Raw genomic sequence first — 56,782 nt, 5'->3', positions numbered from 1 at the left:
ACACGACGGCGATCGCGGCCGCTTCGGTTGCGGTGGCGATCCCCTTCGCGACGCACACGAGGATGATCGCGATCACCATCAGGCCCGGCACCGCGCCGACGAAGCTGCGCAGCACCGCATACCAGCCCGGAAACGCCGGCAGCGCGGACGAACCGTCTTCACGGCGCGGATAGCCGTGACGCACGGCTTGCCAGTACGCGGCGGCGAGCACGAAGCCCATCACCCACAGCACCGGCAGGAGGCCGGAAAACAGCAGGTCGCCGATCGACACGCCGCTCACCTGCTGGCCGTGCAGCATCCCCGTGATCCCCTGTGCGGCGAACGCGTAGATGATCATGTTGGTCGACGTCGGCATCAGCGCGCCGGCGAGCGACGCATGGGTCGTCACGTTGACCGCGTAGGCCGCGCTGTAGCCTTCGCGCTTCATCAGCGGAATCACCACGCCGCCCATCGCGGACGTATCGGCGGTCGGCGAGCCCGACACGCCGCCGAACAGCGTGCACGCGACGACGTTGGCCATCCCGAGGCCGCCGCGGAAGTGGCCGACGGTTGCCTGCGCGAAACGCAGGATCCGGTCCGCGATGCCGCCGTGCAACATCAGCTCGCCGGAGAAGATGAAGAACGGCACCGCGAGAAACGAGAACGCGTTCATTCCCGAGATCATCGACTGCATCGCGGTCGCGATCGGGAGCCCTTCGACCATATAGGTCAGCACGCAGGCAATCCCGAGCGCGAACGAAACGGGCACGCCGAGCACGAGGAAAATCAGAAAACTGACGGACAGGATCGCGAGTTCCATGGCGTTATTGGCCCGACGAAGAACGACGAAGCGCGAGCAGGTGCTCGAGCGAGAAGAGGATGATGGCGATCGCCGCGGGAATCGTGATCAGGTAGCGCACGCCCTCGGGCAGCCCGATGATCGGAATGCGGTCGCCCATCGTCTCGGCGGCCATGCTGCCGCAGCCGACCATGATCGCGATCGCGAACGCGATCAGGCTCAGGTGCTGGATCGCGATCACCACGGTGCGCGCGCCCGGCGACAGGCGCCGCACGAGCGAGTCGAGGCCGATGTGGCCGCCGTCGCGCACCTTCATGGCCGCACCGAACATCGCGATCACGATCACCAGCAGCAGCGCGATCGGCTCGACGAAATCGGGCGCGTTCTCGAACACGTAACGCATCACGACCGCGTAGAACACCAGCACCGTGAGCGCCGCGAGACACAGCGACGCGACCACGGCCAGCGCGCGGAACAGCAGGTCGTTCACGCAACGCAGGAGCGGCGCCCCCGCGCGCGGCCGGCACGGTGCCGCACCATCCGCGACGGCCGCATCCGGCGAGCCCACGGCCGCCGCGCCATTCAGGGAGGTGCGACGGGTCACTTGGTTGCCTCGATCTCGTCGACGATCTGCTTCATCTGCGGCGTCTTCTCGTACTTGGTCCACAGCGGCTGCATCGCCTTCACGAATGCCGCGCGATCGATCTGCGCGGCGGGCAGGATCTTCGCGCCGCCCTTCGTCACCGTCTGCTGCGCCGATGCCTCGCGCGCGGTCCACAGCTTCTGGTAGTACGGCACCGAATCGGCCGCGGCCTTCCTGATCGCGGCCTGTTCCTGCGGCGACAGCGTGTCCCAGATCTTCTTCGAGAACACCAGCACTTCCGGCGTCATCGCGTGCTGCGTCTCCGAGTAGTCGGGCGCCACCTCGAAGTGCTTGGTTTCCTCGTACGACGGCAGGTTGTTTTCCGCCGCGTCGACGAGGCCCGTCTTCAGGCCCGTGTAGACCTCGGCGAACGGCATCGGCGTCGGCGTGCCGCCCATCGCCCTGATCTCGTCGACCATCAGGTCGGACGGTTGCACGCGCACCTTCAGCCCCTTCATGTCGGCGGGCGTGCGCACCGGGCGCTTCGCGTAGATCGAGCGCGCGCCGCTCTCGTAGAACGTCAGCGCGATCATCCCCTTCGCCGCGAACGCATCGAGGATCTTCTGGCCGGCCGGGCCGTACATCGCCTTGCGGAAATGGTCGACGTCGCGGAACAGGAACGGGAATGACGGGATCAGCGACTCCGGCACGATCTCGTTGAACGACGCGCCGTTCACGCGCGCCATGTCGATCGCGCCGATCCGCACCTGGTCGACCGTGTCTTTCTCGGAGCCGAGCGCACTGTTGCCGAACACCTTGATCGAGTCCTTGCCGCCCGTCAGCTTCGACAGCTCGTCGCCCATGTACTTGACCGCCATGTTGGTCGGGAAGCTGTCGCCGTGCACGTCCGCCGAGCGGAACACGCGGGCCTGCGCGGACACCGCGAAGCCGGCCATCAGCGCGACGGCCAGTGCGGTACGGGAGCGGGTGAATCGGGGCTTCATCGTCAGTCTCCTTGCTGTTGCTCGTTGTTTGGCGGCGATCCGGTCGGCATCCGCATGGATCGATGCACGGTCTTCGCGAAATCACAGTCATACGTTGTATGACGTGTCGGAGCGAATGTACGTCGGTTAATCGTTTAACTCACTTGGTGCATACCCTATAACGGGCTCTGTAGCGGGCTTGCGGCGGAGTATGGGAAAAAATCGTCTCAAATCGGCGGACTATCTGCGAAACGTTTTCCGGAAACAGGTCTGCATTTGAATCGGTACGATGTTGAATCGCTTTCGCGAGACCGGGAGCCGGCTTTCGCTCCTATTTCATTAGTCATAGGATGACTGACTACGACGCATCCCTGACCGCACGACGCCAAGCCAGGACGATCAATCGGACGCGAACCTCACGCTGCACAACGTGAACCTGCCGGTTTTGGCGTCGACCACGAGCCGCGCCGTCGGGAACGGCCAGGCAACGCTCAATGTGCGTCCGGCCAATCTGGTCGACTGCAGCAAGGCATTCGTCGACTTCCCCGGAATCAACCAGTCAGACCCGTTCCGCTCGACGTGGGCGCCGCCGTTGTAACGATGATGCGATGACGACGAATCCCCGCCGTCATGCGGGGAATCGCGTCACCGGGGCCGGTGCGCCCGTCGTTGCGCGCTTCCGGCATGCGGGCCGGCGCCTGCGCGCGTGCACACGCCGCGGGCACGCGCGATGCGTGCTCGCGGCGACATCGGTAATGCGGATGGAGGTATGCGATGCAGACGACCAGAACGTCGGACGGGCCGGATCAGGACACGCCGCTGAATCCGGACGACGAAGGGCCGCCCGATGCGCCGGGCGTGGGCGAGGATCAGTGCGGCGTGTGCCGCGGCACGGGCATGGTCGAAGGACATCCATGCATGGTGTGCGGCGGAACGGGCAAGGTACTGCAGGGTATTGGCGGCGGATAGGCGAACGACACGCCTGCAGGCTGGTGCCGCGATGGCCGGCCGCGCCTCACATGCGACGCCTCGGCACTGGAATCTGCTGCAACGCGGTGTTCACGGCGTCCTGGCCGGACGCGCGCTCAACGACCGAGGCGTCGATCCCGCAGGAACGCGTTCAGCTCGCCGCCCGCATGCTCGATATGCCGCTTGAGCAGCGATGCCGCCGTGCGCGTATCGCCCTTGCGGCACAACGCGACCAGTTCGGCGTGTTCGGATTCGGCCACGTCACGTGCGGCCTGGGACAGCGACAACTGCACGCGCGTGTAGCGGTCGGTCTGCTGCAGCAGCGACGCGACGATCGCCGCCGTCTTCGGCTGGTCGGCACGCGACAGCAGCACATGATGCAGCTCAGTGTTCAGTTCGCCCCAGCGCCCAGACTGGCTCGCATGCAGCACTTCGCTGTACTCCTCGAGGATCGCATCGAGCCGCGCGAAATCCTCGGCGGTCAGCTTCGGAATCGACTTCTTCAGCAGCACGGGTTCCAGCAGCGCGCGCAGTTCGAACAGTTCGGTGATGTCTTCCGGGGACAGTTCCGAGACGATCGCCCCCTTGTGGGGCAGGATCTTGACGAGCCCCTCGCTCTCGAGCTGCACGAGCGCTTCCCGCAGCGGGATCCGGCTGATGCCGAGCTCGGTCGCCAGCGCATCCTGGCGCAGCTGATAGCCGTCGACATACTCCCCTGTCAGGATACGGCGGCGAATTTCGTTCGCCGCGGCTTCGGCGCGCGTGGCGTAGACAAGAGGAGGGCGTTTCTCGTTCATGTTCAGACTGGGGAAAGGCGGTCAGGCAGATGCCGGCGCGGCGGCGGATATTGCATATTTTCTACAATATTAGCAGAGCGCCCGTGTCGTCGAGCCGCCGCCGCATGGGGCTTCACGCTGTCGCGCCCTGCGTTCGGCTGCCTGCGTATGTCGGTTGCCACCCCATTGCTGGCAGTCGAGGCGTTGCACTTCCGAGGGCAGGTATCCGATGCACAACGGTCACTCGTTCCGAAGATCCGAAAGCTTGTCCTTCCACCGCGGATCGGGTGCAGCAACTGCAAGCCGGGCGCACCACCTGACCGAGCCCACTCTAGTCCCGTACCCAGCACGACTTGAAACCCCAATGGCTAGCAATGGTCAGAGATCTCCGCGCACTTCACCGGTTCCCAGCGCGCTCCGCTGCCGGTTGACTTCCGCCCAAAGCTCATCGCTGTCGTCATCGCGCAGCAGGACCATGTTGTCCAGCTGATCGTCGGTCACGCCGAAGTATTCCAGGATTTCCCGGCGAACCGCATCGATGAACTGCGCGTATTCCGGGGTCGCCTGAGCCTGCGCGTGCAGGGCGTCGTATTCTGCATCGTCCGCGCCGCCGCCGTGCTCGTCGATATAGCGCGAGATCCACTGGTCGCGTTCGCGGTCGTAATCGGCCTCGGCGCGCATCGCTTGCACAGCCGTGTAGAAATCCAATTGGGCAAACGCGGCGATCGCCGCCGTTGTCGCCTCGTCGAACGTAGTCGTCATTCCATCTCTCTTGTTGATCATGGCACATCATCGCACGGGTCGCATCCGGACAGGTGCCGCGAATTAGGACAGTGCAACGCGCCGCCCGACGCCGACGTTTGGCCCGTGCAGCCTCGCGCTTGTTCAGCGGCCGTATCGGCGTGTCATGCTTCTGTTCTGCACATGTGTCAACGCATCGTCATTGACGGGAATGACCGTTGAGTGGGCGAAGCCGACGTCTGGGCGTCCGAGCAAACATGGAATCGATCGGTCGCGCGTGGCCAGCTGCGGTCAAAAGCGACTGACCGCTGCCGACCCGAAGCGGACCTTCAGACCTACGACAGCGAGATGGCAGCTTTGTGGAGGCTACGGACATATACTCTTGTCGAGCGGTCCTGCCTCGTTTGTGATTTACCTATCCAATGTTGGCTCAAAAAGCGACATGTCACACGATCCTCCCCCCAAAATCAAGAAAGCTGCCTTGTTGACAAGCGCGGCAGTACAGGTAGTGGGGCAATTTGCCCAGCAAGCGAGAGCAGCATCGGTTGATGCATCACTCTTGTTGAAAGCGCAGAAAGAATTTGCTCGCTTGAAAGACAGGGAGAGCACGTTCATTGAACGTTACGGACACGCTCGCATGCCCGTGTGCTGCAGATTTGACGGCAAGTGGATCGTTGCAGTGGGCGGCAGCCTCTACAGACAGGTGCAAGACGATCCATACGACTTCACTAACGTCATACACGACCACGCGCTACTGTTCTTTGGCGAGCCGTTTCTGCAAGCTGAGGAAAAAAAGCCGCTGGCCCAACGCCATCCCGCGATGCAGTGGATGCATACCTATGTAAGCCATCGTCAAAGGGTTTTGCAAGAAAAGAGTCTTGATCCCAGAGCCTCCCAAATCGGAAGTGGAGCAGCGTGGTTTCGGCTCGCTTACGACTTGTTCACGATAGGTGATAACTCGACGCTTGAGCGCATGCTAAAAGCTCGACTGCTGGACTCTCGATTCTTTCAGGCCGCTCGACATGAATTAAAGGTCGCCGCGATGTGCGTCGTAGCAGGCTTCACACTCGAGTTCGAAGATGAACAAGATAACTCACGACGACACCCCGAGTTCATCGCAAATGATCGATTCTCCCCAATAAAAATCGCTGTAGAGGTAAAGAGCAGGCACCGCAGAGGAATTCAAGGCTTCAACGGCGGCCGCGACATTGGGCCGGGTGATCAAGTTGACATCAGAAAACCACTGCTGGAAGCTTATAAGAAAGACGTAGACCTACCTTTTTACGTCTTCATCGATACAAACCTGCCGCCTGCTGAGGACGAGTCGATATGGAATAGATGGATGGCTGAAATACGCGATACCATGCTTGATCTCGATGCAGAGGGCTACACTGATCCTTGCCCCGCCAATGCAATATTCTTCAGCAATGATCCGTCGCATTATCTAGCAGAGCAGCAGATCGGCAACGATGCCGACCGATTGTGGATTACGTACTACGCCGCAAAGACTCCACGCGTTCCCCACCCCGGGCAAGATATCGTTTCTCGCCTGATGAGAGCGCACGAACAGCGACTGTGCCCACCAGCGGACCTGAGCGAATTCGTGGTTCGATGATTGAACGGCGAACGGCCGTTCCGGGGGGCGGAGCCGACGTCCGAACGTCTCGGCGACACGACGTGTGAAAGACTCTTGATGGCCGACTACAGCCCGACGGCGAGCCGTTGTCGGATGCTGGCTTCGAACGGACTGCATCCGGCGGAAGCCGACCCTGAACGGTCGGCTAATCAGCGATCTGTCTAATGGCTGCTTCCGCGTGTGATCGGTCATACAGAACGCGGCGGCTAGAATGAACGGAATTGTTTGAGCCCGAGGTTAGGCGCCGTTGTGCGGGCGGCCGCTACGGAGCCTGATCTCGCCAAGCTTCTTCAGCGCTTGGTCTGATCAACGCCTGAACCAACCAAGGGACGCAGCATGTTCGAAAACGACACCAAAAATCAACATTTCGTCACCCAGGCCGAGCAAAGGCTCAACGCCGCCAATCCCGAGGCTGATGATAAAAATAAGCGCATTTATTCGTTCAAACTTGTCGACCGCGAAAATTACGAACTTGCTCTTGAAAAACCGGACGGAAACCGTATCAGTAAAAATTTGTCGGCCTCGGATATTTTTAGTTTTGATGTAACAGGCAACAGCGATAAACGGTTTAATTTTGAAGCATTATTTCAAAAGTACGAAGGCCATGTTGCAACACATACCAGAAATCTTCTAGATAAGCTCAAGGCAAACAACAAAGACATAAATACCGAAATCATCGATCTGTTTTCTGCCAAACTGCTGAACTTCGTGAGAAATCCGTTCTCGGTTGTAAAGATCATCAACACGTTTCCTGGCCTTGCCGCACACGACCCGACAAATCCAGAGCTGCTCATAATGTACCGACGCATTGTTGATGGAAGGAAACCGCATCAAGCACACCGATGTTCGGAACTCGGGATAAGCAATGTACAGTATCACGAATGGCTGAGAATTCTGTTCATGTTGCTCGTGCCGCTGGAAAACGGGCAGCCCAATTTTTTTGATCAAATCGTAAAAAAATTATTTGAAGACCGAGACAATTATCTAGCCGTCTGGGTCTGTGAATATGATCACGAAAGCTGCCTACTTCCTGACCGGGGATATAGTCAACCGATTGCCAATGGCCCGCATATGGCATTTTCTTTCAATCTGCGTCGGAATGCTTTCATAACCTACATTTTTGCCGATCCTCGTACGCTTCTGGACGGCAAGGCGCATCCCGAGTTCCTGGACCAGGTGCTTGGTGATCGAAAGTCGCTTCCCTTTAAGCCGATTGATGTTCAATTTTTGCGCAACAACCGTGAACTGCTTGCCATCTATAACGGGCACGTCGTCTACCAGTGTCACGAGCGGGTATTTTGCGCGGTCAAAGATGGACTGGTCCTGCCTCAACGTAGACGCGAATGACCCTTATGTAATTGGATGCACCACTCGAGTGTCCATCAGCGGCATTGGATGACTGACTGCTGATGACCGAATACTGCCCAATTAGCCGTCAATTCATGAAGCAGTCGATCAAAAAACCTCCCCCGAAGTTGGCACCGATCGCGTTCGAGTTCTGCGTTCGCAGAACTGGTCACACACCAAGGCTCACCGGCGCAGCCCGAACACGCCGTGCCAGAGAGCGCTGAAAAAGTCCGTATGCGTGTGTTCGCCACTCCTTCGCGCGTCGCTCTTTGACGCCTGCGCCGATGCCGCCTGTGTCGCCCTCTCGTCGCATTGCGGCATCTGCTCATCACGCTCCCCGTCCCGCGATGCGCCCGGCTGGCGCGACGCATGCAACTCGACCACGCTGCCGGCAATGCGCTCGGCGAGTTGAACATCGCAATCACGGCCGAGCAGAACACCGAACACGACGTCGCGGTTGTGCCCTTGCTCGGCGAAGCGCATCGCCCATGCCACGAACCGCGCATATTCCGCTTCGCGCTCCGCGTTCAAGCGCTCCTCTTCTTCGCGAAGCCGTGCGTGACGGAGCATTTCCTCTGCGTAAGCGGTGTCATAGACGCGGCGCAGCTCCGGGTCCGAGAGAATCGCGTATGCCTCCTTGATCTCCTGAAATCGCGCATGCGCGTCCGCTTCGCACCCGACGTTACGGTCGGGATGCGCTTTCATCGCCGCCTTTCGGTAGCCTCGCTTGATTTCCTCGTTGGTCGCGTTCTCGCACACACCGAGCAATTCATACATGGTCGTCATTGTGCGTCGGGATGAAAGTCGGATCGCGTTGATCGTAGCATGTCGCCGCAGCGCCAATCCGGCGGGTTGAGAATTCACCGGGTTCTGAACACCCTGAGTGCAGGTCAGGAGCGCTTTGGCAGATGACGGAATCTGAATCATTCTCATCGGAACGACCGTTTGCCGACTGGAGCGGTCGCTAGACTGTCCGAATGTGCATGCAGGTGAACGGCGCTTCATGGCCGGTAACCGTCACCGTCATATAGAATGCTTCGCTTTGCCCGCACGCCTATGTGGTTCAAGAACCTTCAGCTTCATCGTCTCCCGGCACCGTGGGCCGTTACCCCCGAACAGATGGAAGAATGGCTGGCGCCGCACGCGTTTCAGCCGGGCACCAGCGTCGAGATGCAGCGCTTCGGATGGGCGTCGCCGCGTGACGACGGCGCGCTTGTGTATTCGATCAACCGGCAGATGCTGCTGACATTTCGTGCCGAAAAGAAGCTGCTCCCGGCCTCGGTCGTCAATCAGGTGACCAAGGCCCGGGCGCTTGAAGTCGAGGAGCAGCAAGGCTTCAAGGTCGGGCGAAAACAGCTGCGCGAACTCAAGGAGCAGGTGACCGACGAACTGCTGCCGCGCGCGTTCACCATTCGCCGCGATACCCGCGTGTGGATCGATACTGTGAACGGCTGGCTCGTCATCGATGCGGCTGCACAGGCTCTTGCCGACGACGTCCGCGGCCTGCTCGTCAAATCGATCGATCAATTGCCGCTCGCCGGCGTTCAGGTGGCGCTTTCGCCGGTTGCCGCGATGACGGATTGGCTGCTGTCCGGCGACGCGCCGGGCGGGTTCACCGTGGACCAGGACGCCGAATTGCGCTCGAGCGGCGAAGGCGGTGCCACGGTGCGATACGTCGGCCACGCGCTGGAAGCGAACGACATGCGCCGGCACATCGAGGCCGGCAAACAATGCATGCGCCTCGCCATGACCTGGAATGACCGAATCTCCTTCGTGCTGACACCTTCGCTGACGATCAAGCGCGTCACACCGCTCGACGTGATCAAGGAAGCGACGGATCCCACCGCGCAGAACGACGACGAACGCTTCGACTCGGACGTCACGCTGATGACGGGTGAATTGGGGCGGATGTTGACCGATCTGGTCGATATCTTGGGTGGTGAGCGGCACGACGCGATTCATCAGGCGGCAGCAGCCTGAACCTCGCCGGCTGTCAAGGATCATCGCCCGGCGGCGGCGAGACTTCGCACTAACGCGACATGTCGATCAGGTCCGTCGCCGCTCTGGCGCGGGTCGCGGCTGCGCGCTCGGGATCCATAGGAGACCAGATCAACTCCTGAACGCGGCCGTGATCCGCCAGGTCGCCAGGCAATTCGTATAAGGCCACCGACCGTCTTCCCCGCTCTCCCCCGGAAATCCGCGCTGAACCGCAAAAAAGCCACCCTCGCGGGTGGCTTCGGTGCGTTCAACCGGGCTTCGGCTGCATACGTTACGCGTGGGTCCGCCGGCTCGCCTCGGCATCGACGTCGCGCAGCGACTTGCCGCGCGTTTCCTTCGCGAGACCCACGCAAACGATCGAGATCGCCGCCGCCGCGACCAGATACAGCGCGATCGGCGTCGACGAGTGATAGCGCTCGAGCAACGACAGCCCGATCAACGGCGCGAGCGAGCCGGCCATCAGCGGCGCGACCTGGTAGCACAGCGACAGCGCGGTATAGCGCACGTTGGTCGGGAACATCTCGGTCATCAGCGCCGAGTACGGCGAGTAGGTCATCGATTCGATGAACAGGCCGAGCACGATCGCGGCCATGATGATCCAGTCGTTGCCGGTGTCCATCATCGGGAACGCGACGAAGCCCCAGCCCGCGGTCAGCACCGCGCCGGTCAGGTATACGGGCTTGCGGCCGACGATGTCCGACATGAGCCCCATCAGCGGGATGAAGAAGAAGTGGATCGCGTTCGCAGCGAACATCAGCTTCAGGATCCGCGTGGTATCGAAGCCGACGACCAGCTTCAGATAGGTCAGCGAGAACGTGACGACCATGTAGTACAGGATGTTCTCGGCAAAACGCGCGCCGATGCCGATCAGCACCTGCCGCCAGTGGTACTTCAGCACGTGGCCCACGCCGAGCTGCCTTTCCTGCTTCTGCGCGCGGCGCGCCTGCGCTTCCTTGAAGATCGGCGCATCGTCGACCTTGCGGCGAATCCAGAAACCGATCAGCACGACCACCGCCGAGAACCAGAACGCCGCGCGCCAGCCCCATGCAAGGAAGTCGGCCTCGGACAGCGAGCTCGACAGCACCAGCAGGATAATGGTCGCGACCAGGTTGCCGGCCGGCACGCCGGCTTGCGGCCAGCTGGCCCAATAGCCGCGGCGGTTGTCCGGGCTATGCTCGCTGACCAGCAGGATCGCGCCGCCCCACTCGCCGCCGAACGCGAAGCCCTGGATCAGGCGCAGCGACACCAGCAGCACCGGCGCCCAGTAGCCGATCGCATCGAAGGTCGGCAGGCAGCCCATCAGGAACGTCGTGATGCCGACCACGATCAGGCTGACCTGCAGCAGATACTTGCGGCCGAACTTGTCGCCGTAGTAGCCGAACACCAGCCCGCCGATCGGGCGTGCGGCGAACCCCACCGCATACAGCGCGAACGCCGCGAGCAGGCCGTCGATCGGGTTGCCCGTCTTCTTGAAGAAGTGCGTGCCGAACACCAGCGCCGAGGCCGTTCCATACAGGAAGAACTCGTACCACTCCGCCACCGACCCGACCATCGACGCCGCGACGACCCGCTTCAATTCCCGTTTCGACGCCGTGTCCTGCACGGCCGCCGCACCACCAGGCGAGACTGCCTCGCCGACCTGACTTGTCATCTCCGTATCTCCTCTCGTTGTCTTCCATTTCCCTTGACGGGCCGGTTCGCGGGTAAGCGCGCCGAAAGATTTTATACAATATCCAATACACAATCCAAGCAATCTCAAAAATGCTTTCGGCGGAAATGCGACACGTCGGCGAGCCGCCGCCGGCCATTCCAAGAGCCTGCGGAGGAACGGATTTCGGTCAGATGAAAGCGCGACGGGAACGGGCTTGCGCAACGCTGGCCCGGCTTCGCGGGCATCAGGTGGAGTCGGGACGCGCGTCGCGCCGCCTTCGCCGGGATCGCCCGCCATCCTCGCCGGAGGCCGCCGTGGCGCGGTTCGCCGCCCTCGCCGATGCCCCGAAACCAAGGCCTGTGTCATGCCCTTTTTATTTTATATTGTATAAAATATGCGAACTGGCTAGAATGCACTCGTCGATGGCTGACTTTCGGGCGAAACCGGAGGCAACGTTTCGGCACCGAGGCACGCAAGAGGTGGCCAGCCGCCGTCCGGATCACGTGAAGCACCGACGAGACGGCGAGCGCGCGTACTGCCCAGGTTGTGCCAGCAATGGCAGTTGACCCTATCTGAATGTGAGGAAACGAGATGAGCGACAACATTTTTACCGGCACCATTCCGGCCCTGATGACGCCGTGCACCGCTGACCGTCAGCCGGATTTCGACGCGCTGGTAAAGAAGGGCAAGGAGCTGGTGGCACTCGGCATGCGCGCGGTGGTGTACTGCGGCTCGATGGGCGACTGGCCGCTGCTGACCGAAGCGCAGCGCCAGGAAGGCGTCGCGCGCCTGGTCGAAGCCGGCGTCCCGACGATCGTCGGCACCGGCGCGGTGAACTCGAAGGAAGCCGTGTCGCACGCCGCGCATGCCGCGAAGGTTGGCGCGCACGGCCTGATGGTGATCCCGCGCGTGCTGTCGCGCGGCGCATCGCCGGCCGCACAGAAGGCACACTTCGCCGCGATCCTGAACGCCGCGCCGAACCTGCCGGCCGTGATCTACAACAGCCCGTACTACGGCTTCGCAACCCGTGCCGACCTGTTCTTCGAACTGCGTCGCCAGCACCCGAACCTGATCGGCTTCAAGGAATTCGGCGGTGCGGCGGACATGCGTTACGCAGCCGAGAACATCACATCGCAGGACGACAGCGTGACGCTGATGGCCGGCGTCGACACGCAAGTCTTCCACGGCTTCGTGAACTGCGGTGCCGCGGGCGCGATCACCGGCATCGGCAACGCGCTGCCGCGCGAAGTGCTGCAACTCGTCGACCTGTGCAAGAAGGCTGCGCAAGGCGATGCGGTGGCACGCGTCCGTGCGAAGGAACTGGAATCGGCGCTGGCCGTGCTGTCCTCGTTCGACGAAGGCTGCGACCTGGTCCTGTTCTACAAGCACCTGATGGTGTTGAACGGCGACAAGGAATACACGCTGCACTTCAACGAAACCGACGCACTGAGCGACGCGCAACGCAACTACGCGGAAGCGCAGTACACGCTGTTCCGCAACTGGTACGCGAACTGGTCGAAGAGCATCGCGTAAGCGCGCTCGCACGATGCAGTGCAAGACGCGGCCATGACACGGCTGCGTGATGGAAAGGGAAAGCCACGGATCGCTCCGTGGCTTTTTCTTGTCTACGCCCCGCCCTGAAGCAGCCCGCCGGCACACGCTCGGCAGGCATCCGCCGCGTCAGTGTTGCTGCACGGCCGCGCCGCTCGCGCGCTCCTGTTCCGTGAGTTCCGTGCGGCAGCGGCCGATCGCGTGCAACGCACCGGCCGCGACGAGCGCCGGTACCGCAAGCAGGCTGAACACATCGCCGAAGCGCCAGCCGAGCCCCATCAGCATCGCGCCGGCGAACGCGCCGGCCACGCCGCCGATCCGTCCGATGCCGAGCATCCAGGCCACGCCCGTCGCGCGGCAATGCGTCGGATACAGGCTCGCCGCATAAGCCGACATCGACGTCACCGCGCTCGTCACCACGGTGCCGCACAGGAAGATCAGCGTGCCGAGCCACGCGGCATGCCCGATCGTGCGGCTCGCCACGAGCACCAGCAACGCTGCGACGACATACGCAAACACGATCGTCCGGTTCGGATTGAAGCGATCCATCAGCCAACCGACCCCGAGGTTGCCGAGCACGCCGCCCAGCGGGAACAGCGACGTCATCAGCGCGCCGCCTTCGGCGCTGAAGCCCGCATCGCGAAGCAGCGTCGGCATCCAGTTGGTCAGCAGGTAATAGATCAGCAGCCCCATGAAGTAGGCCGCCCACAGCATCAGCGTCCGCGAACGAAACTGCGCGGACAGCACCTGCGCGAGCGCGGACGCCCCGCCGGCCTGCGGGCGCGCGCCGGCGGCCACAAACGCACGGTCGTCGAAGCGCTCGTTCGGTGCGATCCGTGCGAGGATGCGCGCGATGCGCGCATGCGTGCCCGGTCGTGCCGCGAGATACTGCGCCGACTCGGGCAGCAGCATCACGAGCACGACCGCCAGTGCGATCGGCCCGATGCCGCCCGCGGTCAGCACGCTTTGCCAGCCGAAGTGCGGAATCAGCCATGCCGACGTGATGCCGCCAACCGCGAGCCCGCACGAGAAGCCGCAGAACATCGCGTTGACGGCCACGCCACGGATCCGGGCCGGCGCATATTCCGCCATCAGCGTGACGGCGTTCGGCATCGCCGCGCCGAGGCCGAGCCCGGTCAGGAAGCGAAAGGCGGTCAGCGCCTCGATCGACTGCGCGTGCGCGGACACCATGCTCCACGCGCCGAAGCACGCCACCGACAGCACGAGCACGGTCTTGCGGCCGAGCCGGTCCGCGCAGGGGCCGGCGGCGAGTGCGCCGATGCCGAGCCCGGCCAGAGCCGCGCTCATCACCGGGCCGAGCGCGCTGCGCGCGATGCCCCAGTCGTGGGTCAGCGCCGGCGCGATGAAGCCGATCGCGGCCGTGTCGTAGCCGTCGGCGGCCACGACCAGAAAGCACAGGATCAGGATCAGCCACTGGCAGGGGGAAAAGCGTTCGGCGTCGATGAACGACTGCACGTCGAGCGTACGCGGTTGGGTTTTCATCGTGTGTCTCCTTCGATCCGGGTGCAAGACGGCGCTGATGCGCCGCACGCACGCGGACATCTCCATGTTCATGTTTCGTTGCAGGCCCGGTGCCCGGGTATCGTGCGCAGGTCAGTCAGGCGGAGAATCCCCGGCGCCGATGCCGTCCGCGCAGCGCGTCACGATTGCCGCCCTCTCCACGCGAATGGCGCCCATGTCGTATCGGGGTGTCGTCGTCATGGGCTCAACGCGTGAGGTACGCGAGGCTCGGGAACTCGACGCGGCGGATGATGCGGCTCTCCTGCGCGACGATCAGATGGCCGGACGCCTGCAGATACGCGGGCCAGTCCGGATCGGCATCGCGCGCGGTGCGCCGCGCATCGTAATCGGCGATGCTGTCGTAGCCCCACAGATGGACAACCTGGTTCAACGCGCCGATGTCGCTCATGTAGAAGCCGACGGGCGCGCCGAGATACTTCACCTGGATCGGCATCGCGAGTCGGTCGAAGATCTCGACGAATTCGGCCATGCCGCGCGGGCGGATCGTATAGATGCGATGGTCGATGAATGCTTTCGCGGTAGTCATGATGTGCTCCGGGTTCACGCGGTCGCGCGCGCGTCGACGGGATGCGCCACGGCAGCGCACGGTGTCGGTTCGGTGAGGTTGGTCAGGTCGATGAGCCCCGCGATATGGCGCGCGCTCAGATAGCCGAACGTCATGATCGGACCGAGCGTGATCCCTGCACCTGGGTAGTTTCCGCCCATGATGCTGGCGCGATCGTTGCCGACCGCGTACAGGCCCGCGATCGGCCGGTCGTCGGCGGCCAGCACCTGCCCGACCGCGTTGGTGCGGATTCCGTCGAAGGTGCCGAGATCGCCCATCACGACCTTCAGCGCGTAATACGGCCCGTCGCCGAGCGGCGCCACGCACGGATTCGGACGATGGTTCGCGTCGCCGAGATAGCGGTTGAACGACGTCGTGCCGCGGCCGAATTCGGGATCCTCGCCACGCGCGGCGTCGCGGTTGTAGCGCCGCACGGTTGCCTCCAGATTCGCCGCATCGATACCGGCCCGCTGCGCGAGTTCCGCCAACGTACGACCCTGCACGAGATAGCCGTTGCGCAGCAGCGGCCCGAGCGGCACCGGCGCGGGCTTCGCAAAGCCGAGCCCGTATTTGCGGATCGTTGCGCGATCGCACACGAGCCACATCGCCGTCTCTGTCTCGTCGCGACATGCGGCGATCATCGCCGCACCGACGTCATGGTAGGAATTCGATTCGTTCGCGAAACGCGTGCCGCGACGGGTCACGCCGATGACACCCGGCTTGTAGCGATCGAGCAGATGCGGAAACACCCCGAAACGGCCATCGGCGAGCGGCACGCGCGAAACGGGCATCCATGCGGCCGGTTGCGGATAGCGAATCTCCACGCGGCCGCCGGCCTGCTCGGCCAGTTTCGCGCCGTCGCCGGTGTTGCCGGCCGGCACGGGCGACAGATGCACGCCGCCGCTCGCAACGTGTGGATACGCACGCGCGATGCGCGCGACGTCGTGCGAGAAGCCGCCGCTCGCCAGCACGACCGCACGGCGCGCGGTAATGCGATACGTCTCGCCATCCGGCCCGACCATCGCGCCGGCGATGCGGCCTCCGTCGGTCACCAGTTCACGTGCGGGCGTGTTCGTCAGGATCGGGATCCCGAGGTCCAGCGCCGACTTCGCGAGTCGTGCAGCGAGCGCGTTGCCGCTCGTGATCTGCACGCCGCGCCGGTACAGCGCGAGATCCTTCAGATGCGCGGCGAGCCGCTTCGTCACGTACCACGCGGACTTGAGCGAGCGCGTTGCGTTGAAGAAATGCTTCAGGTCCGCATTCGACGAATTGAACATCATCCCGATAAACGTGATCGTCTTCAACGGCGGACGCAGGCGCGCGAGATCGCGCCCGAGCCGACGCGCGTCGTACGGCGCGGCGACGACCGAGCGGCCGATGTCGACTCCGCCTGGCTGGTTCGGGTGATAGTCGGGATACAGCGTCGGGACGAATTTCACGTCCGTTTCGCGCTCGAAGAATTCGAGCATGCGCGGGCCGTGCTCGAGAAAGGCCTCGATTGCCGCGTCGTCACGGAACGCGCCCGTTTCGCCGCGCAAATACGTGCGCGCCGCCTCGCGCGTATCGCGCACGTCGTTTGCACTCGCGTGGTGATTACCGGGGATCCACAGCACACCGCCGGAAAACGCGGTCGTGCCGCCGAAGCACGCGTCCTTCTCGACGACGATCACGTCGAGGCCGGCCTTGCGCGCGGTAATCGCGGTGGACAGGCCGCCCGCTCCCGATCCGATCACGAGCAGATCGCACGTGACGTGCTTCGAACGATGCCGATCGTTCATCATGTCTTCCTCCATGGATGGAACAGCCGCGCCGCCACGCCGCTGAACGCGGTGTGTCTGCATCACGCGCGGCAATGTCGTTGAACTACCTTGCGCCGGCACCGGCCTCATAGCCCGGCCGCGGAACGAGATCCATCAGCATCGCGTCGAGTCCACCGTCGACCACCAGCTCCGCCCCGTTCACATACGCGGCGCGCGGGCTCGCGAGAAAGGCGACGACGTTCGCGATGTCGTCGGGGCGGCCGATGCGCCGGCTCGCGGTCATCGCGCTGCGTCGCGCCTCGATGTCGCCGCTCTGATAGAACGATTCGGACAACGGCGTGCGGATCATCCCCGGGCACACCGTATTGCTGCGGATGCCGCGCGGACCCCACTCCGCCGCCAGCTGCCGTGCGAGCATCGCGACCGCTGCCTTGCTCGCGCTGTATGCACCGCTATGCGTCTGCGGGTAGCGCGCCGCGATGGACGCGACATGCACCATCGAGCCCGAGCCGCGCGCCAGCATCGCGCGGCCGAACGCCTGCGAGCAGAGCATGTAGCCGGTGAGATTGACCTGCAGCATCGCGTTCCATGCGTCCAGACTGATGGTCTCGATGCCGCCGGCACGCAACAGGCCGGCGTTGTTCACGAGTACGTCGACGGGACCGAAATCGCGCTCGACGCGTTCCGCCGCCTGGCTCACGCTCGCCGCGTCGCCAATGTCGCACCCGATCGCGACGACATCGCCACCTGCCGTGCGCAGCCGCTCCGCGACGGCGATCGTCCTGTCCGCGTCGCGGTCGAGCAGTGCGACCCGCGCACCGGCTGCCACGAGCGCTTCGACAATCGATGTACCGATGCCGCCGGCCGCCCCCGTCACGACACACACTTGCCCATCGAGACGAAGCCAGTCCGCCTGCCGGTTGTCTACTTGCGATATCATTAGGTTTCCTCTTTAAATAGGATTGAAATGTCCGGTTCGATCCTGCATGCGCTGTCGGAACGTCGCGCGATGCGTCAGTGGCAAGCGCTACGTCGATGAGAAAAGTATAGAAGCGCGCATCGCGCGAAAACTGGACAAAGGCCGCAAGCAACAGGACAATTTGTACACAGGAGGCCGCGCGGCATGAGGAGAATCCCTAACTACGATCTGTATGGCGAATCGGCTCGTCCGCCTTGGTATGACGCGTTCAACTTCGAATGGATACCGGAGCGCAGCCGGCCGAACGACTGGCATATCGCCGCGCACCGCCACGATGCGCTATTGCAGATTTTGTACATCCGCGGCGGGCACGGGCATGTCGTGATCGAGAGCGGGAAGCACACGTTCGCGCCGCCGTGCCTCGTGCTGCTGCCCGCGCAGACGGTCCATGCATTCGAGTTCTCGCCGCAAATCGACGGCCTCGTGGTCACGGTCGTGCAACACGCACTGGAAAAGCTGGTCAAGACGGTCGCGCCGGGTGCGCTGTCGATCCTGCAACGTGCGGCGATGATTCCGGTGAAGGGGCCGGACGCGAGCGTTTCGATGCTGATGCCGCTGTTCGCGTTGCTCGAACAGGAATTCCGCAGCACGTCACGCGGCCGCGGCGCGGCCGGGATGGCGCTGCTCGTCGCGCTGGTCGTGCATGTCGCGCGCTTGAGCGATCTCGCGGCAGCGCCGTCGCATGCCGGCATCGACCGGCGCGGGACGTTGCTGCGACGTTTTCGCGAGCTGATCGACGCGCATTTTCGCGAGCATCGACCGGTGGAATTCTATGCGGAGCGGCTCGGCGTGACGGCCGCGCAGCTTGCGCGCGTCTGCCGCGAAGAGCTGGGGATTTCGACGACGGCGGTCGTCAACGCGCATCTGATCCGGGAAGCTCAACGCGAGCTGGTGTATTCGAATCTGAGCGTGAAGCAGATTGCGCACGAGATGGGCTTTGCGGACAGCGCGTACTTCAGCCGCTACTTCCGCAAGCAGACCGGTCAGACACCGGGCGATTTCAGGGAATCGGCCCATCGCGACCTGATGCCCGGCCATTCTTGAACTGCCTCGATTCGGACGGTGGAGCCGGTCGCGACGCCGGGGTGTCGCGACCGGAAAAGCCGCCCCGCTAGCGGCGCGTCAGACCGCGACGGCGCCGACGTAGTTTTCCGCCATCGCCATCGCCGCCGAGCGCGACGTCGTCACGTGCTCGAGCTCCGCGACCTGCAAACGCTGCTCGAACGGCGACGCGTCGTCGAGACGATGCATCATGCGCGTCATCCAGTACGAGAAGTGTTCGGCGCGCCAGATCCGGCGCAGCGCGGTTTCGCTGTATGCATCGAGCAGGTCGGTGCGGTCTTCGTCATAGAACGCCTGCAACGCGGACGTCAGGATGCGCACGTCCGACACCGCGAGATTAAGGCCCTTCGCGCCGGTCGGCGGCACGATATGCGCGGCATCGCCGGCGAGGAACAGCCGGCCGTGCTGCATCGTCGTCGACACGAAGCTGCGCATGCCGACGATGTTCTTCTGGAAGATCCGGCCTTCCACGACGCGCTGACCGTCGGCGGAATCGACGCGCGCATGCATCTCCGCCCAGATACGATCGTCGGACCAGTTGTCGACCGAATCCTTCGGGTCGCACTGGAAATACATGCGCTGCACATTCGGCGAACGCGTGCTCACGAGCGCGAAGCCGCGCTCGTGGCGCGCATAGATCAGTTCGTCCGACGACGGCGGCGCCTCGACGAGAATGCCGAACCAGCCAAACGGAAAAACTCGTTCGTAGTCCTGCCGCAGTGCGGCGGGGATCATCGTGCGCGACACGCCCTGCGAGCCGTCGCAGCCGATCACGAAATCGCAGTCGAGCGTCTGTTCGACACCGTCGTGCACGAAGCGGATCGACGGGGCATCGGTCTCGATGCCCGAAATCGTCGTCCCGGATACGTTGAAGTACGGCGCACCGCCGGCCGCGACACGCGCGGCCACGAGATCCTTGAGCACCTCGTGCTGCGCATAGACGGTGATCGCCTTGCCGGTCAGTTCGGTGAGATCGATGCGGCGGCGCTTGCCTTCGAACGCAAGTTCGAAGCCGTGATGCAGCGCGCCTTCCGCTTTCATCCGGTCGCCGACACCGGCTTCGGTCAGCACGTCCATCGTGCCCTGTTCGAGCACGCCGGCGCGAATGGTGGACTCGATCTGTTCGCGGCTGCGCGACTCCAGGACGACCGACTCGATGCCGCGCAGATGAAGAAGATGGGAAAGCAGAAGGCCCGCGGGCCCCGCGCCGATGATGCCGACTTGCGTACGCATGAATGTCTCCGGGTGGAATTGATTTTGCGCAAGTTTGGCGGCGGCACGCGCTATCCCGCAACGCGATATCCGGAATATGGACTATCTCGATAATAGATAAAGGCGTCGCGCGCTTCGCGACATGCGCTGCGCGCGCCCGCGCAGTCAGGGCTTCCGCTTCCCCCGCCGCGACTCCATCCCGTCGATCTTCGCGAGCAGCACGTTGCCGAGTTTCATCACGTGGCGCGGCATGCCGGGAATCGCGAGCAGCACCTCGATCCGTGCGCGCCAGTAACCCGGACGACTCACGCGCATCGCGTACGGCATCGCCGCAGCGCCTGTATCCGCATCGCTTTCGAGCAGCGCGACCATTCTCTCGATATGAGAGAGCTCGCGCTCCACATAGTCTGGTGTCAGCATGTGCTTGCCACTCCCCCGCAACACCGCATCTGGCCTGACGTCATCGGCATGTCGCCGCATGGGCTTTTCGCTCGATACGCCGTCGTTTCCCGTCACGGTACGCGCGTCGTGTGTCAGGAAATCGCCGGTGCGCGCGACGGTTCTCTTCATATCGTCGGATCTATGGCGCGCCGCGCAGCGCAGCCCGTGCCACGTCCACGGCGAAAACGAGCGTCAGGCGGGATCGCCGAACGCGTCGGGACGTTGAGCGTTCAGCCGCGCCGGCCGCGCGCGCTCTTGTGCTTGCCCGTACCCGCCGGCGGCTCGCCCGCGCTCATGCGGTCCAGTTGCCGGACGATCTCCGCGCGCAGCTCGGCCGAAATCTCCACGCTGTCGAGCAGCTCCGAGATCCACAGTCCGTCGGCGGCCAGCCGGCAAATCATCAGCGTCGCCGCCTGCTCGAGCGGCACCGGGTCCGGCCGCGTCCACTCGCGCATCGGCACCGACCAGCGCGCGCGCGTCTCCTGCTCGGTGATCATCGACGCGACCAGCACGCGCAGCACCTCGGTGCTCGCGGCCGGCTGCGCGGTGTCGAGCACCGCATGCAGATACGCCCGCGCCGCCGCGCCGTCCCCATGCGAATCGGCCGCCCGGCGCGCGGCCATCTGTGTCGCGAAGCGTTCGGTCGCCTGCCCGAACAGCGCATCGAGCAGGCCCTGCTTGTTCGCGAAGTGATACTGCAGCGCGCCTTTCGTCACGCCCGCGCGCTCTGCGACCGCGTCGAGCGTCAACGCGGCCACGCCGTGTCCGGTCGCGATGTCCGACGCGGCTTGCAGCAGCTGCGCGCGCACCTGCTCCGGCGCCTTTTTCCGCCGCACGCCGACGACGGGCGTGGGCTCGGGCGTGCTCGGTGCGTCGGCCGGTCCGGCCGTGTCGACAGGCGCGGCGGTATCGCGCGAAGCGGGTTCGAGGCGTTTTTTCATGGGGGCGATGTTAGCACCCGCGGTCTCGATATAAACATTCCGGCTGGATGGTATGATCCGCCGCATGAACAAACCCGCCCCCTCCCCCTGGTCCGCGCTCGACACCGCGATCGCCCGTGGACGCGACGCGCTGATGCGCCTTCAGCAGCCTGACGGCAGCTGGTGTTTCGAACTTGAATCCGACGCAACGATCACCGCGGAATACATCCTGATGATGCATTTCATGGACAAGATCGACGACGCGCGCCAGGAGAAGATGGCGCGCTACCTGCGTGCGATCCAGCGGCTCGACACGCACGGCGGGTGGGACCTGTACGTCGACGGCGACCCGGACGTGTCGTGCAGCGTGAAGGCGTACTTCGCGCTGAAGGCCGCCGGCGACAGCGAGCATGCGCCGCACATGGTCCGCGCGCGCGACGCGATCCTCAAGCTCGGCGGCGCGGCACGCTCGAACGTGTTCACGCGCATCCTGCTCGCGACGTTCGGCCAGGTGCCGTGGCGCGCGACGCCGTTCATGCCGATCGAATTCGTGCTGTTCCCGAAGTGGGTGCCGATCTCGATGTACAAGGTCGCGTACTGGGCCCGCACGACGATGGTGCCGCTGCTCGTGCTGTGCTCGCTGAAAGCGCGTGCGCGCAACCCGCGCAACATCGCGATCCCCGAGCTGTTCGTCACGCCGCCCGACCAGGAACGCCAGTACTTCCCGCCCGCGCGCGGGATGCGCCGCGCTTTCCTCGCGCTCGACCGCGTGGTGCGCCATGTTGAGCCGCTGATGCCGAAACGCCTGCGGCAGCGCGCGATCCGGCATGCGCAAGCGTGGTGCGCGGAGCGCATGAACGGCGAAGACGGCCTCGGCGGGATCTTTCCGCCGATCGTCTACAGCTACCAGATGATGGACGTGCTCGGCTACCCGGATGATCATCCGTTGCGCCGCGACTGCGAGAACGCGCTGGAGAAGCTGCTGGTCACGCGGCCCGACGGCAGCATGTACTGCCAGCCGTGCCTGTCGCCGGTATGGGACACCGCGTGGAGCACGATGGCGCTCGAGCAGGCGCGCGGCGTGGCCGTGCCGGACACCGGCGTGCCCGCGAGCGCCCTGGACGAACTCGACGCACGCATCGCGCGCGCGTACGACTGGCTGGCCGAGCGCCAGGTGAACGACCTGCGCGGCGACTGGATCGAGAACGCGCCGGCCGACACGCAACCGGGCGGCTGGGCGTTCCAGTACGCGAACCCGTACTACCCCGACATCGACGACACCGCGGTCGTCACCGCGATGCTCGACCGCCGCGGCCGCACGCATCGCAACGCGGACGGCTCGCATCCGTATGCGGCGCGCGTCGCGCGCGCGCTCGACTGGATGCGCGGGCTGCAATCGCGCAACGGCGGCTTCGCGGCCTTCGACGCCGACTGCGACCGCATGTACCTGAACGCGATTCCGTTCGCCGATCACGGCGCGCTGCTCGATCCACCGACCGAGGACGTGTCGGGTCGCGTGCTGCTCTGCTTCGGCGTCACGAAGCGCGCGGACGACCGCGCGTCGCTCGCGCGCGCGATCGACTACGTGAAGCGCACGCAGCAGCCCGACGGCAGCTGGTGGGGCCGCTGGGGCACGAACTACCTGTACGGCACGTGGAGCGTGCTGGCCGGGCTCGCGCTCGCGGGCGAGGATCCGTCGCAGCCGTACATCGCCCGCGCGCTCGCGTGGCTGCGCGCACGTCAGCACGCGGACGGCGGCTGGGGCGAGACGAACGACAGCTACATCGACCCGGCGCTCGCCGGCACCAATGCGGGCGAAAGCACGTCGAACTGCACCGCGTGGGCGCTGCTCGCACAGATGGCGTTCGGCGACGGCGAATCGGAATCGGTCAAGCGCGGCATCGCGTATCTGCAATCCGTGCAGCAGGACGACGGCTTCTGGTGGCACCGGTCGCACAACGCGCCGGGCTTTCCGCGAATCTTCTACCTGAAGTATCACGGCTATACCGCGTACTTCCCGCTGTGGGCGCTCGCGCGCTATCGGCGCCTGGCCGCCGCGTCGTCGGCCGGCGCGCACACCGTGCCCGCGTCCACGGGCGCGGCCGCCGCGCTCGCCTGAGCGCGGGCACGGGCACGGGCACGGGCACGGGCACGGCGCAGGTTACGGCGTGCCGTCCAGCGACTCGACGATCCGGTACGCGGCTTTCACGCGATCCTCGATCGGGAAGCTGCGGTTCGCCAGCATCACGATCGCGATCCGCTTCGCGGGGACGAACGCGACATAGGTGCTGAAGCCGTTGGTCGAGCCGGTCTTGTTGATCCACGTGTTCGCGCGCGGCGCGAGCGGCGGCTCGAGTTTGGTCACGGGCGTCGCGTCGTGGAGCATCGGCGGCCCGTTGCCTTCAAGCAGCGTCGGCAGCGCGACCGGATACGGATACTGTTCCCAGATCAGGTCCTGCGTGAACGGGCCCGCACGGAAATAGCCGGTATGCGTGCGTTCGAGCGCGCGCTGCAGCCGCGGCGACGTTTCGACGAGCCCCATGTTCGCCTGCACGAAGCGCAGCAGGTCGGCCGCCGTCGTCCTGACGCCGTACGCCGGCTGCCACAGCATGCCGCCCGTCATCCGGATCGGCTTGCCGTCCTGCGTATAACCCTGCGCATAATCGGCCTGGCGTGCGGCGGGCACGTCGATGTAGGTGTGCGTCATCCCGAGCGCGGGGAACAGCCGCCGTTCCATCAGCACTGTGAAGTCTTCATGCATCGCTTTCGCGGTGAGAAGACCGAGCATCCCGATCGCGACGTTCGAGTAAGTGCGACGCGTGCCCGGCGTGTACGCAGGCCGCCACGCGTCGAGATAACGCATCAGGTCCGCGTCGTTGCGGATGCTGTCCGGCACCTGCAGCGGCATTCCGCCGGGCGTATGCGTGCCGAGATTGAGCAGCGTGACGACACCGAACGGCTTGCCCTGCAGCGCGGGGAGGTACTTGCCGGCCGGGTCCGTGAGCGACAGCTCGCCGCCTTCCTGTGCGTTTGCCGCAAGCGTCGCGGTCAGCGTCTTGCTGACGGAGCCGATCTCGAACAGCGTGTCGCCGGTCACCGGCTTGCCGGTTTGCGTCGACATCACGCCGTAGTCGAACACATAAGGCTTGCCATCGACGACGACGCCGATCGCCATGCCGGGAATGGCAAACTGCTTCATCAGCGGCGCGACGTTGCGGGTCACGGTGTCGTGAATTTCGTCCTGCGTGGCAGCGGCCGCGCGGCCAGCCATGGTAGCGGCGCACGCGGCGACCAACAGGGTCGCGGCGATGCGGATCGCGTTGAATCGCATGATTGCGGTTCCTTCGATTTCGTGATGGTTGCGTGAACAACAAGTCCGGCTGCGCCGCGCGAGGACCGCGGCAGCCGGCCTGTCGAAGCAGGACTATCCCTTGCCGGCCGCTTGCCAACAATCGATGAAATTTTGCGCGAGCCTAAAGAAAATCTTATGCGGCGCGTGAACCGGCCATCGGACGTCAGTCCGGCAACCGGTCGAGAAATGCCAGCATCGCGGCGTTGAAGCGCGCCGGCCGCTGCAGCGGCGCGAAGTGGCTCACGTCCGGCAGGTCGTCAGCGTCGCACCCGGAATCGTGTGCGCGAGATACGCTGCATGGTCGGGGCGGATGAATTCGTCGTGCTCGCCCTGCACGATCGCGACCGGCACGGCGATCGCCGCGAGGTCGGCCGCGCTGTAATCCGGTTGCGTGCGCATCATTTCGCTGACGGCCGCGACGAACGCATCGAACTCGTCCGGCGTCGCGGACAGCCGCATGTAGTCCTTGCGGTGCCGCGCGAAGCAGCGATCGATCAGCGGGCCCGGCACCATTTCCTTCGCGCCGCCCGGATCCATGTTGCACGCGAAGAAGAACACACCCGCCACACGCTTCGGCGCGCGGGCAGCCAGCACGAGCGACACGCACGCGCCGTCGCTCCAGCCGACGAAGCGTGCGCGCCCGATGCGCAGCGCATCGAGCACCGCGAGCACGTCGGAGGCCATGCGTTCATAGGAATAAGGGCGATCGTCGCGCGTGCTGCGGCCGTGGCCGCGGCTGTCGATCACGATCGCGCGGTAGCCGGCCGCGAGCAATGCCGGCACCTGATTACCCCAGTTGCCGCCGTGACCGAGGCCGCCGTGCAGCAGCACGACCGGCGCGCCGTGGCCGAACGACGCGTGCCAGATGCGCGCGCCGTCGTGGTCCAGCCATCCTTCGGTGTCGGCCGCCGGCAGCGGCGTGCCGCCTTGCGCGTCGAAGCGGACGAGATCGTCGTCGGTGAATTCCGCATTCATCGTTCTGCCGTCCTTTCGAGGAAGACGAGCTTCGGATTGTAATGCGCGGGGTAGCGTGCCGCGACGCGTCCGCGCGCTGCGGGACGATGCGCCGCCGTGCCGTCAGGCCTGCGTCGACACCAGCCCGCCGGACGTCGAGCTGCCCGACTTCTGGATCGCCTGCGCGAGCTGCGCGATCGCCGTCGACAGCGCGGCCGAGATCGTGCTGGCTTCCGCGCTCAGCGTCTGCTGCTCGATCGCCGCGGCCGGATCGTTCTTCGCGCGCTGCGCGGCGGCCGCCATTTGCTGCTGCACTTGCGCAAGCTGTTTCTGCAAGCGCTCGATGAGTTGCTTGAGCTGCGTGACTGCGGGGTCCGCGGCCGAGGATCCCGACGCGCCCGGCGTCTGCCCCGCGCCGCCGGCCGGCGCGGCACTGCCCGTCGACGACGACGCGGTGGACGTCGCCGTCGGCGCGGCACCGGTGCCGGACGGGTTGGCAGTCGCCTGACCGGTGGCAAGCGAAGTCTGAGCGGCGGAAGTACGATCGATCTGCATCGTGTCGGTCCCTATTGAGGGTGTAACTCGGGTTGGTTGAACAGGGAATACCTTGCAACCGGTTTACGGCATTCGTCAGATCAAACTTTAGCCCCGCCCTCCGATGTGCGTTGAAGCGACGGCTGCCAAGCGCGTACCGTCGATTGTCGCGAAGGGGCCAGATTAGCCGAACGTCGACGCTGGTAAAATCGCCCGCTGGCCTGCTGCCGCAGCACACCGGCTGCTTCCGGCAAGGCCTCGCGGGCGACCCCCGCGTCGGCGCCCGCCCGGTCGGGCCCGATACGCGATGCCCTCCGGCGCCGTCGATGCGCGAGCCCCGCGCCCGCATCGGCATGACGACGCGCCGACTCCGGCACGCACGCCCTTCATCACGCATTTCGAGGAACTCACGATGGCCCGCATCGGCGCCTTCTGCCTGACCACGTGGCTCGCTGCCGCGATTCTCTATTTCGGCCAGCATTCGGTCGCGATGATTGCGCTTAGCGGCGTGGTCGTGTTCGGCGGATTCGACCTGTTGCGTCCGTAACGGCGACGGCGCGCGCAGCGGACGCGATTCACCGCTGCACTGAAAAATGCCGACCGGCGGCCCCGGCAGCCCTTAACGCAGCGTAAGATGCTGGTCGGAATCGTCATCCTCGCGCGAGGCGAACACGGCAATCACCCACGAACGCCATCCGACCATGAAACAAGGCATTTTCGTCGCCACGCCCGCTTACGGTGGCATGTGCTATCTGCCCTACGTGAACGGGCTGCTGGAGCTTCAGCGTGCGTGCCTGAATGCCGGCCTGGCGTTCGAATACTTCTACGTGAGCGGCACCGCATTGTTGCATCAGCAACGAAACGTCGCGGTCGAGCGCTTCCTGCATAGCGGCCTGTCGCACATGATGTTCATCGATGCGGACATCGGCTTTCGCGGCAGCGACGTGATCCGGATGTTCGAACAGCAGCACGACGTGATGCTCGGGCTGTATCCGTCCAAGAGCATCAACTGGCCGGCGGTGGCCGAGGCCGCGCGCTCGGATCCGTCGGCCCCGCCCGAACGGCTCGCCTTGTTCAGCTCCGATTACCGCCAGACCGCGTATGCGGCGGACGGTGCAGAGTCCCGGATCCAGCTCGATTCGGTTTCCGAAATCCACTCGGGCGGCGCCGGTCTGATGATGATCGCGCGCAGCGTGTTCGAGAAGATGGCGCAAGCTTTTCCCGAGACGAAGGTCCAGTTCCCGCCGAGCTATCAAAACCTGTCGCCGAATTCGACCAGCATGTACGAGCATTTCGAATTCCTGAGGGAACCCGACGGGCGCTCGCTGTCGGAGGATCTGTCTTTCTGCAGGAAATGGCGGATGTGCGGAGGCAAGCTGTACGCGTGTTCGTGGTTCAAGACCGTCCACGTGGGCGTTCATCTTTATGAAGGCAACCTGCCGGCGTTGCTCGGTCAATGACCCGCGGGCACGAACGGCTGGCGCTGCGCGCCGCATAGCGGCGCGAGCCGTTCGGTTTGCGGAAGGCGGCTGACCGTCGCCAGCGCCGCAGCGTCGAGCCGCGTGCGCAGCCCCGGATCCCGGACCGGCTCGATACGCGCATCGACCCGCCCGTCAACGCTTCAACCCATCACCGCGGCAACGTCCTCAACGACGACGGCCCGCCCGACAGCGCAATGCGCTTGCCCGTATCGCGCAGCTTGCCGCCTTCGACCGCATACAGCCCGAGCTGGCGCTCGACGTTGAACTGCACGATCACGTGCCGGCTATCGGCGGTAAACACGATGCCCTGCGCGGCTTCGCCGCCCGGCACTTCACTCGTCTGCACCGCACGACCGTCGCGGATCTCGAACAGCACCACCTTGCCGAGCTTGCGGCGGCCCGGGTTGTCGGCCGTCAGGTTCGAACCGTCCATCGCCTGCACGGCGATCCACTTCCCGTTCGGCGAGATCGCGACGCCCTCCGGCAGCGACGGCACGGTCAGGTACTGGACCGTGCGGAACGGCGTGCGCGACACGTCGATCAGCGCGACCGAATCCGCATCGCCCGCAAGCGTGCCCGTGTAGCCCGGCAGCCCCGCGAGGCCGACGTTGCTGACGACAGCCCAGCGATTGTCGCTCGACACGTCGATCGTATAGGGCGCGACGCCGGTGCTCAGCCGTGTGCCGCTGTCGGTCACCTTGCCGTCGTCGACATTCAGCACCGCGACGCCCTGCTCGTCGCGCAGCGACACGAGCGCATGCTTGCCATCGTGCGTGAAGCTGATCCCCGCGAGCCGCTTCTTGCCGATCTTCAGGTTGCCGTCGAGCGTCACCTGCGTCCCGTCGATCCGCAGGATCGACACGCTGCCGTCGACGTTCGCCACCAGCGCGAGCCGGCCCGACCGGTCGATCACGATCCCCTGCGGGTGCGTGCCGAGTTCGATACGCGTGATCGCCGGCGGCGACGCATCGAGGTTCACGACCTGCAGGAACGTGTCGTACACGAGCTGCTTCGCGTTCACGTCGTAGCGCGTCGGCGCGCCGACCAGCGCGAGCTTTGCGCCCGGCGCGATCGCGACGGCCTGCGGCGGCCCCTGGATGCCGTTCTCGACATCGATCTGCAGCGCGACCTTCGGCGGAAACACGCTCGCGTCGAGCAGCGTCAGCGTGTCGGCGGGTGGCGACGCGAGATAGGTGTCGCGCCCTTCGACGCGTTGGTACTTGCCGTCGTTGCCGGACACGATCCAGTCGGCCGCGTGCGCGGCGACGGCAGTGGTGACGAGCGTCAGCGCGGCGAGCAGGCGGGCGCGACGAAGGCGAAAGAGATTCGAATACATGGCGGTCGGTTCTCCGGATCGGTTGCGGACGCAATGATTCGCACGGCCCTGCTGCTCGACGGGCCGATGCAACCGCATGATGCACGAAAGCGCGCGAATCCGGCGTCTCGCGCCGGCCGCTCAAGAACGCGCCTGGCTAATTGATGCACCAAACGCTATGTCACAGATCAGTTGATTTGTGACAAAGTGTGCGAGAATTCCGAACCGACGCATTCGGTCGGCACACCGGCACACGCCGCGCGACGCACGGCATCGAGGAAAAGAATGGATCGACAACTGCGCTGGGGCGACGCCAGCAGGATGGACAGCGTCGACGACGGGCGAAATGCAATCCTGCGCGCGACGCTCGATGCGATGATCGAGCATGGGATCGACCGTCTGTCGATCGACGACGTCGCACGTCGCGCGAACATTTCTCGACGCACGCTTTACCGCTATTTCGGCACGAAGAAGGAACTGATCCAGGGCGTGATCGGCGTCGAGAATGCCGTGTTCTTCGACGAGATGCAGCGCGCACTCACCGGCTTCGAGCACGACTTCGAGGCCTATTGCGAGGAAAGCGTGTGCTTCGCGGTGCGCTATCGCGATCGTCATCACGGCGGCTTTCACCACAACTACCTTGCCACGAGCGTCCCGACGGAAGTGTTCGGCTACATCGTCGAGAACGTCGCACCGATGTGGCAACGCGTGCTGGAACAGCCATACCGCGAATACGCCGCCCTGCACGGCGCGCAGGTGCCCGCACTTGACGACGTCATCGCGCTGATCAGTCGCATCGCGCTGGCGTACTCCCTGATTCCGGTGGAAGAGCCGGCAATGCGCGCGCAGATGCGCATCCTGTGGACATCCCAGCGCAAGCCGGCCGGCAAGCCGGTCGCGGCCAGGATGAAGGCGGCGCGCTGAACGGCAGCGCGCGCGATGTCGCGCAACCCGGCCGATGCCATCCGATACCGGCCACGTACCTTTCAACTCACACTGGAGTCCCCCATGACGACCTGCGGAGCTTCCGTCTCCGGCCGAACACTCGATCGCGCCGACCTGCTGCTTCTCGTCGAAGGCTCGCCCGCGCCGATTCATCTCGAAGACTGCGACCTCGAAGGTGCTGACCTGTCGCGGCTCGATTTGCGCGGCGTGCGGTTCGAGCGCTGCGCGCTCGCGGAAGCGTCGTTCCTCGGCGCGACGCTCGCGCAGACCGCGTGGATTCGCTGCCGCGCGCGCCAGGCGAGCTTCGCGTCGGCCGATCTCGACGACGCGCAGTTTCAGTCGTGCGATCTCAACAACACCAGTTGGCGCCGCAGCAAGCTCGGCTCCGCACGCTTCGACGAATGCAGGCTCACCGGCGCCGACTTCGAGGAATGCAAGTCGCTCGGCATCGAATTCTCGAACACGCTGCTGGTCGGCGCGAGCCTGCGCCGTTTCTCGTTCCGGAAGACGCGACTCGTGGCGCTCGACTTCTCGGATGCCGATCTCGCCGGCGCGGACTTTCGCGACGCCGTGTTCGAAGGTGGCAGCCTGCGTAACGCGCATCTGAACGACGTCCGGTTCGATGGAGCCGACCTGCGCGACGTGGAGCTCGGCGGCACGCCGAAGCTGCTCGCGTCGGGCGTGCTGCGCGGCGCGACCATCTCGTATGACCAGGCCGCGATGCTGATCGAGAATCTGGGGATCCGGGTCGCTTGACGACTGCACACGCATTTCTTCGCGTCGCGGCCGATATTCGCGACTTCGCTCGCGAGCCGCGCATACGGCCAATGCTGCCCGGCAATCTGTCGAATATTCTCATCACTTCAGCGGCATTCCGACCGGCGCACATCACGCACGACCCGTGTGCTCATAGTCGCCGACCGAACCCATCGGCACTCGAATGACTAGGGAAAATCCGGAGACATCCTTACAGCGATTTACCTGATGATTCACAGGAAGGTCATGTTTCGGCGATTCCGCTTTGCAGAATGCTTTCGTTATGCTTGGATGTCTCGATGCCGCCGCGCGGCAGCCGCGACGATCGCAGCGTGAAACGGCAAGCGTCCACGAGTCGCCAGGTGTTCAATACTTTCAACAACCCGGTCGAGAGTAATCGTGAGAATCCGTGGCCCGCTGGTGCGGTGGAGACGAGGCGATGCGCGCAACGTGCGCGTCGCGGTCTCGTCCGCCGACGACAGTGACCGCCGGCAGAGTCCTCGCCTGCATCTGTCGATCTACACCATCCTGTCCCGCCGTTCCGTCCGCCGTCACAACGCCGTCGCCGCACGCGCGTTCGTCGCGATCCACACCGACGACGTGGCGTCGCTCCTGCCTTAGCGCCCCCCTACATTCCGTTCGACCTGCGCATCGTGTCGCGTGACGCGCGACAGGACCGGTTCGCGCTTCGTCTCCGCACGATGCGCTTGGCAGGCCAAATGGACTCCTGATCATCAGGCACCGCCGGCGCTCGTTTCGAATGCCGGCCGGTTGCTCGCGTCCGCCCCTTGAACCGTGGCGCGGCGACTCGCCAACCGCCGAGCACCGCGCACTCCGATACGGAAGACATTCCATGCAACTCCGCACCCTTCGTCGCGCCATCGCAACCGCCGCCCTGATGTCCGTCGCGGGCATCGCCGCCTTGGGCAACACGAACGCCCAGGCGGCCGGCGAGCTGAACATCTACAACTGGTCCGACTACATCGCGCCGGACACGATCCCGAATTTCCAGAAGCAGACCGGCCTGCACGTGCGCTACGACAACTACGACAGCGACGACACGCTGCAGGCGAAGCTGCTGTCGGGCAACTCCGGCTACGACATCGTCGTGCCGACGTCGAACTACATGGCCAAGCAGATCCAGGCGAACGTCTACCAGCCGCTGGACAAGACGAAGCTGCCGAACCTGTCGCACCTCGATCCGCTGCTGATGAAGATGGTCGCCGACGCCGATCCCGGCAACCAGTACGGCGTGCCGTGGGCGTACGGCACCGACGGCATCGGCTACAACGTGCAGGCGGTGAAGAAGGCGCTCGGCGACAAGGCGCCGGTCGACAGCTGGGCGCTGGTGTTCGACCCGGCCAACATGGCGAAGCTGAAGAGTTGCGGCGTATCGTTCCTCGACCAGGCCGTCGACGTGTTCGCCGCGACGCTGCAGTACATGGGCAAGGATCCGAACAGCACGGATCCGGCCGATTACCGCGCCGCGTACGAGGTGCTCAAGAAGGTGCGTCCGTACATCACGCAGTTCAACTCGTCGGGTTACATCAACGATCTCGCGAACAACGACCTGTGCGTGTCGTTCGGCTATTCCGGTGACGTCGGCATCGCGCATCGCCGGGCGGCGGAAGCAAAGCGTCCGTACGAGGTCCGCTTCGCGAATCCGAAGGAAGGCGGGCTGCTGTGGTTCGACATGATGGTGATCCCGAAGGACGCGCCGAACCGCGACGCCGCGCTGAAGTGGATCAACTACCTGCAGGACCCGAAGGTCAACGCCGGGATCACCAATGCGGTGTTCTACCCGACCGCGAACAAGGCCGCGCGCCAGTTCGTGAAGCCCGCGATCGCGCGCGATCCGTCGGTCTATCCGTCCGACGAGGTACTGAGCAAGATGACGCTGCTCAAGCCGATGCCGCCCGAGATTCGTCGGCTCCAGAACCGGTTGTGGGCGCAACTGAAGACCGGGCGCTGACGGGGCAGTTCGCGTCAGGCAACGGCGCGACGGCCACGGCCACTATCCCTGTGCCCGCTCCGCATGCGGCAACGCCGCCGCGAACGTTGCGTCAATGAACCGGATCACGTCGTCGAGCGACGACGTGCGCGTCGCGCCCGCGGCGAGCTCACGAAACTCGCCGTCCGGCCCGAGGCAGATGAGCGGCTTGCGCCAGCGCTGCGCGAGCACGATCTCCTCGGCCGTCCCGTGCCCGCCGGGCAGCGCGACGATCAGGTCGCTGCTCAGCACGTTCACGTAGTTCCGGTTGATGATATGCGGATCGGCGCCCGGTTCGCGGCGCGGCAGCGGCGTGAGGATCGGGATCTCGACGAACGGATGCGGATAGCCGTCGAGCGGCACGAAGCCCGCGTGCGCATCGGCCTGCGTCGGCACGATGCCGATCGACCGGCCGGCCCGCCCCGGCACGCCGACGAATGCGCGCGCGACCGCCAGCATCACGCCCTGGCCGCCGCCCGTCAGCAGATTGAAGCCGGCCTGCGCGAGCCATGCGCCGAGCGGCTCGGAAAACGCGAGCCATGGTTCCTTGCCCGAGCCCATCACGCCGATCGTTCGGATGTTGCGTTGCATCGTGAATTCCGGTGATGAATTTGAATTGAACCGTGCCGCGGCGACGGGTCGCGAAACCCGGCGCGCGCCGCGCAGCATCATTCGAGTTCGACGCCCTTGAGTTCCGGGATCAGGAACAGCGTCGCGACCATGTCGAGCACGTATAGGCCGGCGAGCAACGCGATCGCCGTCTGGTACGAGTAGTGCGCGGCCAGCGCGCCGACCGCCACCGGCCCGAAGCCGCCGACCGCGCGGCCGATGTTCCACAGCACGTTCTGCGCGGTCGCTCGCGCGGCGGTCGGATAGCCTTCGGACATCAGCGTGCCGTAGCCGCCGACCATCCCGTTGACGAACATCCCCATCAGCGCGCCGGCCCAGAGCATCGCCGTCGGGTCCGACAGGCGCGCATACGCGATGACCGTCACGACCGAACCGAGCTGGTACAACAGAAACGTCGGCTTGCGGCCGATGCGATCGGCGAGCTGCCCGAACACCCAGACGCCGATCATCATTCCGACGACGGTCACCGCCGTCCACAGCCCCGACTTCGTCAGCGAGAAGCCCATCTGCTTCGACAGAAAGGTCGGCAGCCAGATCATGATCCCGTAGTAGCCGAAGTTCTGGACCGAGCACAGGATCACGATGCCGAGACTCGTGCGCGCGGTGCGGCCGTCGGCGACGAGCATCCGGAACGCGTTGGCCCGCGGCCGCGTCGCGCGCTGCACGAAGACTTCCGGCTCGTGCAGCCGGTTGCGTAGCATCCACGCAAGTAGCGCGGGCAGCACGCCGACTACGAACATCCCGCGCCAGCCGACATGGCGCAGCAGCATCGGCGTCAGCAGCGCGGCGAGCAGCACGCCGGTCTGCCAGCCGAGCGCGACGTAGCACGACACGCGTGCCCGCTTGCTCGCCGGCCACGCTTCGGCCGCGAGCGCCATGCCGATTCCGAACTCGCCGCCGAGGCCGATGCCCGCGATGGTCCGATACACGAGCAGATCCCGGAAACCCTGAGCGAACGCGCACAGGCCGGTGAAGACCGCGAACAGCATGATCGTCCAGGTCAGTACGCGCACGCGGCCGTAACGATCGCTCAGGGTACCGAACAGAATGCCGCCCGCGACGGCGCCGATCAGCGTCCACGTGACGAGCGCGCCGCCCTGCCCGGGCGTGAGCTGCAATGCCGCCGTGATCGCCGGCAGCATGAAGCCGAGGATCAGCAGGTCGAAGCCGTCCATCGCATAGCCGATCGCCGAGCCGGCCAGCGCCTTCCACGCGTAAGCGCCGACCTGTTCGCCGCGCGGCGTCGCCGGATCGCCAAGCGCCGAAGATTTCATGTTTGCTGCCATGGTGTCCTGCCGGAAATGTCCGGGCGACATTCTAAAGCCTGTTCCCGCGCATGACGGGCGCCGGACGCGCACGCGGAAAGCGCCGCGCTGCCCGCTTCCGGGAATGGAAGCAGGCAGCGCATGAAATGACTTTGAAAGATATTGAAGCCGGCGATCCCGCCGTCAGGCGAGACACCGAAAGAACGCGATGAGGCGGGTGTTGCGAGGCCGGCGTCGCCTCCGGCGCGGGTCGAACGACACCGGAGCGGTGCCGGTGCGGTGCAGCCTTAGCCCTGATCGTCGCCGGGCCACCAGGTTTTGGCTTCGCGGTCGACGAGCAGCGTATCGAGATCCTTGCCTTCGAGCCATTTGGGTCGCGGGCCACGGCCCGACCACGAGCGGCCGGTCGTCGGATCGTAATACTTGGCAGGCGCCTTGCGTTTTCGCTGGACGATGTAGCCGAGGGCGCTCAGCACTTCCTGCTGCGTGATGCCCAACAACTCGACCTGCTCCTTGAACGCCGCGAGCGCGGCTTGCTTCTCCTTCTGCTTGGCTTCCGACAGCTTGATATTCAGGTCCCGAAGTTGTGCTTCGAGATCCCGCAGAGCCTGGGTCATGTATTCATCCTCTTTGGGCATGTTTTTATTCAAAAAACCTCCGATGGCCGAACCTATCACGAAGTTCCGCCAATCAGTGTTGCGATATGTGACTCGTTGGCCCGGACCTGTAAGCCTTTCGAAGTGTACCGAACGCCACGCCGTCGTCGAAAACCGCACGGGATCGCCACGCAACACATGGCACGCCGCGTCCGAGCGCGCGGCGAGCCGTCGGTGGCGACCTCCTCGCCACCTGGCGCCGCACCCGGGCACGGGCGCAGGCGCGGCATGGCGCGAATGATAGCAGTGCGCATCCGTCATGTTCGAGGACTTTTGCGGTCCCGCGCACACTTGCCTGCGCCAGCCGGCGAACGTCGACGCCGGTGCAGCGGTTTGCGTGCCGAAGCTGCACGCGTGCGTGTCGTGATGCAGCGGCGAGTCGCTGCCGCGCGCATCGACTTGCTAGCGGTCGAACAGCCAGTCGAGCGCGAGACACGGGTGGCCGCCGCGCGAGCGGTTCGCTGAACGCGATCGGCGACACACCGGCGTCGGCCATGTCATTGCGCATCGTCGCCCGGGTCGCATTGTCGGCGCGGACCGACGACGGTCGCACGCGGATCGCAGTCTGGTGAATCCGGCTGCGGAAAATCCGTGCTCGTCCCGAGTCGCAGCGCATCGAACGTGCCGACATCGATATGGATGACGTAACGTTCCACTTCTCCGGGCGACGCGGCCAGAAGGCAGTCGGCCTGGCCCGGCACGGGCACGCGCGAAGTCGCGCGCGCGATCGCATCCGAGACGCAGACATATCACGATGAGCCCTCTCTTGCTCTCGTGATTTTTCGCATGCGTCAGGGCATCGGCGAACCGGACGCACCGCCACGCGGCCCTGACGCGTCCGGCCAAGCGGGAATGTTGCGCAGTGGAGTGTCTTGCCTTGCATCGGCGATGAGCGGCCGCTGCCACGCGTTGCGGCATCGCGGTGCGACGCCACACCCTGCAACCCGACGCGCTTACGGCAGCTGCGGCGCGTCGCGCAGCACGGCTTGCAGCCCCGTCGCGAACGGCGTCGCATGATCGATCCCGAGTGCGCGCACGCGCGACGCATCCAGGTGGCAATCGTACGGACGCGGCGTCGCATCGGCCGGCGTGTCGATCGGCGCGAGCGCCGCGTCGACGCCGAGCGCGGCCGCGATCCGATGCGCGATGACGTACTTCGTCATCGGCTCCTCGCCCGACCAATGACGGATGCCCGTGACGGGCGAACCCGCGAGATGGCGCAGCGTCAGGTCGCGGATGACCGCCGCGACGTCGGGCGTGTAGGTCGGATAGCGGATCGCCCACGCGTCCATCCCGACTGCGTCCGCGCCCGGTCGCGCGGACGCGACGATCGCCGGCACGAGGCTCGTGACGGCCGATTCGCGCCAGTCGACAATCGGGCCGTAGAGCAACGGCAGCCGCAGCACGCACGCAAGCGGCGACGCGGCGAGCAATGCGGCCTCGCCGTCCAGCTTGGTACGGCCGTAAATGTTCAGCGGGTTCGGCGCGGCGTCTTCGCGGTAAGGCGCAGCCTTGCCGTCAAATACGTAGTCGGTGGAGATGCCGAGCGTCCACGCGCCGTAGCGCGCGGCGAGCGCGCCGATGCGGGCCGGTGCGTCGACGTTGATCGCACGCGCGGCCGCGGGGTCGCGTTCACAGACGTCCGGGCGACGTTCGGCGGCGCAGATGATCACGGCGGCCGGGCGACGGGTTGCGAAGAGATGTTCGAGCGCCGGCTGATCGAGCGCGTCGAGTCGGGCGACGTTTTCCGGCGGCAAAGCGAGCCGCCGTGCGCCCGCGGTGTCCGGATTGCGGATCGTTCCGATCAGCATCAGCGACGATTCGCGGGACAGCGATGCGGCAACCGCGCGGCCGAGCAGGCCGGACGCGCCGATGAGAAGGATGGTCGGATGCGACACGGTAGCCAACGATGAAAGGGGATAAGGGCCCCCAATCTATACGAGAACATGCAGCCGATGTCGATTTCGATCGCACGTCGACGACGTGCGATCGATAAAAACAAGGCCCGGTGCGTGATTGCGCGCACCGGGCCCGTCGTGCGGCACGAAGTCTCGCGCCCGCTTACTTCCGGTCGAACGAATAGCGCCCCGGCCCGCTCACCGCGAGCAACAGCAGCCCGCCGATGATGCTGATGTTCTTGTAGAAGTTGATCATCGCGAGGTATTGGTCCATGCCCTGCAGTGCCCAGTAGCGATGCCCGATCAACGCGGTCGCGAGCGTATAGACCGCGAACACCAGCGCGAGCGGACGCGTATAGAAACCGACCGCGATCAGCGCGCCGCCGACCAGCTCGACCGCCACCGCGATCACCGCCGACAGCTCGGGCGACGGTGCGCCCGTCGATGCCATGTACGCAACCGTGCCCGAGAAGCCGTTCAGCTTCTGCCAGCCGAACAGCACGAACAGGATCATCATCAACACGCGAGCCGCCAGCAGCAGCTCGTCCTTCTTCGACTCCAGCGAAACGTAACGCATAGCAATCACCTTGAATTGATGGTTTGACGCATTCGGTGCCGATGGCCGCCGGAACGGCGAACCCATGGATCGGCACGAACCCGCCTCGCACAATCGAACTGCGGGCCGGTCGGCCCGCTGCCGAAGAATCCGCCCGGTCGCGCCGTCGTGGCGCGCTGCGGTGCGGTCTGGCGAAGCACGGGTGCAGTCTACTGTCTCACTGGAAATCATCAATCCGTCAAAACAAGATTGGCTGTCGCCGTTTAGTGGACAATTGTCACGTAACAAACGCATCATTGCGGCCGGGCACATCGGCCGGCGCGCCAGGCTGCCGGATCACATCAAATCGACCGGCAGCGTCCTGTCGAGATTGTCGTGCCATGCGCGAATGGTCTTCGGCACGGTCTTTTTCCACGCCGGCACGCTGGTGTAATAGCGCATCCGCACCTTGTCTTGCGCATCGAACACGAGCAGACCGATCCACAGATCGGTGCCCCGGCGCATCACGATCGCGGCGTTCGTCGTCGCGATGCCGCGTACCCAGTACGACTTCACGCCGGCATTCAGGCCGTCGAGATCCTGTTCGTCCGCGCTGGAATTGACCGTGTCGACGAGCGTCTGATAATCGGCGCCGAGCAGCTTGTGCGCGATCGCGTTCTCCCGCGCATCGGCCAGCACCCTCAGGGTCACGAGATCCGGCGCCTGACTCACCTGCGCTTTCGACGCCGTCACGTAGTCGCCTGAATACACGACGCCCGCGCCGGCGCCGCAATCGGCATCGCCGCCCTGCTGCGCGACCTGCACGCGCCCGCCCTTGCGGCTGAAATCGAGCCGGCATCGATCCTGGCGAAACGTGCCGCTGTCGCCGTGCAGTTCGATATCGCCACTGAGACCGCCGGTATTCGCGCCGTTGTTGCCGCTCAATTCGAAGTGAAGACGCGGTGCCGTGCCGGTGAACGTCAGCAAGCCGCCGAACGACGGGTTCGCGCTGTCGCGATACCACGTCTGCTGCCACCGGTCGGGGGCAAGCGGTGTGCCGTTCAGGCTCGCGAGCCGCTCGCGATAGCGGTCGCCGAGGCATGGTGTATCGGTGCCGCAGCGATCGCGCTGCTTGAGCCATTTGAGCTGCGCGGCCTTCAGCGCGGCCGTATCGCCACCTTTCGCGAGCGCCTTCTTCCACGCCGCCGCCAGTTCGCCGTCGAGCGACGACAGCCCGGCGTCCGCACAGATGGCCTTCTCGGTCGGCGAAGCGGCTTTCGCGCAATCGAAGCCGGCCGCATGCGCGGCCATTGGCGAGATCGTAAGCACTGCAAACATCATGACGGATCGCAGATTCGCGCGCCGCGCATGCCGGCGGTGAAGCGTGCCCTGCCGTCGCTCGCCCGCGCGAGCATGCGATCGATTCTTCATTGTCATTGGACTGGACTCGTCGTGGATGGCGGTGAGTAGAAGCTACGCGCTCGATGCGATTCGAGGTAAAAACACCCGGCCCGGCATGCGCTGCCGGTCGTCGCCCCCGGCGAAGCCTAACGCGAATGCGCGCCGCCGATCAATCGTCGCGCGGCACCGAGCGCGGGCGAATGGAAAGCCATCCGATACCGGCACACGAGCGCCGAAACGAGACCATCGCCGCGCTCGACGCACGGGCCCGCATGCCGGCCGACGACGAGCTCACGCCACTCGCCATGCCGCTCCACAGAAGCCGTCGCGACTTCCACCGCGTGCGCGACGTCTGCTTCATCGGGTCAAAAAAACGCCACCTGACGCACACCGCGCCCGCTACCCGCGCCCGCCCAACCGCTCCGCCAGAAACCCGATGAACGTGCGCAGCGTGACGAACCCTTCCCGGTGTTGTGGAAACACGGCGTTCAGCGTGATCGGCGACGGCGCATACGCGTCGAGCACCGGCACGAGCGCGCCGCTGTCGAGCGCCGCGCCGACGATGAAACGCGGCAGCAGCGCGATGCCGAGCCCCGCGATCGCCGCGTCGCGCACGACTTCGCCGTTGTTCGCGACGAGCGGCCCCTGCACGTCGAACGTGCGCGCCGCGCCGTCGACCCGGAATTCCCAGCCGACGCGCCGCTCGCGTCCATACATCAGGCACGTGTGGCCGACGAGGTCGTCCGGCGTCGCGGGCGTGCCGTGCCGCTTCAGGTAAGCGGGGCTCGCGCACGCGATCATCTCCCACGCGCCGAGCGGGCGCGCGATCAGCGTCGAATCCTCGAGCGTGCCGATCCGCAGCACGAGATCGAAGCCCTCGCCGATCAGGTCGACACGCCGGTCGGTCAGGTCGACGTTGAGCCGCACGGCCGGATGCGCGGACAGGAATTCGGCGATCAGCGGCGACACGTGCGTGATCCCGAACGACAGCGGCGCGCTGATCTTCAGCGAGCCGTGCAACTCGGTGCTGCGCACCGACATCGCCTGCTCGGCGTCGGCGACCTCGGCGAGGATCCGCTGCGCGCGCGCATAGAACTCCTGCCCCGATTCCGTGACCGCGAGATTGCGCGTATTGCGATGCAGCAAGCGCACGCCGAGCGCTGCCTCGAGCGCCATCGTGCGCCGGCTCACGAACTGCTTGGACAGCATGAGTTGATCGGCTGCCGCCGTGAAGCTGCCCGCATCGACAGTCGCAACGAAGATTCTCAGGTCGTTGAGTTCCATATTGTCCACCTAAAAGTGACAGTCATTATCTCTACAGCCATTTATTTGTCAAATCGATTGACCTAAGATTCATCTCAACGAACGGCCGGCCCCACTTCCGAGGTCCGGCGACATCCAGGAAAAATCATGATCGAGACTCGTGCAGCAAACCAACGTGGCCGTGCCGAGCATGGCTGGCTTAGCTCCCGTCACACGTTTTCTTTCGCGAACTACTACGATCCGAAGCAAGTCGGCTTCTCCGACCTGCTGGTGATCAACGACGACCGCGTCGCGCCGGGCCGCGGCTTCGGCACGCACCCGCACCGCGACATGGAAATCCTGTCGTACGTGCTCGAAGGCGCGCTGGAGCACAAGGATTCGATGGGCACCGGGTCGGTGATCGTGCCGGGCGACGTCCAGTTGATGAGCGCCGGTACCGGCGTGCGTCACAGCGAGTTCAACCACTCGCACGAGACACCCGTCCACTTCCTGCAGATCTGGGTCGGACCGGCCGAGAAAGGTGCCGAGCCGCGCTATCAGCAGACGAACGTCGCGGCCGAGGACAAGCGCGGCAAGCTCACGCCGATCGTGTCGCCCGACGGTAACGGCGGTTCGCTGAAGATCCGCCAGGACACGCGGATCTACGCGGGCCTGTTCGACGGTGACGAGCGCGCAACGCTCGAACTGGCACCGGACCGCTTCGCCTACGTGCATGTCGCACGCGGCAGCGTGACGGTCAACGGCGTGACGCTCGGCGAAGGCGACGGCGCACGTATCCGCGACGAGCAGGTGCTGACGTTCGCGGACGGCAAGGATGCCGAAGTGCTGGTATTCGACCTGCGTCCGGTCGAAGTGACGGCCGAGTGGGCATGACGCCCGTTCGGAACATCGGGCCCCGCTGAACGCGGGGCCTTCTTAATCGGAGATTCGCAACATGGCCAAGGTACTCGTTCTCTACTACTCGTCCTACGGGCACATCGAAACGATGGCGCAGCACGTCGCGGAAGGCGCGAAATCGGTGCCCGGCGTCGAGGTCACGCTCAAGCGCGTGCCTGAAACCATTCCCGTCGACCAGGCGAAGGCGATCGGCGTCAAGGTCGACCAGGCCGCACCCGTCGCCACCGTGGACGAACTCGCGGGCTACGACGCGATCATCTTCGGCACGCCGACCCGCTTCGGCAACATGGCCGGCCAGATGCGCACGTTCCTCGACCAGACCGGCGGCCTGTGGATGAAGGGTGCGCTCGTCGGCAAGATCGGCAGCGTGTTCGCCTCGACCGGCACGCAGCACGGCGGCCAGGAAACGACCATCACGTCGTTCCACACGACGCTGCTGCACCACGGGATGGTGATCGTGGGCGTGCCCTATGCGTGCAGCGGGCTCGTCAACATGAACGAAATCACGGGCGGCACGCCGTACGGCGCGACCACGCTCGCGGGCGCGGACGGCAGCCGTCAGCCGAGCGCGAACGAACTCGACATCGCGCGCTACCAGGGCAAGCACGTCGCGGAACTCGCCGCGAAACTCGCGTCGTAACGCGGGTGCCGTCCGTCCCGGAAAGCCCCGGGACCACGGCACGCACGAAAACGAACGGCGCCGGTCGACCCGGCGCCGTTTTTCGTCGCGCGAACGCCGGCCGTTACTGGCCCGATGCCGGCGCGGCGGGAGCAGCGGGCGCCGCCTTCGTCGCGGGCGCCTTCTCGACCGCGTTCTGCGGGTAGTTGCTCTGATCGTTGGTCAGCCGGTAGCCGGTGCCCGTGCCGATCGCCTTCAGGTCCTTCGCGTGGCGCGCGCGGGCCGCCTTGCGGGCTGCCTTCTTCTGCGCCTTGTCGAGCTGCTTCTGCGTCGGTGCGGACGCCGGATCCTGCGCGTATGCCGCCGGCGCGGCGGTCAACAGCAGACCGAACGACGCCGTTACTGCCATTGCCACCGAAACCACGCGAGACTTCGTCATGGCCGGATCTCCTTGTCGATTGTTGGTTGTGGGTCGAACGCCGGCACGCACGCGACGGACGTCGGCGTGCGACCACGGCGCCGATGCAACGTTAGCCGATCGCTGCGCAAATGTCCGTGCCGGTTCCTGAATTCTCCCGATAACGGCAACGATACATGCGCGGCAGGCGTCCGGCCAGACGGCGTCGCGCGGGAGCCATCAGGGAAACCGATAGCATCGCGCGCGGCCAGCACCCGGCGCCGCTCAGATCCAGCGCGACAGCACCGGCAGCAGGATCGGCACGACGAATGCGGTGAGCACGCCGTTCAGCCCCATCCCGAGGCCCGCGAACGCGCCGGCCTCCTCGCTGACCTGGAACGCCCGCGCGGTGCCGATCCCGTGCGACGCGACGCCGAGCGCGAAACCGCGCACCGCCGGCTCCTCGATACGCAGCGCGTTCAGGATCGCGCGGGCGCACACGGCACCGAAAATCCCGGTCGAGATCACCAGCACGGCGGTCAGCGACGGAATCCCGCCGATTTCCTGCGCGACGGCCATCGCGATCGGCGTGGTCGCGGATTTCGGCGCAAGCGACGCGATCGTCTGGTGCGACGCGCCGAACAGCGCGGCGATGCCGACCGCCGACACGATCGCGGTCAGCGAGCCCGCCAGCAGCCCGACGAGCAGCGGCACCGCGCTGCGCCGCAACTTCGCCCACTGGCGATACAGCGGCAGCGCCAGCGCAACGGTCGCCGGGCCGAGCAGGAAGTGGACGAACTGCGCGCCCTCGAAATACGTCGGATACGGTGTGTGCGTGATCGTCAGCAGCACGACGATCAGCGCGACCGCGATCAACACCGGGTTCGCGAGCGGGTTGAAGCGCGCGCGTGCATAGACGGCCTGTGCAATCAGGTACGCGATCAACGTGATCGTCAGGCCGAGCAGAGGCGTGGCGGCGAGGTAGACCCAGATCGCGCCGAGTTTCGGGAAGGCCGTCATTGCCGGCCCTCCGCCGTGCCGTCCGCGCGCCGCTGGCGCCGCAGCAGTGCGCGCGTGACGAGTGCGGTCACGGCGATCGCGAGCGACGTGCTCACCGCCAGCGCGACGACGACTGCGAGCGCATCGCCGCGCACGCGGTCGGCCGACACCATGATGCCGACGCCGGCCGGCACGAACAGCAGCGACAGATGGCGCAGCAGCTCCAGCGCGGTCGGCTCGATCGCGTCGGCCACCTGCGGGCGCAGCATCGCGAAGCCGAACAGCAGCAGCATGCCGATCACGGGGCCCGGCACCGGCAGGCCGAACAGATAGGACACCCCTTCCCCGAGACACTGGAAGGTCAGCAAGACCGCGAACGCCTGCAGCATGAACCGCTTCTCCCGAAGGTGGTCGCGATACCGGGCGGCCGCGCGACCGACAGGCCGGCGGCTTGCGGCGCCGGCGTGGACGATATGCGCGATCGTATCAACAATGCACGCAGCCGGTCGCGACGGTGCGATCGCACGATCTCGCTTCGACCGTTTCGATCTGGCCGGATCAGGCCGGAGATGGGCAAACCCTGGCGAGACGAAGGGGCGATAGCGCGCCGGTCCGGACGCGAGTGGCGTTGCCTTTCGCCGCTCCTTTCACCGCCCCTCTCGTCCGCATGCAAAAACGGCGGGCATGAGCCCGCCGTTTCGTCGTTCGCATTCGAACGCATTCGAATGCCACCCGGCGCGTTACTTCAGCCGCGTCGCGATTTCATTCGCCAGCGCCTTCGTCGCGGCCTTCGTCGGTGCATCCGTTGCCAGCGCGTTCAGCAAACCGAAATCATGGATCGTGCCGTCGTAACGCGTGGTCGTCGCATCGACACCGGCCGCATCGAGCTTGCGACCGTACGCTTCGCCTTCGTCGCGCAGCACGTCGAACTGCGCGACCTGGATCAGCGCGGGCGGCAGGCCCTTCAACTGCGCGGTGCTCGCGCGCAGCGGCGACGCGTAGATGTCGTTGCGTTGCGCTTCGTTCTTCGTGTAGGCGTCCCAGAACCACTTCATCATCGGCCGCGTCAGGAAGTGACCTTGCTGATACGCGTTGTATGAGCCCGTATTGAAGTTGTGGTCCGTGACGGGCCACATCAGGCCCTGGAAGCGGATCGCGGGGCCGCCCTTGTCCTTCGCCATCAGCGACACCACGGCCGCCATGTTCCCGCCGACGCTGTTGCCGACCACCGCGAGGCGGCTGCCGTCGACACCGATCTCCGCACCGTGCGCGGCCACCCACTTCGTCGCCGCATACGCCTGGTTGATCGCGACCGGGTAATGCGCTTCCGGCGACGGCGTGTAGTTCACGAACACCGCGACGGCGCCCGATTGCACGACGAGATCGCGCACGAGGCGTTCATGCGTCGGGAAGTCGCCGAGAATCCAGCCGCCGCCGTGGAAGAACATGAACACCGGCAGCGTGCCCGTCGCGCCCTGCGGTCGAACGATCGTGATCGGCACCGACAAGCCGTCCTGCTCGATCGTGCGGTTCGACACGTCGACGCCTGACAGGTCGACCTTCGCGCCGTTCTGCGCGTCGACGAGCACCTGGCGTGCCTTCGCGGGGCTCAACGTTTCTAGTCCGGGGCCCTTCTGGCCGTTCAGCGCGGCGAGGAACCCGCTCGTCGCCACATCGGGCCGAGCGGCTTCGGCGCCGGCGGCAAATGCGGTGGACGCGATGGACAACGTGGCTGCAACAGCGGCGGCGATCAGCAGCGGCTTGACGATCTTCATGATGCAACTCCTGGGTTCAACCCGATGAATGACGATAAATGGTTCGTAGTGCGATTGATCAGGCGAGCGTGAGCGTGACGTCGATGTTGCCGCGCGTCGCATTCGAGTACGGGCAGACGATGTGCGCGCGGTCGATCAGCGTTTGCGCGGTCTCGCGATCGAGGCCCGGCAACGAAATCTTCAGTTCGACTTCGATGCCGAAGCCGTTCGGGATCGCACCGATACCGACGCTGCCTTCGATTGCGGCGTCCGCGGGGATCGCGATCTTGTCGCGGGCCGCGACGAACTTCATCGCGCCGATGAAGCACGCGCTATAGCCGGCCGCGAACAGTTGCTCGGGATTCGCGCCCGCGCCGCCCGCGCCGCCAAGTTCACGCGGCGTGGTCAGCTTCAGATCCAGGCCGCTTTCGGGCACCGTGGCACGGCCGTCGCGGCCGCCGGTGGCTTTTGCATGGGCGCGGTACAGCACTTCTTCGATCGACATGACAGACTCCTTTTCAATCAGTGAGTGAAACAGCCTTCCAACCCGGGACCGCGTACCGAAAGCCTTGCTGCCGGCATCACGCTTGTTTATCTACTCATAGATAGATAAACATCCCCAAAAAATGCAGGCGGTCGATCCACCTGCTCCGATAATCTATCTATCAAAAGATAGACAGCAAAACCCGATAAAAGGCGGCGAACCGCCTGACTGCTCGCCCCGCCCGTCAGGACCGGACTTTCCAGACGGCCTCGACATCCTCGAGACGCGCCCTGGTGTGAAACAGCCGGCTGGCCAGCACGCTGCCCTGGAACGCCGCGTACAACGTGCGCGCCGCCGTTTCGGGCTTGCCGCTGAACTGCAGCGTGCGTTCCTTCGCGCCCTGCGCCAGCAGTTCCGCAAGCCAGTTCTCGTTGGCCTTGAAAAACGCCTGCACGGCCTGCCGCACGTTCTCCGGCAACGATTCGATGTCGGCCGCGAGCATCCCGCACAGGCAAATCTGGTTGCCGTCGCCGAGCGTCCGGCCGAACAGTTTCGTGTACAGGCTCAGCTTCACGTCGGCCGGCAACGCCGGATCGATCGCCCGCATGGCCGCGAGGACTTCGTCACTGTACGCCGCCACCGCTTCCAGCACGAGGTCGTCCTTCGACGGGAAGTAGTAGTGGATGCTCGACGTCTTCACGCCCACCAGGTCGGACAGGTCTCGATAGCTGAAGCCGTTGTAACCGCGCAGCATCATCAGCGTGATCGCGTGGTCGAGAATCTGTTCGCGGACGGTCGGTTTCGTTTCCATGGATCGAACTTTATCTACTCATAGATAGATAGTCAAGGACTTTTTATGGGGTGGAATGGAAAAGCCTCGAAACCCCGGGCGCGGTCCCGCCCCGCCCAGCCGCGGCTGCTTACAACCGGCCTGCGGCCCGATCGAATCGATGCGACACTTGCTGCCGGACGATGCCAGAACAATGCAATGCTCGCGCACGCGGATGCGTCGCATACGCACGGCGCACATGAAACACGCATGACCGGCCGGGCCACCTGCCCGCGCCGCATCAAGGAGAAGCTTCAATGTTTTCGTGGTTTGAACGGCGCCTGCCGACATTCCCGCTCGAGGATCCCGTCACGCCGCCGAAGGGGTTCTTCTCGTTCGTGTGGGCATGCACGAAAGGCGTGCGCGGCTGGATCCTGCTGATCGCGCTGACGTCGGCCGCGACGGCCGCGTACGAAGCCGTGCTGTTCGCGATGATGGGGCGCGTGGTCGACTGGCTGTCGTCGGCGACGCCGGCCGAATTCGGTGGCCGGCATTTCGGCACGCTCGCCGGCTTCGCGGCAATCCTTGCCGGCAGCGCATTGCTGATCGCGCTGCATACGATGGTCAAGCACCAGGTGCTCGCGATCAACTTCCCGATGCGGCTGCGCTGGCTGTTTCACCGGCTGATGCTCGACCAGAGCCTGTCGTTCTATGCGAACGAGTTCGCGGGCCGCGTGACGACCAAGATCATGCAGACCGCGCTCGCCGTGCGCGATGCGCTGTTCATGTCGGTCGACGTCGTGATCGGCGTCGGCGCGTACCTGATCGGCATCCTCGCGCTCGCGGCGAGCTTCGACTGGCGGCTGATGATTCCGCTCGCGCTGTGGGCGCTCGGCTACGGCGCGGCGTGCGCGTTCTTCGTGCCGCGCCTGGGTGCGGTCGGCAGCCGGCAGGCCGACGCGCGTGCGCTGATGACCGGCCGCATCACCGACGCCTATTCGAACATCACGACTGTAAAACTGTTCTCGCACACTCGCCGGGAAGCCGACCACGCGCGGCGCGCGATGGAGGCGTTCAAGGTGACCGGCGATGCGCAGATGCGGCTCGTCAGCGCGTTCGAGGTCGTCAACCATCTGCTGTCGACGCTGCTGCTGGTCGGCTCGACCGGTCTCGCGCTGTATCTGTGGCTGCACGGCGAGGCGAGCGCGGGCGTGGTCGCAGCGGTGATCGCGATGGCGCTGCGCCTGTCGAGCTATTCGCACTGGATCATGTGGGAGATGACCGAACTGTTCGAGAACGTGGGCACGATCCAGGACGGCATCAACACGCTGACGAAGGCGCGCAACGTGGTCGACGCACCCGACGCGAAGGCGCTCGTCGTGCAACGCGGCGGCATCGTGTTCGACAACGTGCGCTTCGCGCACGAGGACAACGAACGCGCGGTGTTCGACGGGCTGAACCTGACGATCCGGCCTGGCGAGCGGATCGGCCTGATCGGCCGCTCGGGCGCCGGCAAGTCGACGCTCGTGAACCTGCTGCTGCGCTTCTACGACGTGGACGGCGGCGCGATCCGGATCGACGGGCAGGATATCGCGCACGTGACGCAGGACAGCCTGCGCGCGGCGATCGGGATGGTCACGCAGGATACGTCGCTGCTGCACCGGACGATGCGCGAGAACATCCTGTACGGTCGCCCCGACGCGACCGAGCGCGAGATGCACGACGCGGCCGTGCGCGCGGAAGCGTCCGACTTCATCGAACGGCTGCGCGACCGGCACGGGCGCAGCGGCTATGACGTCGAGGTCGGCGAGCGCGGCGTGAAGCTGTCGGGCGGCCAGCGGCAGCGCGTCGCGATCGCGCGCGTGATGCTCAAGGACGCGCCGATCCTCGTGCTCGACGAAGCGACCAGCGCGCTCGACTCCGAAGTCGAGATCGCGATCCAGCGCAGCCTCGACGGCCTGATGAGCGGCAAGACGGTGATCGCGATTGCGCACCGGCTGTCGACGATCGCGGCGATGGACCGGTTGATCGTGCTCGACGAAGGGCGCATCGTCGAGCAAGGCACGCACCAGCAACTGCTGCAGGCGGGCGGCATCTATGCGGCGCTGTGGGCGCACCAGAGCGGCGGGTTCCTCGGCGAAACGGCGGAGGCGGAAAGCGCGGAGCACTAAGCCGCTCCGCGATACGTGCGACGCGCGGCCTCGTTGCCAGGGCCGCGCGCCGCGCCGGACACTACAACCGCACGATCGTCGATTTCAGCTCGGTGTACTTGTCGAGCGCATGCAGCGACTTGTCGCGACCGTTGCCCGACTGCTTGTAGCCGCCGAACGGGAAGTTCATGTCGTCGCTGCCGTCGCCGTAGCAGTTGACCCACACGGTGCCCGCACGCAGGCGCCGCGCAACCCGGTGCGCGGTCGCGAGATCGGCCGACCACACGGCCGCGGCCAGCCCGTACTCGGTGTCGTTGGCAATGCGAACGGCCTCGTCGACATCGTCGAACACGATCACCGACAGCACGGGCCCGAAGATTTCCTCGCGCGCGATCTTCGCATCGGGCTTCACTTCGAACACCGTCGGCTCGACGTAGAAGCCGCCCGTCTCCTCCTTCACACGTGTACCGCCCGTGACGAGCCTGCCTTCGCTGCGCCCCGCCTCGATATAGCCGAGCACGCGTTCGAGCTGGATGCCGTCGACGATCGCACCCATCGTCACCGACGGATCGAGCGGATGCCCGGGCGCGAAACGCCCCGATGCTTCGACCAGTTTCGCGACGAATACCTCCTTGATGTCGCGATGCACGAGCAAACGCGAGCCGGCCGTACACACTTCGCCCATGTTGAAGAAGATCGCATCGGCTGCGGCCTGCGCGGCGCGGTCGAGATCGGGGCAATCGGGCAGCACGATGTTCGGCGACTTGCCGCCCAGTTCGAGCCACACGCGCTTCAGGTTCGACTGCGCGGCGCACGCCATGATCTGCTGGCCGGTGCGCGTCGACCCGGTAAATGCGATGCAATCGACATCGCGATGCAGCGCCAGCGCCCTGCCCGGCTCCGCGCCGCCCGGCACGACGCTGAACACGCCGGGCGGCACGCCCGCGTCGCATGCGAGCTGCGCGACGCGGATCGCGGTCAGCGGCGATTTCTCCGACGGCTTCAGCACCACGCTGTTGCCCGCCGCGAGCGCCGGCGCGAACTTCCACGCGGCCATCAGTAGCGGGAAATTCCACGGCACGACCGCCGCGACGACGCCGATCGGCTCGCGCGTGACGAGCCCGACGAGATGATGGTCCGCCGGCACGACCTCGCCGCCGACCTTGTCGATCGCTTCCGCATACCATTCGACGCAATGCGCAGCGGCCGGTACGTCGATCGCTGTGGTGTCGGCGATCGGCTTGCCGGTGTCGAGCGTCTCGAGCAGCGCGAGCTCGTCGAGATGCTCGCGCATCAGCGCGGCCCAGCGCTGCAAAACGGCTTTCCGGGCGCGCGGGTTCATGCCGGCCCAGACCTGTGCGTCGAACGCGCGGCGCGCAGCCGCGACCGCTGCGTCGACATCGTCGCCGCCGCAATCGGCCACGTGCGCGAGCACGCGGCCATCGATCGGGCTGACGCAGGCGAAGGTCGCGCTGGTATGCGCGTCGCACGCTTCGCCGTCGATGAACGCGCGCCCTTCGATCCGCAACACGGCCGCGCGGGCCTGCCAGTCTTCGTATGTCCGTTGATTCATTCGTATTCCCGTGAAAAGTCGTGCATCACGAGCCGGTGACCGGATCGATCGGCGTGAAGATTCCCGCGCGCGCCTCGATCGCCTCGCCCGCGGCGAGACACAGCGCCTCCTGGAAGCGTCCGGCGACGAGCTGCACGCCGGTCGGCACGCCGTCGCGAATGCCGGTCGGCACCGACAGCCCCGGCAGCCCGAGCAGCGCGGTCGCAAGCAGTGGCCCCTGCCGGCCGATGATCTCGCGCATCGCGTCGTCACCACGCTGGTCGGCGTCGATCTCGAACGGCTGCGCGCACGACACGGGCATCAGCAGCAGCGGATAGCGCGTAAAGAACTGCTGCCAGTCGCGCAGCAGCGCGGTGCGCCGCGCGAGGCCGTTCATGTAGCCGGCGAGATCCAGCGGCGCCGCGAGATTGCGCTGGCTCGCGAACGCGGTGCGGATCGCCGCGTCGCCGTGCTGCATGATCACGTCGCCGAGCCCGCTGCGCGCTTCGTTGGTCACGAGGTCGAGCCACAGTTCGCACGCTTCGGCGATCCGCGGCGGTTCCGCTTCCTCGACGATGCAGCCGGCGTCCTCGAGCCAGCGCGCGGCCTGCCGGATCGCGTCGATGACCACCGGATCGGACGGCACGCCCGGCAGCGCCGTGCACACGGCCACGCGCGCAGGGAACGCGGCCTCGCGCGCGACCGGCGCGACCGGCATCCACCATGCGTCGCGTGCGTCGCCGGCCGCCATCGCGTCGAGCGCAAGACGCAGGTCGCCGACCGTGCGCGCGAGCGGCCCCTGCACGGATGCGAGCTGCACCGCGAGCGTGCGGTCCTTCGACTGCGTCGGGTTGTACGTGGGGACGCGCCCGGTGCTCGGCCGCAGCCCGGCGACACCGCACGCATACGCCGGGTACCGGATCGAACCGCCCAGGTCGTTGCCGTGCGCGATCGCGCCGATGCCGGCGGCCACCGCCGCGGCTGCGCCGCCGCTGGAACCGCCCGGCGTCAGCGCCGGATTCCACGGATTCGACGTACGGCCGTGCAATTCGTTGTCGGTAAACCAGCGATACGAAAACGCCGGCGCGTTGCTGCGCCCGATCACGATCGCGCCGGCCTTGCGCAGGTTCGCGGTCACCGGGCTGTCCTCGTGTGCGATCAGGTCCGAAAACGCGCGCACGCCGTTGGTCGTCGCGCATCCGGCCGTGTCGACGTTGATCTTCACGGTCACCGGCACACCGTGCAGCGGGCCGAGCGGCGCGCCGCGCGCGATCGCTGCATCGGCATCGGATGCCGCCTGCAACGCGCTGTCGGCCATGACGTCGACGATCGCGTTGATGACGGGGTTCACCTGTTCAAGCCGCTGCAGGCAGCTGCGCGTGAGTTCCGTCGCCGACACGTCGCGCCGCGCGACATGCGCGGCCATCTCGGCCGCACTGAGACGCCACAATTCCTGGGTCATGGGTTGCTCCTCGTTGATCTCGATGGTGGTCGCAAGCCGGTCGCGCATTACGCGCGCGGCTGGTCGGCCTGCGGTGCATGCGACGCATAGACCTTGCGGCACGTTTCGACGACTTCCCATGTGCCGCGAAAACCCGGCGGGATCACGAACCGGTCGCCGGCGCGCAGCACGCGTTCGCGGCCGTCCGCGTCGCGCACGATCGCGACGCCGCTCAGCATTTCGCAATACTCCGACTCGTCGTAGTCGATCGTCCAGCGGCCGGGCGTGCATTCCCAGATTCCGCAACTGAACTGCCCGCACGGGCTGATGTAGTGATGCGACAGCGTCTGCATCGGGTTGCCGTCGAGCAGCAGCCCGCTCGGCACTCGGCTCTGCGTGAGCTTCGCCGGCGCCCGCATCAGGTCGACGAGACTCGTGATGTTGGTCATGTTTGCCTCCAGGGCATGAGTGGTTCGAAACGTTGCGGTGCCGCGCGGCTGGACGAGGCGGCCCGCGCGAGTCAGAGCAGGTCCATCGCGCGGTGCCATGCCATCGCGAGCGCCAGCATCGGCGTGCGCAGCAGTTGTCCGCCCGGGAAGTCGCGATGGCGAATCCGCCCGAACAGGTCGAAGCGCGCAGACTGGGCGTCGATCGCTTCCGCGATCAGCCGCCCCGCGAGGCCGGTCACGTTGACGCCATGCCCGGAGAACCCCTGCGCGAAATACACGGTCGGCTCGAGCCGGCCGAAATGCGGTGCGCGACTCATCGTCGCGTCGATCAGGCCACCCCACGCATAGTCGACCCGCACGTCGGCAAGCTGCGGAAACGTCTTCAGCATGTCGCGCCGCATCGCGGCCGCGAGGTCGCGCGGCGTGTTGGTCGAGCTGCTGGCCTTGCCGCCCCACAGCAGCCGGCGGTCGCGCGTCAGCCGGAAATAGTCGAGCGCCGAATTGCAGTCGCAGACCGCCGCGTCGGCCGGCATCGTCTCGGCCGCGCGCGTGTCGCCGAGCGGCTCCGTCGCGATCACGTAAGTCGCCACCGGAATGATCTTGCGCGCGAGCGCCGGCGCAAGCTGCCCGAGGTATGCATTGCCCGCCAGCACGACGTAGCGGGCGTCCACGTGCCCATGCGCGCACCTGACGCGGTGGTACGGCGAGGCACGCTCGAGCGCGACCGCGGGCGTGTCCTCGTGGATCGTCACGCCGGCCTCGCGTGCCGCCCGCGCGAGGCCGAGCGTGTAGTTCAGCGGATGCAGGTGGCCACTGCCGTCGTGACGCAGGCCGCCGACGTAACGGTCCGATGCGACGAAGTGCTGCATGTCGGCACGCTCGACGATTTCGTAGCCGCGATAGTCGAAGCGGCTTGCCGCGGTATCGCGCCATTTGCGCAGCGCATCGAGATGGCGCGGCTTGTTCGCGGCAATCAGGTAGCCGAACGTCAGGTCGCAATCGATGCCGTGCCGCTCGACCCGCTGCCTGACGATATCGACCGACTCCAGCCCCATCGCCCACACGCGCCGCACGTCGTCGTCCGGCAGGTACGCCGAGAACGTATCGATGTCGCACGCGTACCCGGCAATCAACTGGCCGCCGTTGCGCCCGCTCGCGCCCCAGCCGATCTTCGACGCCTCGACGAGCACGACCGAATGGCCGCGTTCGGCGAGATCGAGCGCCGCGGACAGGCCGGTGAGCCCGCCGCCGATTACGCAGACGTCGGCGGTCACACCCCCGTCGAGCCGCGGATGGTGCACACGGTCGTTGATCGTCGCTGCATAGTACGACTGAACATGTTGCTGGTTTTTGAACTTGAGCATGAGTGAGACTCGCGAATGGCGTCGCGTCAGAATGCGTAGATGAGTTGGGTCGCGAGCAGGTCGTTCGACTTCGCATATGACCCGTCGTGACGCAGGAAGACCTTGTTGCTCGCCCAGTCGTGCCGGTATTCGACCTTCACCGTCACCTGCTGGGTCGGGTAGAACAGCAGGTCGAACGCGGCGGCCTGCCGCGTCGCGCCCTTGCACTCGAAGCCGACGCCGCCGTTCGCCTTCGACAGCGCAAGGCAGTCCGCGTCGATGCCGAAGCCGTTGTTCGGATCCATCCCGTTGCCGTTCAGGCCGATCGACGAACCGCCGCCGCCGTTCTTCCGGTTCACGAGCAGGTCATAGCGCAGCGTCGCGCCCATCCGGCCGACCAGCGGCGCATTGAACTTGCGGTGCGCGAGCAGCGACAGCCCGAACCACTGCGCAAGCCCGCCGTTGAACGCACCGTGCTGCTGCTGGCCATAGTCGATCTCGGCGTTGTACTGCGCGTCGGCGAGCGTGTAGGTCGCGTCGGCTTCGCCGAAGAAGAACGCGCCGTACGCGCTCGGCGCGTTGCCGCCGACGCCGTAGCGCACGTTGCCGGTCGCCGGATCGATCGCGCTCGGCAGCGTCTGGCGGCCGATGTTGATCGAGCCGCCGATATCGAGCGCGCTGCCGTGCATGTAGTCGACGCGCGCGGTGAAGGTCGGCACCTTGTTGCTCGTCGTAATCGGGTCGCCGAGCGCGTTGACGCCCGTCTGCGTAACCGCGCCCGCGCTGCGGAACTGCTCGTTGCCGACGAAGAACTTCCACTCCCAGTGGCCGTCCGCGCTCTGGTAGTTGATGCCCGCGCCGATCGACGAACCGGGGTCGGAGAAGTCGTACAGCAGGTTGTGCGTGAGCGTGAGCATCTGGTTCGACTGCTGGTACTCGTAGCCACCGAAGCCGAGCACGAGTCCGCCGACGAACGCCGTCGTGCCCGACAGCGGCACCGTGACGACCGCCGTGTTCACGATGTCGAGCCCGCTCGCGCCGCTGCCCGTCATCATCGACAGACCCGCGCCGCGGTTCGGCATCAGCGTGATTTCCGCGGACGGCGCGGTCGGGCCGACGCCGAACGTCTTCTTGATGTCGAGGAATACGTCGCCGAACGTGCTGTTGTAGTAGGTGTATGCGTTCTCATGGTTCGCGAACTGGAACGACGACGTGCCGGCGCCGCGGTTGTACACGTAGGTCGGGTCGAGGTAGCCGGTCACCGACAGCCCCGCGATCGGGCCCGTGCGCGCCGCGTCGGTCAGCGAGTCGACCTTCAGTTGCTGGTTCGCGACCTGCTGGCGAATTTCCGTCACGTCGTCGTTGGTCAGCACGGCCGGCGCCTGCCCGTAGCCGGGCGCCGACGCGTCGGCGGCGGCCGCGCCGGTCGCCACTGGCGCCGCGTTGAATGCAGCCGGCACGGCCCCCGGTTTCGCGGCGAGTTGCGATTGCATCGCGCTCATCTGCCGCTGCAGCACGGCGAGCTGCTGCTGCAGCGCCCTGATCTGGTCGGCGCTCGAGCTCGCGACGGCGAGCCCCGGCAGCGCACCGGCGATCAGCGCGCACAGATACTTCTTCTTCATGGAAAGTCTCCTGGTCGTTCTTCACTTCACGGGATGCGGTGCGGGGGCGTGCCGGGGTTGCGCGGCCGACGGGCGCGCAGTCGCCCGAGCGGCCGGTGACGCAGGCGCATCCGGCGTGGACGCCGCATGCCACCTACGCGCATCGCGCGCCTGCCGCCGCTCGCGGGCCAGCATCGCGCGGTTCACGACGACGACGCCGATCGTCACGACCGAGATGAACACCGTTGCGAGCGCATTCATTTCCGGATTCAGACCGAGCCGCACGCGCGAGAACACGACGAGCGGCAGCGTCGTCGAACCGGGGCCCGACAGGAACGCGGACAGGATCACGTCGTCGATCGACACCGTGAACGCGAGCAGCCAGCCTGACACCAGCGCCTGCGCGATCAGCGGCAGCGTAATCACGAAGAACACTTTCCACGGCCTCGCGCCGAGGTCGAGCGCGGCTTCCTCGATCGAGCGGTCGAGCTCCTTCACGCGCGACTGCACGATCACCGCGACGAACGACAGGCACAGCATCACGTGGCCGATCCAGATCGTCAGCCAGCCGCGCCCGGCCGGCCAGCCGAAGGTCTGCTGCATCGCGACGAACAGCAGCAGCAGCGAGATGCCCTGGATCACTTCGGGAATCACGAGCGGCGCGTTGATCATCGCCACGTACAGCGTGAAGCCGCGAAAGCGTCCCATGCGGGCCAGCACGAAGCCGGCCCACGTGCCGATTGCGACCGACGCAGTGGCCGTCAGCAACGCGATCTTCAGCGACAGCCACGCGGCCGCGAGCAGTTCGCCGTCGTGCAGCAGCGCGCCGTACCATTTCAGCGAGAAGCCCGACCACACCGTCACCAGCTTCGACTCGTTGAACGAATAGACGACGAGGCTGACGATCGGCACGTACAGGAACAGGAAGCCCGCGCCCAGCACGCACGCGGACAGGATGCGATTCGCGCGCGTCATTTCTGCGCCTCCGCTTCGGTCTGGCTGTAATGGAGCAGCGCCATCGGCACGAGCAGCAGCAACACCATCGTCACCGTCACGGCGGACGCCATCGGCCAGTCCATGTTGTTGAAGAACTCGTCCCACATCACGCGGCCGAGCATCAGCGTGTTCGCGCCGCCGAGCAGCTCGGGAATCACGTATTCGCCCACTGCCGGGATGAACACGAGCAGGCTGCCCGCGACGATGCCGTTCTTCGACAGCGGCAACGTGATGCGCCAGAACGCGGACCACGGCGTCGCGCCGAGATCGTGGGCGGCCTCCAGCAGCGTGAGGTCCATCTTCACGAGGTGCGCGTACAGCGGCATCACCATGAACGGGAGGTACGAATAGACCATGCCGATGTAGACGCCCGCGTCGGTGTGATACAGGCGCAGCGGCGTCGCGATCACGCCGAGTGCCGCCAGCGCGCGATTCAGCAGCCCGTCGTCCTTCATGATCCCGACCCACGCATACACGCGGATCAGGAACGACGTCCAGAACGGCAGCATCACGGCCATCATCAGCAGGTTGCGGCGGGCCGGCGCCGAGCGCGCGATGCAATACGCGATCGGATAGCCGGCGAGCAGGCACATCAGCGTCGACGCGGCGGCCATCTTCAGCGAGCTGACGTAGGTTTTCAGGTATAGGTCGTCCTGCAGCAGCAGCGCGTAATGCTTCAGCGACAGCACGACCTGCACCGTGCCAGCCTCCAGCCGCGCGAGCGCGGTGTACGGCGGAATGCCGAGCATCTGGTCGGCGAAGCTGATCTTCAGCACCAGCACGAACGGCAGCGCGAAGAAGACCGCGAGCCACAGGAACGGCACGCCGATCGCGATGCCTCGGCCCGACGGCAGGAAGCGCGACAGCGCAGCGAAGCGGCTGC

At 65.7% G+C, this 56,782-nt stretch carries 53 protein-coding genes and 2 pseudogenes (1 of these 55 cut by a window edge); 17 read left to right on the top strand and 38 right to left on the bottom strand.

Annotated features, from left to right (window positions below; all coding sequences use genetic code 11):
- The 3 genes in view from WS75_RS26090 to WS75_RS26080 are tightly spaced (at most 4 nt apart) and all read right to left on the bottom strand, a layout consistent with a single transcriptional unit that may run on beyond the window.
- Positions 1-799 carry the 5' portion of a TRAP transporter large permease gene (locus WS75_RS26090; protein ID WP_059449222.1) on the bottom strand. The gene continues 554 nt to the left of window position 1, outside the view, so 799 of the gene's 1,353 nt are visible here — the first part of the coding sequence; the start codon lies at positions 797-799; the stop codon falls past the left edge of the window.
- A gap of 4 nt (positions 800-803) precedes the next feature.
- Positions 804-1,382: a TRAP transporter small permease gene (locus WS75_RS26085; RefSeq protein WP_059684685.1), complete on the bottom strand. Its 579-nt coding sequence runs from the start codon at positions 1,380-1,382 to the stop codon at positions 804-806.
- Positions 1,379-2,365, bottom strand: a complete 987-nt coding sequence (locus WS75_RS26080; protein ID WP_059684683.1) for a TRAP transporter substrate-binding protein — start codon at positions 2,363-2,365, stop codon at positions 1,379-1,381. Before WS75_RS26080 ends, WS75_RS26085 begins: the two co-directional genes overlap by 4 nt.
- A 382-nt stretch (positions 2,366-2,747) precedes the next feature.
- On the opposite strand from WS75_RS26080, the pseudogene WS75_RS32890 reads away from it, so the two are divergent.
- Both WS75_RS32890 and WS75_RS26075 read left to right on the top strand, forming a co-directional pair.
- Positions 2,748-2,942: pseudogene (locus tag WS75_RS32890) on the top strand (hypothetical protein); the annotation flags it as partial.
- A 176-nt stretch (positions 2,943-3,118) separates the two neighbouring features.
- A complete protein-coding gene (locus WS75_RS26075; RefSeq protein ID WP_059684682.1) occupies positions 3,119-3,313 on the top strand; it encodes a hypothetical protein in 195 nt (64 codons plus the stop codon).
- 116 nt (positions 3,314-3,429) lie between these two features.
- Here the strand turns inward: WS75_RS26075 and WS75_RS26070 are convergent, their stop codons facing one another.
- Positions 3,430-4,110: a GntR family transcriptional regulator gene (locus WS75_RS26070; RefSeq protein WP_059684680.1), complete on the bottom strand. Its 681-nt coding sequence runs from the start codon at positions 4,108-4,110 to the stop codon at positions 3,430-3,432.
- 357 nt (positions 4,111-4,467) lie between these two features.
- Positions 4,468-4,851 (bottom strand): hypothetical protein, encoded by a 384-nt coding sequence (locus WS75_RS26065; protein ID WP_059684678.1) that lies wholly within the window; start codon positions 4,849-4,851, stop codon positions 4,468-4,470.
- Between the two features lie 421 nt (positions 4,852-5,272).
- Here WS75_RS26065 and WS75_RS26060 point away from each other — a divergent pair, with 421 nt between their 5' ends.
- Positions 5,273-6,445 (top strand): hypothetical protein, encoded by a 1,173-nt coding sequence (locus WS75_RS26060; RefSeq protein WP_156429890.1) that lies wholly within the window; start codon positions 5,273-5,275, stop codon positions 6,443-6,445.
- Between the two features lie 357 nt (positions 6,446-6,802).
- Positions 6,803-7,813, top strand: a complete 1,011-nt coding sequence (locus WS75_RS32885; RefSeq protein WP_082729736.1) for a hypothetical protein — start codon at positions 6,803-6,805, stop codon at positions 7,811-7,813.
- Positions 7,814-7,996: 183 nt separating this feature from the next.
- On the opposite strand, the gene WS75_RS26045 is transcribed toward WS75_RS32885, so the two are convergent.
- Positions 7,997-8,599 carry a J domain-containing protein gene (locus WS75_RS26045; RefSeq protein WP_059684671.1) on the bottom strand — a complete coding sequence of 201 codons (603 nt, stop codon included), beginning with the start codon at positions 8,597-8,599 and terminating at the stop codon, positions 7,997-7,999.
- Between the two features lie 270 nt (positions 8,600-8,869).
- Between WS75_RS26045 and WS75_RS26040 the strand changes: the two genes are divergently transcribed.
- Positions 8,870-9,793, top strand: coding sequence for a recombination-associated protein RdgC (locus WS75_RS26040; RefSeq protein ID WP_059684669.1), 924 nt, complete (start codon positions 8,870-8,872; stop codon positions 9,791-9,793).
- A gap of 289 nt (positions 9,794-10,082) precedes the next feature.
- Here WS75_RS26040 and abaF read toward each other — a convergent pair whose 3' ends face one another.
- Positions 10,083-11,462 carry a fosfomycin efflux MFS transporter AbaF gene (gene abaF, locus WS75_RS26035; RefSeq protein WP_059684667.1) on the bottom strand — a complete coding sequence of 460 codons (1,380 nt, stop codon included), beginning with the start codon at positions 11,460-11,462 and terminating at the stop codon, positions 10,083-10,085.
- 591 nt (positions 11,463-12,053) lie between these two features.
- Here abaF and WS75_RS26030 point away from each other — a divergent pair.
- Positions 12,054-12,995 carry a dihydrodipicolinate synthase family protein gene (locus WS75_RS26030; RefSeq protein WP_059684665.1) on the top strand — a complete coding sequence of 314 codons (942 nt, stop codon included), beginning with the start codon at positions 12,054-12,056 and terminating at the stop codon, positions 12,993-12,995.
- 147 nt (positions 12,996-13,142) lie between these two features.
- Here WS75_RS26030 and WS75_RS26025 read toward each other — a convergent pair whose 3' ends face one another.
- The 4 genes from WS75_RS26025 to WS75_RS26010 form a co-directional block, all read right to left on the bottom strand.
- Positions 13,143-14,516, bottom strand: coding sequence for an MFS transporter (locus WS75_RS26025; protein WP_059684663.1), 1,374 nt, complete (start codon positions 14,514-14,516; stop codon positions 13,143-13,145).
- 223 nt (positions 14,517-14,739) lie between these two features.
- Positions 14,740-15,081, bottom strand: coding sequence for an NIPSNAP family protein (locus WS75_RS26020; RefSeq protein ID WP_059684699.1), 342 nt, complete (start codon positions 15,079-15,081; stop codon positions 14,740-14,742).
- 14 nt (positions 15,082-15,095) lie between these two features.
- A complete protein-coding gene (locus WS75_RS26015) occupies positions 15,096-16,877 on the bottom strand; it encodes an FAD-dependent oxidoreductase (protein ID WP_257129455.1) in 1,782 nt (593 codons plus the stop codon).
- Between the two features lie 85 nt (positions 16,878-16,962).
- The gene (locus tag WS75_RS26010) at positions 16,963-17,799 is read right to left on the bottom strand and encodes an SDR family NAD(P)-dependent oxidoreductase (RefSeq protein WP_059684661.1); all 837 of its coding nucleotides are present in this window, start codon (positions 17,797-17,799) and stop codon (positions 16,963-16,965) included.
- A 183-nt stretch (positions 17,800-17,982) separates the two neighbouring features.
- Here WS75_RS26010 and WS75_RS26005 point away from each other — a divergent pair, with 183 nt between their 5' ends.
- Complete coding sequence (locus WS75_RS26005) at positions 17,983-18,882, top strand: helix-turn-helix domain-containing protein (protein ID WP_059684660.1); 900 nt, start codon at positions 17,983-17,985, stop codon at positions 18,880-18,882.
- 78 nt (positions 18,883-18,960) lie between these two features.
- Here the strand turns inward: WS75_RS26005 and WS75_RS26000 are convergent, their stop codons facing one another.
- The 3 genes from WS75_RS26000 to WS75_RS25985 form a co-directional block, all read right to left on the bottom strand.
- Positions 18,961-20,133, bottom strand: a complete 1,173-nt coding sequence (locus tag WS75_RS26000) for a 4-hydroxybenzoate 3-monooxygenase (RefSeq protein ID WP_059684658.1) — start codon at positions 20,131-20,133, stop codon at positions 18,961-18,963.
- 144 nt (positions 20,134-20,277) lie between these two features.
- Positions 20,278-20,682, bottom strand: a complete 405-nt coding sequence (locus WS75_RS35140) for a hypothetical protein (protein ID WP_257129454.1) — start codon at positions 20,680-20,682, stop codon at positions 20,278-20,280.
- Positions 20,683-20,783: 101 nt separating this feature from the next.
- Positions 20,784-21,494 (bottom strand): TetR/AcrR family transcriptional regulator, encoded by a 711-nt coding sequence (locus WS75_RS25985; protein ID WP_059684651.1) that lies wholly within the window; start codon positions 21,492-21,494, stop codon positions 20,784-20,786.
- 52 nt (positions 21,495-21,546) lie between these two features.
- On the opposite strand from WS75_RS25985, the gene shc reads away from it, so the two are divergent.
- Complete coding sequence (shc, locus tag WS75_RS25980; protein WP_059684649.1) at positions 21,547-23,592, top strand: squalene--hopene cyclase; 2,046 nt, start codon at positions 21,547-21,549, stop codon at positions 23,590-23,592.
- A 42-nt stretch (positions 23,593-23,634) separates the two neighbouring features.
- Here shc and ampC read toward each other — a convergent pair whose 3' ends face one another.
- The 3 genes and pseudogenes from ampC to WS75_RS25965 form a co-directional block, all read right to left on the bottom strand.
- Positions 23,635-24,804 (bottom strand): class C beta-lactamase, encoded by a 1,170-nt coding sequence (ampC, locus tag WS75_RS25975; protein WP_059684647.1) that lies wholly within the window; start codon positions 24,802-24,804, stop codon positions 23,635-23,637.
- A gap of 184 nt (positions 24,805-24,988) precedes the next feature.
- Positions 24,989-25,800: pseudogene (locus tag WS75_RS25970) on the bottom strand (alpha/beta fold hydrolase).
- A gap of 102 nt (positions 25,801-25,902) precedes the next feature.
- Entirely contained in the window at positions 25,903-26,334 is a 432-nt protein-coding gene (locus WS75_RS25965) for a hypothetical protein (RefSeq protein WP_059684645.1), read from the bottom strand.
- Between the two features lie 391 nt (positions 26,335-26,725).
- On the opposite strand from WS75_RS25965, the gene WS75_RS34760 reads away from it, so the two are divergent.
- Together WS75_RS34760 and WS75_RS25960 are read left to right on the top strand one after the other, a co-directional pair.
- Positions 26,726-26,860, top strand: coding sequence for a hypothetical protein (locus WS75_RS34760; RefSeq protein WP_006750603.1), 135 nt, complete (start codon positions 26,726-26,728; stop codon positions 26,858-26,860).
- Positions 26,861-27,014: 154 nt separating this feature from the next.
- Positions 27,015-27,773, top strand: coding sequence for a hypothetical protein (locus WS75_RS25960; protein ID WP_059684643.1), 759 nt, complete (start codon positions 27,015-27,017; stop codon positions 27,771-27,773).
- A gap of 169 nt (positions 27,774-27,942) precedes the next feature.
- On the opposite strand, the gene WS75_RS25955 is transcribed toward WS75_RS25960, so the two are convergent.
- A complete protein-coding gene (locus WS75_RS25955) occupies positions 27,943-29,130 on the bottom strand; it encodes a beta-propeller fold lactonase family protein (protein WP_059684641.1) in 1,188 nt (395 codons plus the stop codon).
- A 264-nt stretch (positions 29,131-29,394) separates the two neighbouring features.
- On the opposite strand from WS75_RS25955, the gene WS75_RS25950 reads away from it, so the two are divergent.
- The 4 genes from WS75_RS25950 to WS75_RS25935 all read left to right on the top strand — a co-directional run bounded on the left by WS75_RS25950 (position 29,395) and on the right by WS75_RS25935 (position 32,782).
- Positions 29,395-30,033 carry a TetR/AcrR family transcriptional regulator gene (locus tag WS75_RS25950; RefSeq protein WP_082729735.1) on the top strand — a complete coding sequence of 213 codons (639 nt, stop codon included), beginning with the start codon at positions 29,395-29,397 and terminating at the stop codon, positions 30,031-30,033.
- An 84-nt stretch (positions 30,034-30,117) separates the two neighbouring features.
- Positions 30,118-30,810 carry a pentapeptide repeat-containing protein gene (locus WS75_RS25945; RefSeq protein WP_059684637.1) on the top strand — a complete coding sequence of 231 codons (693 nt, stop codon included), beginning with the start codon at positions 30,118-30,120 and terminating at the stop codon, positions 30,808-30,810.
- A gap of 399 nt (positions 30,811-31,209) precedes the next feature.
- Positions 31,210-31,431 carry a hypothetical protein gene (locus WS75_RS25940; RefSeq protein WP_082729734.1) on the top strand — a complete coding sequence of 74 codons (222 nt, stop codon included), beginning with the start codon at positions 31,210-31,212 and terminating at the stop codon, positions 31,429-31,431.
- A 232-nt stretch (positions 31,432-31,663) separates the two neighbouring features.
- Positions 31,664-32,782 carry a polyamine ABC transporter substrate-binding protein gene (locus WS75_RS25935; RefSeq protein ID WP_059684633.1) on the top strand — a complete coding sequence of 373 codons (1,119 nt, stop codon included), beginning with the start codon at positions 31,664-31,666 and terminating at the stop codon, positions 32,780-32,782.
- Positions 32,783-32,824: 42 nt separating this feature from the next.
- Here WS75_RS25935 and WS75_RS25930 read toward each other — a convergent pair whose 3' ends face one another.
- The 7 genes from WS75_RS25930 to WS75_RS25890 all read right to left on the bottom strand — a co-directional run bounded on the left by WS75_RS25930 (position 32,825) and on the right by WS75_RS25890 (position 40,469).
- Positions 32,825-33,391, bottom strand: coding sequence for a DNA-binding protein (locus tag WS75_RS25930; RefSeq protein ID WP_059684631.1), 567 nt, complete (start codon positions 33,389-33,391; stop codon positions 32,825-32,827).
- 77 nt (positions 33,392-33,468) lie between these two features.
- The gene (locus tag WS75_RS25925) at positions 33,469-34,716 is read right to left on the bottom strand and encodes an MFS transporter (RefSeq protein WP_059684629.1); all 1,248 of its coding nucleotides are present in this window, start codon (positions 34,714-34,716) and stop codon (positions 33,469-33,471) included.
- Positions 34,717-34,982: 266 nt separating this feature from the next.
- Entirely contained in the window at positions 34,983-35,312 is a 330-nt protein-coding gene (locus WS75_RS25920) for an H-NS histone family protein (protein ID WP_059684627.1), read from the bottom strand.
- A 992-nt stretch (positions 35,313-36,304) separates the two neighbouring features.
- On the bottom strand, positions 36,305-37,249 hold the full coding sequence (locus tag WS75_RS25910; RefSeq protein ID WP_059684622.1) for a dTDP-4-dehydrorhamnose reductase family protein: 945 nt from the start codon (positions 37,247-37,249) through the stop codon (positions 36,305-36,307).
- A gap of 163 nt (positions 37,250-37,412) precedes the next feature.
- Entirely contained in the window at positions 37,413-37,826 is a 414-nt protein-coding gene (locus tag WS75_RS25905) for a DoxX family protein (RefSeq protein WP_059449243.1), read from the bottom strand.
- Positions 37,827-38,141: 315 nt separating this feature from the next.
- Positions 38,142-39,125, bottom strand: a complete 984-nt coding sequence (locus WS75_RS25900) for a lysozyme inhibitor LprI family protein (protein ID WP_257129453.1) — start codon at positions 39,123-39,125, stop codon at positions 38,142-38,144.
- Between the two features lie 459 nt (positions 39,126-39,584).
- Positions 39,585-40,469, bottom strand: coding sequence for a LysR family transcriptional regulator (locus WS75_RS25890; protein WP_059684615.1), 885 nt, complete (start codon positions 40,467-40,469; stop codon positions 39,585-39,587).
- 126 nt (positions 40,470-40,595) lie between these two features.
- On the opposite strand from WS75_RS25890, the gene WS75_RS25885 reads away from it, so the two are divergent.
- Positions 40,596-41,321, top strand: a complete 726-nt coding sequence (locus tag WS75_RS25885) for a pirin family protein (RefSeq protein ID WP_059684612.1) — start codon at positions 40,596-40,598, stop codon at positions 41,319-41,321.
- Positions 41,322-41,382: 61 nt separating this feature from the next.
- Complete coding sequence (gene wrbA / locus WS75_RS25880; RefSeq protein WP_059600705.1) at positions 41,383-41,985, top strand: NAD(P)H:quinone oxidoreductase; 603 nt, start codon at positions 41,383-41,385, stop codon at positions 41,983-41,985.
- Positions 41,986-42,088: 103 nt separating this feature from the next.
- Here wrbA and WS75_RS25875 read toward each other — a convergent pair whose 3' ends face one another.
- The 6 genes from WS75_RS25875 to WS75_RS25850 form a co-directional block, all read right to left on the bottom strand.
- The gene (locus WS75_RS25875; RefSeq protein ID WP_059684610.1) at positions 42,089-42,403 is read right to left on the bottom strand and encodes a hypothetical protein; all 315 of its coding nucleotides are present in this window, start codon (positions 42,401-42,403) and stop codon (positions 42,089-42,091) included.
- A gap of 243 nt (positions 42,404-42,646) precedes the next feature.
- Positions 42,647-43,381, bottom strand: a complete 735-nt coding sequence (locus WS75_RS25870; protein WP_059600710.1) for an LrgB family protein — start codon at positions 43,379-43,381, stop codon at positions 42,647-42,649.
- Complete coding sequence (locus WS75_RS25865; protein WP_059684608.1) at positions 43,378-43,749, bottom strand: CidA/LrgA family protein; 372 nt, start codon at positions 43,747-43,749, stop codon at positions 43,378-43,380. The genes WS75_RS25870 and WS75_RS25865 overlap by 4 nt, the downstream gene beginning before the upstream one ends.
- Before the next feature lie 351 nt (positions 43,750-44,100).
- Positions 44,101-45,135, bottom strand: coding sequence for an alpha/beta hydrolase (locus WS75_RS25860; protein ID WP_059684605.1), 1,035 nt, complete (start codon positions 45,133-45,135; stop codon positions 44,101-44,103).
- Between the two features lie 58 nt (positions 45,136-45,193).
- A complete protein-coding gene (locus tag WS75_RS25855; protein WP_059684602.1) occupies positions 45,194-45,619 on the bottom strand; it encodes an organic hydroperoxide resistance protein in 426 nt (141 codons plus the stop codon).
- 223 nt (positions 45,620-45,842) lie between these two features.
- Positions 45,843-46,409, bottom strand: coding sequence for a TetR/AcrR family transcriptional regulator (locus tag WS75_RS25850; RefSeq protein WP_059684599.1), 567 nt, complete (start codon positions 46,407-46,409; stop codon positions 45,843-45,845).
- 275 nt (positions 46,410-46,684) lie between these two features.
- On the opposite strand from WS75_RS25850, the gene WS75_RS25845 reads away from it, so the two are divergent.
- Entirely contained in the window at positions 46,685-48,538 is a 1,854-nt protein-coding gene (locus WS75_RS25845) for an ABC transporter ATP-binding protein (protein ID WP_059684597.1), read from the top strand.
- A 61-nt stretch (positions 48,539-48,599) separates the two neighbouring features.
- Here the strand turns inward: WS75_RS25845 and WS75_RS25840 are convergent, their stop codons facing one another.
- The 7 genes from WS75_RS25840 to WS75_RS25810 form a co-directional block, all read right to left on the bottom strand.
- A complete protein-coding gene (locus WS75_RS25840; protein WP_059684594.1) occupies positions 48,600-50,090 on the bottom strand; it encodes an aldehyde dehydrogenase in 1,491 nt (496 codons plus the stop codon).
- 25 nt (positions 50,091-50,115) lie between these two features.
- Positions 50,116-51,531 carry an amidase family protein gene (locus WS75_RS25835; RefSeq protein WP_059684694.1) on the bottom strand — a complete coding sequence of 472 codons (1,416 nt, stop codon included), beginning with the start codon at positions 51,529-51,531 and terminating at the stop codon, positions 50,116-50,118.
- A gap of 47 nt (positions 51,532-51,578) precedes the next feature.
- Complete coding sequence (locus WS75_RS25830; protein ID WP_059684592.1) at positions 51,579-51,959, bottom strand: cupin domain-containing protein; 381 nt, start codon at positions 51,957-51,959, stop codon at positions 51,579-51,581.
- A gap of 71 nt (positions 51,960-52,030) precedes the next feature.
- Positions 52,031-53,323 (bottom strand): NAD(P)/FAD-dependent oxidoreductase, encoded by a 1,293-nt coding sequence (locus WS75_RS25825; protein ID WP_059684590.1) that lies wholly within the window; start codon positions 53,321-53,323, stop codon positions 52,031-52,033.
- A gap of 26 nt (positions 53,324-53,349) precedes the next feature.
- A complete protein-coding gene (locus WS75_RS25820; protein WP_059684588.1) occupies positions 53,350-54,924 on the bottom strand; it encodes a DUF3138 family protein in 1,575 nt (524 codons plus the stop codon).
- A gap of 21 nt (positions 54,925-54,945) precedes the next feature.
- Positions 54,946-55,878 (bottom strand): ABC transporter permease subunit, encoded by a 933-nt coding sequence (locus WS75_RS25815; protein WP_059684586.1) that lies wholly within the window; start codon positions 55,876-55,878, stop codon positions 54,946-54,948.
- Positions 55,875-56,782: ABC transporter permease subunit (locus WS75_RS25810; RefSeq protein ID WP_059684584.1), on the bottom strand; the 908-nt coding region annotated here is incomplete at its 5' end. The genes WS75_RS25810 and WS75_RS25815, both read right to left, overlap by 4 nt.

It is taken from the genome of Burkholderia sp. FL-7-2-10-S1-D7, from assembly GCF_001524185.1.
Lineage (GTDB): Bacteria > Pseudomonadota > Gammaproteobacteria > Burkholderiales > Burkholderiaceae > Burkholderia > Burkholderia diffusa.
This window is presented reverse-complemented; position numbering and strand designations above follow the sequence as displayed.

Bases quoted from the DNA above. Each gene is read 5' to 3' on its own strand.
- WS75_RS26080 (WP_059684683.1), bottom strand. From the start codon at position 2,365: ATGAAGCCCCGATTCACCCGCTCCCGTACCGCACTGGCCGTCGCGCTG.
- WS75_RS26075 (WP_059684682.1), top strand. From the start codon at position 3,119: ATGCAGACGACCAGAACGTCGGACGGGCCGGATCAGGACACGCCGCTG.
- WS75_RS26070 (WP_059684680.1), bottom strand. From the start codon at position 4,110: ATGAACGAGAAACGCCCTCCTCTTGTCTACGCCACGCGCGCCGAAGCC.
- WS75_RS26065 (WP_059684678.1), bottom strand. From the start codon at position 4,851: ATGACGACTACGTTCGACGAGGCGACAACGGCGGCGATCGCCGCGTTT.
- WS75_RS26060 (WP_156429890.1), top strand. From the start codon at position 5,273: ATGTCACACGATCCTCCCCCCAAAATCAAGAAAGCTGCCTTGTTGACA.
- WS75_RS32885 (WP_082729736.1), top strand. From the start codon at position 6,803: ATGTTCGAAAACGACACCAAAAATCAACATTTCGTCACCCAGGCCGAG.
- WS75_RS26045 (WP_059684671.1), bottom strand. From the start codon at position 8,599: ATGACGACCATGTATGAATTGCTCGGTGTGTGCGAGAACGCGACCAAC.
- WS75_RS26040 (WP_059684669.1), top strand. From the start codon at position 8,870: ATGTGGTTCAAGAACCTTCAGCTTCATCGTCTCCCGGCACCGTGGGCC.
- abaF (WP_059684667.1), bottom strand. From the start codon at position 11,462: ATGACAAGTCAGGTCGGCGAGGCAGTCTCGCCTGGTGGTGCGGCGGCC.
- WS75_RS26030 (WP_059684665.1), top strand. From the start codon at position 12,054: ATGAGCGACAACATTTTTACCGGCACCATTCCGGCCCTGATGACGCCG.
- WS75_RS26025 (WP_059684663.1), bottom strand. From the start codon at position 14,516: ATGAAAACCCAACCGCGTACGCTCGACGTGCAGTCGTTCATCGACGCC.
- WS75_RS26020 (WP_059684699.1), bottom strand. From the start codon at position 15,081: ATGACTACCGCGAAAGCATTCATCGACCATCGCATCTATACGATCCGC.
- WS75_RS26015 (WP_257129455.1), bottom strand. From the start codon at position 16,877: ATGAACGATCGGCATCGTTCGAAGCACGTCACGTGCGATCTGCTCGTG.
- WS75_RS26010 (WP_059684661.1), bottom strand. From the start codon at position 17,799: ATGATATCGCAAGTAGACAACCGGCAGGCGGACTGGCTTCGTCTCGAT.
- WS75_RS26005 (WP_059684660.1), top strand. From the start codon at position 17,983: ATGAGGAGAATCCCTAACTACGATCTGTATGGCGAATCGGCTCGTCCG.
- WS75_RS26000 (WP_059684658.1), bottom strand. From the start codon at position 20,133: ATGCGTACGCAAGTCGGCATCATCGGCGCGGGGCCCGCGGGCCTTCTG.
- WS75_RS35140 (WP_257129454.1), bottom strand. From the start codon at position 20,682: ATGAAGAGAACCGTCGCGCGCACCGGCGATTTCCTGACACACGACGCG.
- WS75_RS25985 (WP_059684651.1), bottom strand. From the start codon at position 21,494: ATGAAAAAACGCCTCGAACCCGCTTCGCGCGATACCGCCGCGCCTGTC.
- shc (WP_059684649.1), top strand. From the start codon at position 21,547: ATGATCCGCCGCATGAACAAACCCGCCCCCTCCCCCTGGTCCGCGCTC.
- ampC (WP_059684647.1), bottom strand. From the start codon at position 24,804: ATGCGATTCAACGCGATCCGCATCGCCGCGACCCTGTTGGTCGCCGCG.
- WS75_RS25965 (WP_059684645.1), bottom strand. From the start codon at position 26,334: ATGCAGATCGATCGTACTTCCGCCGCTCAGACTTCGCTTGCCACCGGT.
- WS75_RS34760 (WP_006750603.1), top strand. From the start codon at position 26,726: ATGGCCCGCATCGGCGCCTTCTGCCTGACCACGTGGCTCGCTGCCGCG.
- WS75_RS25960 (WP_059684643.1), top strand. From the start codon at position 27,015: ATGAAACAAGGCATTTTCGTCGCCACGCCCGCTTACGGTGGCATGTGC.
- WS75_RS25955 (WP_059684641.1), bottom strand. From the start codon at position 29,130: ATGTATTCGAATCTCTTTCGCCTTCGTCGCGCCCGCCTGCTCGCCGCG.
- WS75_RS25950 (WP_082729735.1), top strand. From the start codon at position 29,395: ATGGATCGACAACTGCGCTGGGGCGACGCCAGCAGGATGGACAGCGTC.
- WS75_RS25945 (WP_059684637.1), top strand. From the start codon at position 30,118: ATGACGACCTGCGGAGCTTCCGTCTCCGGCCGAACACTCGATCGCGCC.
- WS75_RS25935 (WP_059684633.1), top strand. From the start codon at position 31,664: ATGCAACTCCGCACCCTTCGTCGCGCCATCGCAACCGCCGCCCTGATG.
- WS75_RS25930 (WP_059684631.1), bottom strand. From the start codon at position 33,391: ATGCAACGCAACATCCGAACGATCGGCGTGATGGGCTCGGGCAAGGAA.
- WS75_RS25925 (WP_059684629.1), bottom strand. From the start codon at position 34,716: ATGGCAGCAAACATGAAATCTTCGGCGCTTGGCGATCCGGCGACGCCG.
- WS75_RS25920 (WP_059684627.1), bottom strand. From the start codon at position 35,312: ATGACCCAGGCTCTGCGGGATCTCGAAGCACAACTTCGGGACCTGAAT.
- WS75_RS25905 (WP_059449243.1), bottom strand. From the start codon at position 37,826: ATGCGTTACGTTTCGCTGGAGTCGAAGAAGGACGAGCTGCTGCTGGCG.
- WS75_RS25900 (WP_257129453.1), bottom strand. From the start codon at position 39,125: ATGATGTTTGCAGTGCTTACGATCTCGCCAATGGCCGCGCATGCGGCC.
- WS75_RS25890 (WP_059684615.1), bottom strand. From the start codon at position 40,469: ATGGAACTCAACGACCTGAGAATCTTCGTTGCGACTGTCGATGCGGGC.
- WS75_RS25885 (WP_059684612.1), top strand. From the start codon at position 40,596: ATGATCGAGACTCGTGCAGCAAACCAACGTGGCCGTGCCGAGCATGGC.
- wrbA (WP_059600705.1), top strand. From the start codon at position 41,383: ATGGCCAAGGTACTCGTTCTCTACTACTCGTCCTACGGGCACATCGAA.
- WS75_RS25875 (WP_059684610.1), bottom strand. From the start codon at position 42,403: ATGACGAAGTCTCGCGTGGTTTCGGTGGCAATGGCAGTAACGGCGTCG.
- WS75_RS25870 (WP_059600710.1), bottom strand. From the start codon at position 43,381: ATGACGGCCTTCCCGAAACTCGGCGCGATCTGGGTCTACCTCGCCGCC.
- WS75_RS25865 (WP_059684608.1), bottom strand. From the start codon at position 43,749: ATGCTGCAGGCGTTCGCGGTCTTGCTGACCTTCCAGTGTCTCGGGGAA.
- WS75_RS25860 (WP_059684605.1), bottom strand. From the start codon at position 45,135: ATGAAGATCGTCAAGCCGCTGCTGATCGCCGCCGCTGTTGCAGCCACG.
- WS75_RS25855 (WP_059684602.1), bottom strand. From the start codon at position 45,619: ATGTCGATCGAAGAAGTGCTGTACCGCGCCCATGCAAAAGCCACCGGC.
- WS75_RS25850 (WP_059684599.1), bottom strand. From the start codon at position 46,409: ATGGAAACGAAACCGACCGTCCGCGAACAGATTCTCGACCACGCGATC.
- WS75_RS25845 (WP_059684597.1), top strand. From the start codon at position 46,685: ATGTTTTCGTGGTTTGAACGGCGCCTGCCGACATTCCCGCTCGAGGAT.
- WS75_RS25840 (WP_059684594.1), bottom strand. From the start codon at position 50,090: ATGAATCAACGGACATACGAAGACTGGCAGGCCCGCGCGGCCGTGTTG.
- WS75_RS25835 (WP_059684694.1), bottom strand. From the start codon at position 51,531: ATGACCCAGGAATTGTGGCGTCTCAGTGCGGCCGAGATGGCCGCGCAT.
- WS75_RS25830 (WP_059684592.1), bottom strand. From the start codon at position 51,959: ATGACCAACATCACGAGTCTCGTCGACCTGATGCGGGCGCCGGCGAAG.
- WS75_RS25825 (WP_059684590.1), bottom strand. From the start codon at position 53,323: ATGCTCAAGTTCAAAAACCAGCAACATGTTCAGTCGTACTATGCAGCG.
- WS75_RS25820 (WP_059684588.1), bottom strand. From the start codon at position 54,924: ATGAAGAAGAAGTATCTGTGCGCGCTGATCGCCGGTGCGCTGCCGGGG.
- WS75_RS25815 (WP_059684586.1), bottom strand. From the start codon at position 55,878: ATGACGCGCGCGAATCGCATCCTGTCCGCGTGCGTGCTGGGCGCGGGC.